Origin of the sequence: Rhizobium sp. RAF56 (assembly GCF_052113965.1) — a bacterium.
In the GTDB taxonomy this organism is placed as follows: Bacteria; Pseudomonadota; Alphaproteobacteria; order Rhizobiales; family Rhizobiaceae; genus Rhizobium.
On record NZ_JBFRDU010000032.1, the window covers coordinates 1 to 54,906 of the forward strand.

Annotated in this window: 60 protein-coding genes and 1 tRNA gene (1 of these 61 only partly in view); 24 read left to right on the forward strand and 37 right to left on the reverse strand. The window is 60.6% G+C overall.

The genetic code is table 11. The annotated features are described in order from the left end of the window. Positions 1-223: 223 nt before the first annotated feature. The 3 genes from AB4048_RS22180 to sufA all read right to left on the reverse strand — a co-directional run bounded on the left by AB4048_RS22180 (position 224) and on the right by sufA (position 2,710). Entirely contained in the window at positions 224-1,492 is a 1,269-nt protein-coding gene (locus tag AB4048_RS22180) for a D-arabinono-1,4-lactone oxidase (RefSeq protein WP_442204152.1), read from the reverse strand. Positions 1,493-1,613: 121 nt separating this feature from the next. Then, positions 1,614-2,294 (reverse strand): LysE family translocator, encoded by a 681-nt coding sequence (locus AB4048_RS22185; RefSeq protein ID WP_442204153.1) that lies wholly within the window; start codon positions 2,292-2,294, stop codon positions 1,614-1,616. 23 nt (positions 2,295-2,317) lie between these two features. After that, positions 2,318-2,710: a Fe-S cluster assembly scaffold SufA gene (gene sufA / locus AB4048_RS22190; protein WP_442204154.1), complete on the reverse strand. Its 393-nt coding sequence runs from the start codon at positions 2,708-2,710 to the stop codon at positions 2,318-2,320. 143 nt (positions 2,711-2,853) lie between these two features. On the opposite strand from sufA, the gene AB4048_RS22195 reads away from it, so the two are divergent. Continuing rightward, positions 2,854-3,159 carry a type II toxin-antitoxin system RelE/ParE family toxin gene (locus AB4048_RS22195; RefSeq protein WP_442204155.1) on the forward strand — a complete coding sequence of 102 codons (306 nt, stop codon included), beginning with the start codon at positions 2,854-2,856 and terminating at the stop codon, positions 3,157-3,159. Beyond that, positions 3,156-3,458, forward strand: coding sequence for an addiction module antidote protein (locus tag AB4048_RS22200; protein WP_442204156.1), 303 nt, complete (start codon positions 3,156-3,158; stop codon positions 3,456-3,458). The genes AB4048_RS22195 and AB4048_RS22200 overlap by 4 nt, the downstream gene beginning before the upstream one ends. Before the next feature lie 27 nt (positions 3,459-3,485). Here AB4048_RS22200 and AB4048_RS22205 read toward each other — a convergent pair whose 3' ends face one another. From AB4048_RS22205 to AB4048_RS22240, 8 genes are all read right to left on the reverse strand, one after another. Further along, the gene (locus tag AB4048_RS22205; protein WP_442204157.1) at positions 3,486-3,866 is read right to left on the reverse strand and encodes an SUF system Fe-S cluster assembly protein; all 381 of its coding nucleotides are present in this window, start codon (positions 3,864-3,866) and stop codon (positions 3,486-3,488) included. A gap of 114 nt (positions 3,867-3,980) precedes the next feature. Then, positions 3,981-5,222, reverse strand: coding sequence for a cysteine desulfurase (locus AB4048_RS22210; protein WP_442204158.1), 1,242 nt, complete (start codon positions 5,220-5,222; stop codon positions 3,981-3,983). Between the two features lie 14 nt (positions 5,223-5,236). After that, positions 5,237-6,514: a Fe-S cluster assembly protein SufD gene (sufD, locus tag AB4048_RS22215; RefSeq protein WP_442204159.1), complete on the reverse strand. Its 1,278-nt coding sequence runs from the start codon at positions 6,512-6,514 to the stop codon at positions 5,237-5,239. A 24-nt stretch (positions 6,515-6,538) separates the two neighbouring features. Then, positions 6,539-7,294, reverse strand: a complete 756-nt coding sequence (gene sufC / locus AB4048_RS22220; RefSeq protein WP_442204160.1) for a Fe-S cluster assembly ATPase SufC — start codon at positions 7,292-7,294, stop codon at positions 6,539-6,541. A 99-nt stretch (positions 7,295-7,393) separates the two neighbouring features. Continuing rightward, positions 7,394-7,807: a HEPN domain-containing protein gene (locus tag AB4048_RS22225; RefSeq protein ID WP_442204161.1), complete on the reverse strand. Its 414-nt coding sequence runs from the start codon at positions 7,805-7,807 to the stop codon at positions 7,394-7,396. Continuing rightward, positions 7,804-8,169, reverse strand: coding sequence for a nucleotidyltransferase domain-containing protein (locus tag AB4048_RS22230; protein WP_442204162.1), 366 nt, complete (start codon positions 8,167-8,169; stop codon positions 7,804-7,806). Before AB4048_RS22230 ends, AB4048_RS22225 begins: the two co-directional genes overlap by 4 nt. 28 nt (positions 8,170-8,197) lie before the next feature. After that, positions 8,198-9,664, reverse strand: a complete 1,467-nt coding sequence (gene sufB / locus AB4048_RS22235) for a Fe-S cluster assembly protein SufB (protein WP_442204163.1) — start codon at positions 9,662-9,664, stop codon at positions 8,198-8,200. A 145-nt stretch (positions 9,665-9,809) separates the two neighbouring features. After that, a complete protein-coding gene (locus tag AB4048_RS22240) occupies positions 9,810-10,976 on the reverse strand; it encodes a cysteine desulfurase family protein (RefSeq protein ID WP_442204164.1) in 1,167 nt (388 codons plus the stop codon). A gap of 217 nt (positions 10,977-11,193) precedes the next feature. On the opposite strand from AB4048_RS22240, the gene AB4048_RS22245 reads away from it, so the two are divergent. Then, positions 11,194-11,871 carry an alpha/beta hydrolase gene (locus AB4048_RS22245; protein ID WP_442204165.1) on the forward strand — a complete coding sequence of 226 codons (678 nt, stop codon included), beginning with the start codon at positions 11,194-11,196 and terminating at the stop codon, positions 11,869-11,871. A gap of 313 nt (positions 11,872-12,184) precedes the next feature. After that, positions 12,185-13,054 (forward strand): amino acid ABC transporter substrate-binding protein, encoded by an 870-nt coding sequence (locus AB4048_RS22250; protein WP_442204209.1) that lies wholly within the window; start codon positions 12,185-12,187, stop codon positions 13,052-13,054. A 28-nt stretch (positions 13,055-13,082) separates the two neighbouring features. Here AB4048_RS22250 and AB4048_RS22255 read toward each other — a convergent pair whose 3' ends face one another. Beyond that, positions 13,083-13,634 carry an alpha/beta fold hydrolase gene (locus AB4048_RS22255; RefSeq protein ID WP_442204166.1) on the reverse strand — a complete coding sequence of 184 codons (552 nt, stop codon included), beginning with the start codon at positions 13,632-13,634 and terminating at the stop codon, positions 13,083-13,085. Between the two features lie 152 nt (positions 13,635-13,786). Between AB4048_RS22255 and AB4048_RS22260 the strand changes: the two genes are divergently transcribed. After that, the gene (locus tag AB4048_RS22260) at positions 13,787-14,287 is read left to right on the forward strand and encodes a GNAT family N-acetyltransferase (RefSeq protein WP_442204167.1); all 501 of its coding nucleotides are present in this window, start codon (positions 13,787-13,789) and stop codon (positions 14,285-14,287) included. Positions 14,288-14,320: 33 nt separating this feature from the next. Here the strand turns inward: AB4048_RS22260 and AB4048_RS22265 are convergent, their stop codons facing one another. Further along, on the reverse strand, positions 14,321-14,872 hold the full coding sequence (locus AB4048_RS22265; protein WP_442204168.1) for a PAS and helix-turn-helix domain-containing protein: 552 nt from the start codon (positions 14,870-14,872) through the stop codon (positions 14,321-14,323). A gap of 93 nt (positions 14,873-14,965) precedes the next feature. Here AB4048_RS22265 and AB4048_RS22270 point away from each other — a divergent pair, with 93 nt between their 5' ends. The 5 genes from AB4048_RS22270 (at position 14,966) to AB4048_RS22290 (ending at position 17,998) form a co-directional block, all read left to right on the forward strand. Continuing rightward, entirely contained in the window at positions 14,966-15,703 is a 738-nt protein-coding gene (locus tag AB4048_RS22270) for a CoA transferase subunit A (RefSeq protein ID WP_442204169.1), read from the forward strand. Continuing rightward, positions 15,703-16,356, forward strand: coding sequence for a CoA transferase subunit B (locus AB4048_RS22275; RefSeq protein WP_442204170.1), 654 nt, complete (start codon positions 15,703-15,705; stop codon positions 16,354-16,356). The genes AB4048_RS22270 and AB4048_RS22275 overlap by 1 nt, the downstream gene beginning before the upstream one ends. A 116-nt stretch (positions 16,357-16,472) precedes the next feature. Next, positions 16,473-16,547, forward strand: a tRNA-Glu gene (locus tag AB4048_RS22280). Positions 16,548-17,237: 690 nt separating this feature from the next. After that, positions 17,238-17,555 (forward strand): hypothetical protein, encoded by a 318-nt coding sequence (locus tag AB4048_RS22285; RefSeq protein WP_442204171.1) that lies wholly within the window; start codon positions 17,238-17,240, stop codon positions 17,553-17,555. Positions 17,556-17,713: 158 nt separating this feature from the next. Continuing rightward, positions 17,714-17,998, forward strand: coding sequence for a hypothetical protein (locus AB4048_RS22290; RefSeq protein WP_442204172.1), 285 nt, complete (start codon positions 17,714-17,716; stop codon positions 17,996-17,998). Between the two features lie 12 nt (positions 17,999-18,010). Here AB4048_RS22290 and AB4048_RS22295 read toward each other — a convergent pair whose 3' ends face one another. The 5 genes from AB4048_RS22295 to ligD are packed head-to-tail and all read right to left on the reverse strand — an operon-like array spanning position 18,011 to position 23,880. Then, entirely contained in the window at positions 18,011-18,787 is a 777-nt protein-coding gene (locus tag AB4048_RS22295) for an exodeoxyribonuclease III (RefSeq protein WP_442204173.1), read from the reverse strand. Positions 18,788-18,793: 6 nt separating this feature from the next. Beyond that, positions 18,794-19,429 carry an alpha/beta hydrolase family protein gene (locus AB4048_RS22300; protein ID WP_442204210.1) on the reverse strand — a complete coding sequence of 212 codons (636 nt, stop codon included), beginning with the start codon at positions 19,427-19,429 and terminating at the stop codon, positions 18,794-18,796. Position 19,430: 1 nt separating this feature from the next. Continuing rightward, positions 19,431-20,513: a tetratricopeptide repeat protein gene (locus AB4048_RS22305; protein WP_442204174.1), complete on the reverse strand. Its 1,083-nt coding sequence runs from the start codon at positions 20,511-20,513 to the stop codon at positions 19,431-19,433. Continuing rightward, positions 20,513-21,391: a non-homologous end joining protein Ku gene (gene ku / locus AB4048_RS22310; RefSeq protein ID WP_442204175.1), complete on the reverse strand. Its 879-nt coding sequence runs from the start codon at positions 21,389-21,391 to the stop codon at positions 20,513-20,515. The genes AB4048_RS22305 and ku overlap by 1 nt, the downstream gene beginning before the upstream one ends. Positions 21,392-21,417: 26 nt before the next feature. Further along, positions 21,418-23,880 (reverse strand): DNA ligase D, encoded by a 2,463-nt coding sequence (gene ligD / locus AB4048_RS22315; protein ID WP_442204176.1) that lies wholly within the window; start codon positions 23,878-23,880, stop codon positions 21,418-21,420. A 116-nt stretch (positions 23,881-23,996) separates the two neighbouring features. On the opposite strand from ligD, the gene AB4048_RS22320 reads away from it, so the two are divergent. Further along, complete coding sequence (locus AB4048_RS22320) at positions 23,997-24,503, forward strand: GAF domain-containing protein (protein ID WP_442204177.1); 507 nt, start codon at positions 23,997-23,999, stop codon at positions 24,501-24,503. On the opposite strand, the gene AB4048_RS22325 is transcribed toward AB4048_RS22320, so the two are convergent. After that, on the reverse strand, positions 24,497-24,847 hold the full coding sequence (locus AB4048_RS22325; RefSeq protein WP_442204178.1) for a ribbon-helix-helix domain-containing protein: 351 nt from the start codon (positions 24,845-24,847) through the stop codon (positions 24,497-24,499). The two genes, AB4048_RS22320 and AB4048_RS22325, sit on opposite strands and share 7 nt — an antisense overlap. Before the next feature lie 16 nt (positions 24,848-24,863). Next, positions 24,864-25,460 (reverse strand): DJ-1/PfpI family protein, encoded by a 597-nt coding sequence (locus tag AB4048_RS22330; protein ID WP_442204179.1) that lies wholly within the window; start codon positions 25,458-25,460, stop codon positions 24,864-24,866. Between the two features lie 336 nt (positions 25,461-25,796). On the opposite strand from AB4048_RS22330, the gene AB4048_RS22335 reads away from it, so the two are divergent. Then, entirely contained in the window at positions 25,797-27,632 is a 1,836-nt protein-coding gene (locus AB4048_RS22335) for an IlvD/Edd family dehydratase (RefSeq protein WP_442204180.1), read from the forward strand. Positions 27,633-27,760: 128 nt separating this feature from the next. Here AB4048_RS22335 and AB4048_RS22340 read toward each other — a convergent pair whose 3' ends face one another. After that, a complete protein-coding gene (locus AB4048_RS22340; protein ID WP_442204181.1) occupies positions 27,761-28,021 on the reverse strand; it encodes a protealysin inhibitor emfourin in 261 nt (86 codons plus the stop codon). A 5-nt stretch (positions 28,022-28,026) separates the two neighbouring features. Further along, entirely contained in the window at positions 28,027-29,091 is a 1,065-nt protein-coding gene (locus AB4048_RS22345) for a M4 family metallopeptidase (protein WP_442204182.1), read from the reverse strand. A 366-nt stretch (positions 29,092-29,457) separates the two neighbouring features. On the opposite strand from AB4048_RS22345, the gene AB4048_RS22350 reads away from it, so the two are divergent. The 6 genes from AB4048_RS22350 to AB4048_RS22375 all read left to right on the forward strand — a co-directional run bounded on the left by AB4048_RS22350 (position 29,458) and on the right by AB4048_RS22375 (position 33,241). Beyond that, entirely contained in the window at positions 29,458-30,045 is a 588-nt protein-coding gene (locus AB4048_RS22350) for a VOC family protein (protein WP_442204183.1), read from the forward strand. Positions 30,046-30,063: 18 nt separating this feature from the next. Continuing rightward, a complete protein-coding gene (locus AB4048_RS22355) occupies positions 30,064-30,756 on the forward strand; it encodes a glutathione S-transferase family protein (RefSeq protein ID WP_442204184.1) in 693 nt (230 codons plus the stop codon). A 181-nt stretch (positions 30,757-30,937) separates the two neighbouring features. Then, a complete protein-coding gene (locus AB4048_RS22360) occupies positions 30,938-31,564 on the forward strand; it encodes a carboxymuconolactone decarboxylase family protein (RefSeq protein ID WP_442204185.1) in 627 nt (208 codons plus the stop codon). Positions 31,565-31,667: 103 nt separating this feature from the next. After that, positions 31,668-31,910: a hypothetical protein gene (locus AB4048_RS22365; protein WP_442204186.1), complete on the forward strand. Its 243-nt coding sequence runs from the start codon at positions 31,668-31,670 to the stop codon at positions 31,908-31,910. Positions 31,911-32,091: 181 nt separating this feature from the next. After that, on the forward strand, positions 32,092-32,526 hold the full coding sequence (locus AB4048_RS22370; protein WP_442204187.1) for a hypothetical protein: 435 nt from the start codon (positions 32,092-32,094) through the stop codon (positions 32,524-32,526). A gap of 55 nt (positions 32,527-32,581) precedes the next feature. Continuing rightward, entirely contained in the window at positions 32,582-33,241 is a 660-nt protein-coding gene (locus AB4048_RS22375; RefSeq protein WP_442204188.1) for a methyltransferase family protein, read from the forward strand. 56 nt (positions 33,242-33,297) lie between these two features. Here AB4048_RS22375 and AB4048_RS22380 read toward each other — a convergent pair whose 3' ends face one another. Both AB4048_RS22380 and AB4048_RS22385 read right to left on the reverse strand, forming a co-directional pair. After that, complete coding sequence (locus AB4048_RS22380) at positions 33,298-33,555, reverse strand: DUF982 domain-containing protein (protein ID WP_442204189.1); 258 nt, start codon at positions 33,553-33,555, stop codon at positions 33,298-33,300. Positions 33,556-33,579: 24 nt separating this feature from the next. Then, complete coding sequence (locus tag AB4048_RS22385; protein ID WP_442204190.1) at positions 33,580-33,891, reverse strand: DUF982 domain-containing protein; 312 nt, start codon at positions 33,889-33,891, stop codon at positions 33,580-33,582. A 201-nt stretch (positions 33,892-34,092) separates the two neighbouring features. Here AB4048_RS22385 and AB4048_RS22390 point away from each other — a divergent pair, with 201 nt between their 5' ends. Beyond that, entirely contained in the window at positions 34,093-35,715 is a 1,623-nt protein-coding gene (locus AB4048_RS22390) for an ABC-F family ATP-binding cassette domain-containing protein (protein WP_442204191.1), read from the forward strand. Positions 35,716-35,804: 89 nt separating this feature from the next. Here AB4048_RS22390 and katG read toward each other — a convergent pair whose 3' ends face one another. Further along, complete coding sequence (gene katG, locus AB4048_RS22395) at positions 35,805-37,991, reverse strand: catalase/peroxidase HPI (protein ID WP_442204192.1); 2,187 nt, start codon at positions 37,989-37,991, stop codon at positions 35,805-35,807. A gap of 425 nt (positions 37,992-38,416) precedes the next feature. After that, complete coding sequence (locus AB4048_RS22400) at positions 38,417-39,451, reverse strand: sterol desaturase family protein (protein ID WP_442204193.1); 1,035 nt, start codon at positions 39,449-39,451, stop codon at positions 38,417-38,419. Positions 39,452-39,676: 225 nt separating this feature from the next. Here AB4048_RS22400 and AB4048_RS22405 point away from each other — a divergent pair, with 225 nt between their 5' ends. Then, positions 39,677-40,510: a sugar phosphate isomerase/epimerase family protein gene (locus AB4048_RS22405; protein WP_442204194.1), complete on the forward strand. Its 834-nt coding sequence runs from the start codon at positions 39,677-39,679 to the stop codon at positions 40,508-40,510. On the opposite strand, the gene AB4048_RS22410 is transcribed toward AB4048_RS22405, so the two are convergent. Beyond that, positions 40,511-41,530: a LacI family DNA-binding transcriptional regulator gene (locus AB4048_RS22410; RefSeq protein ID WP_442204195.1), complete on the reverse strand. Its 1,020-nt coding sequence runs from the start codon at positions 41,528-41,530 to the stop codon at positions 40,511-40,513. 172 nt (positions 41,531-41,702) lie between these two features. After that, a complete protein-coding gene (locus AB4048_RS22415) occupies positions 41,703-42,806 on the reverse strand; it encodes a saccharopine dehydrogenase C-terminal domain-containing protein (protein WP_442204196.1) in 1,104 nt (367 codons plus the stop codon). Between the two features lie 104 nt (positions 42,807-42,910). Here AB4048_RS22415 and AB4048_RS22420 point away from each other — a divergent pair, with 104 nt between their 5' ends. From AB4048_RS22420 to AB4048_RS22430, 3 genes are all read left to right on the forward strand, one after another. Beyond that, on the forward strand, positions 42,911-43,363 hold the full coding sequence (locus AB4048_RS22420; RefSeq protein WP_442204197.1) for an Lrp/AsnC family transcriptional regulator: 453 nt from the start codon (positions 42,911-42,913) through the stop codon (positions 43,361-43,363). A gap of 237 nt (positions 43,364-43,600) precedes the next feature. Further along, positions 43,601-44,071, forward strand: a complete 471-nt coding sequence (locus AB4048_RS22425; RefSeq protein ID WP_442204198.1) for a nuclear transport factor 2 family protein — start codon at positions 43,601-43,603, stop codon at positions 44,069-44,071. A 55-nt stretch (positions 44,072-44,126) separates the two neighbouring features. Continuing rightward, entirely contained in the window at positions 44,127-44,561 is a 435-nt protein-coding gene (locus tag AB4048_RS22430; protein ID WP_442204199.1) for a GFA family protein, read from the forward strand. 51 nt (positions 44,562-44,612) lie between these two features. On the opposite strand, the gene AB4048_RS22435 is transcribed toward AB4048_RS22430, so the two are convergent. The 6 genes from AB4048_RS22435 to AB4048_RS22460 all read right to left on the reverse strand — a co-directional run bounded on the left by AB4048_RS22435 (position 44,613) and on the right by AB4048_RS22460 (position 51,773). Further along, entirely contained in the window at positions 44,613-44,939 is a 327-nt protein-coding gene (locus AB4048_RS22435; RefSeq protein ID WP_442204200.1) for a hypothetical protein, read from the reverse strand. A gap of 86 nt (positions 44,940-45,025) precedes the next feature. Continuing rightward, a complete protein-coding gene (locus tag AB4048_RS22440; protein WP_442204211.1) occupies positions 45,026-45,619 on the reverse strand; it encodes a L,D-transpeptidase in 594 nt (197 codons plus the stop codon). Positions 45,620-45,735: 116 nt separating this feature from the next. After that, on the reverse strand, positions 45,736-46,695 hold the full coding sequence (locus tag AB4048_RS22445) for an ABC transporter substrate-binding protein (protein WP_442204201.1): 960 nt from the start codon (positions 46,693-46,695) through the stop codon (positions 45,736-45,738). 131 nt (positions 46,696-46,826) lie between these two features. Further along, positions 46,827-48,146: an NAD(P)-binding protein gene (locus tag AB4048_RS22450; protein WP_442204202.1), complete on the reverse strand. Its 1,320-nt coding sequence runs from the start codon at positions 48,144-48,146 to the stop codon at positions 46,827-46,829. Positions 48,147-48,822: 676 nt separating this feature from the next. Next, entirely contained in the window at positions 48,823-50,190 is a 1,368-nt protein-coding gene (locus tag AB4048_RS22455) for a polysaccharide biosynthesis/export family protein (protein WP_442204203.1), read from the reverse strand. A 20-nt stretch (positions 50,191-50,210) separates the two neighbouring features. After that, positions 50,211-51,773 (reverse strand): oligosaccharide flippase family protein, encoded by a 1,563-nt coding sequence (locus tag AB4048_RS22460; RefSeq protein ID WP_442204204.1) that lies wholly within the window; start codon positions 51,771-51,773, stop codon positions 50,211-50,213. A gap of 121 nt (positions 51,774-51,894) precedes the next feature. On the opposite strand from AB4048_RS22460, the gene AB4048_RS22465 reads away from it, so the two are divergent. Continuing rightward, positions 51,895-52,710 carry a glycoside hydrolase family 16 protein gene (locus tag AB4048_RS22465; protein ID WP_442204205.1) on the forward strand — a complete coding sequence of 272 codons (816 nt, stop codon included), beginning with the start codon at positions 51,895-51,897 and terminating at the stop codon, positions 52,708-52,710. A gap of 11 nt (positions 52,711-52,721) precedes the next feature. Here AB4048_RS22465 and AB4048_RS22470 read toward each other — a convergent pair whose 3' ends face one another. From AB4048_RS22470 to AB4048_RS22480, 3 genes are all read right to left on the reverse strand, one after another. Then, positions 52,722-53,783: a glycosyltransferase gene (locus AB4048_RS22470; RefSeq protein WP_442204206.1), complete on the reverse strand. Its 1,062-nt coding sequence runs from the start codon at positions 53,781-53,783 to the stop codon at positions 52,722-52,724. Between the two features lie 4 nt (positions 53,784-53,787). Further along, positions 53,788-54,657 (reverse strand): hypothetical protein, encoded by an 870-nt coding sequence (locus tag AB4048_RS22475; protein WP_442204207.1) that lies wholly within the window; start codon positions 54,655-54,657, stop codon positions 53,788-53,790. A gap of 21 nt (positions 54,658-54,678) precedes the next feature. Then, positions 54,679-54,906 carry part of the coding region annotated (locus AB4048_RS22480) for an acyltransferase family protein (protein ID WP_442204208.1) on the reverse strand (this coding region is incomplete at its 5' end). 551 nt of the annotated region lie beyond the right edge of the window, so 228 of the 779 annotated nt are shown.

The following is a 54,906-nucleotide window of genomic DNA, read 5'->3' on the forward strand; positions in this document are numbered from 1 at the left end:
TCAAACCCAAATGCGGCGCTAAACAACTCATCAGGGCGGTGCGAAGGCTGGTGGTCATCGAAGGATCCTTTTGCTGAAGAATCCTCCATTCCATCATATCGCGCCGCCCGCCGATACACTGTCGTGTACTGTGCTTCGAAACACGCAAATGTTCTATCTGTTTGTTTTTACGCAATTCCGGGCGGAAAACCGCGTCACACTTGTCCTGGAATTGCCCCAGCGCTTACGTCGCGTTCGAACCGAACACCTTCTCTTCCAGCCATGGGTTCGAAAACTTGCCGCTCGGGTCCAGCCGCTCCCTGAGCCGCGCGAAATCGGGGAACTTCGCGTAGCGCGCGCCGAGACCACGGCCCGCAAATACCTTGCCCCAGTGCGGCAGCGCCTCGTAGGGAGCAAGCGCCGCCTCGATCTCGGCGGTCGCGGCATCGACGGCCGCTTGATCTCTTACCCAGGTGAAGTGGAAGGACAGCGTGTCTCGCCCATATTGCGGGCTCAGCCAGAGATCGTCGGCGGCGACGGTGCGCAGTTCGCCTGTCTGCAGCAGGGGGCGGAATTTTTCCGCAATCGAGAGCAGCACTTCGATCGCCGCTTTTGCGTGGCGGCGCGGCACATGCAGTTCCGACTGGATCTCCTCGCCGTTGCTTGGCGTGAAGCCCATCCGGAAATGCGGCAGCCTGTCGGACCAGCGCCCGGCAACGCCGAACTGTTCCGTGACGTTTTCGGCGTCGAGCCCGATGATCGGATGCCGCTTGAGGGTGGCGCGTTTGGCCCCGTGGAATTCCGCCGGCCCGTCGCCGGCCGGCGAGGCTCCTGAAGATACGGCTTGTTTGATCCAGACCGAGCCCGCCTGATCGCCCCATTGGGTAAAGACGCTGACGCTGTAGCCCGCGGACGTGATCTCATCGAAATGGTCGAGGAGGTTTGCCCAACTCAGGCCTTCATAGATCGTCTGCGCCACCTCGAATTCGGGTTGGACGTCCAGCGTCACGCGCGTGACGACGCCAAGCGCGCCGAGATGCACGACCATGCCGGCAAAGTCGGGATCGCCGCGCTTGGCCCTGACGATGCTGCCGTCACCCGCCACGAGTTCGAGTGCGGCGACAGCCGTCGCGAGGTTACCCAGGCGGTCGCCGGAGCCGTGCGTCGCCGTGGCGATGGCGCCGGCGATCGAGATGTGCGGCAGGGAGGCGAGATTGTGGATCGCGAGCCGGTGCCGCGCGAGGAAGAGCGCAAGCTCGCCGTAGGTCGCGTGCGCGCCGATCGAGACCTGTGCGCCGCCCGTCTCCAGCGCCGGATCGGCCGGCAGATCGGTCAGCATCATCGCAAGCGTGCCGTCGACAATGCCGTTGAAGGAGTGGCGCGAGCCGAGCACCTTCACCGAACGGGCAACCGACACGGCCTCTGCGACCTGTTCCAGCGAGGCCGGAAACAGCCCGTCGCGAAAGCCGTAGTGAAAACTTCCCGCCCAATTCGTGGCTGGAACCCGGTTCATTCGACTAGCCTCCTGATGCTTGCCATGTTCGCCCATGCTTCTGCGCTAATATGGGTAGCGGCAAACCTCTCGCGCCGCCAGAGCATTCGAATGATGCTCCCGCCTGAACCGACTGCGGCGCTTAAGCCATGCACGACCAGGCGGCCGAGCCGAAGGCGCCGACGCCGAAAAGGATCAGCATGTAGTTGGTCGCGCGTCGGACCTTGGCGGTGAAATTCACGGAAAGGCGATCCCTAGCGAGGCTGACGGCGCCGCTGAGGAACAGCCACCAGGCGAGCGATCCTGAAAAGACGCCGACGACGATTATGGCCGGGCCGAAGCGGTGGGTGTCGCCGCTCAAGCCGAACGCGGCGAACAGCGCCCCGAAGGAGAGGATCGCCGCAGGGTTGGAAATGGTGAGCACAAACGTCGATATGGTCGTGCGCAGGAAATCGCTTGCGCCGATCCGAGCCGCTTCGGGTTGGCCGCGCCTCAGTCCGCGATAGCCGATCCAGCAAAACACCAGCCCGCCGACAAGCGCCAGCGGCACGGCCGCGCCGGTGACCGCACTGGAGAAGGCGACCAGCCCCGCAACCGCGACCAGCGCGTAGCTCGCATCTCCAAGCGCCGTGCCGAGCCCGCCGGAGAAACCTGCCCAGAACCCGTGCTCGATCGACCTGTTGATGCAGAGCGTGCCGACCGGGCCAACCGGCGCGGTGATGACGACGCCGAGCAGCGCAGCCTTGATGAACAGCAGCAGCGGCATCTTATTCAGGCATTCTCCGGGAAGCAAAGCATCACGATCCGCGGAACGGGCGGCCATGATCATGGCGCGTTAACTCGGTCTCAGGTGGCGGGCACGACGGCGTCGCCGCGCGCGGCTAGAGCCGCGAGGTCAGCGGGCTTCAGCTCGACGGATTCGCCGCAGCCGCAGGCCGAGGTCTGGTTCGGATTGGTGAAGGTGAAGCCGGACCGCAACGTCGTCGCCTCGAAGCCCATTTCCGTTCCGAGCAGATAGAGTATGGCGGAAGGGTCCACCCAGACGCTGGCGCCGTCGCGCTCGATCAGATCGTCCTTCGGGTTCGGCTCCTTGACGAGATCGATGGTATACTCCATCCCGGCGCAGCCGCCCTTCTTGATGCCGACGCGAATGCCGATGGCGTCCTCGCCGGAATTCTCCACGATCGCCTTCACCCGCGCCGCGGCCGCCTGCGTCATGCTCATCACTGCAAAGCCCATGGGCTCGTTCTCCTGTCGCAACCGGGGTCAAGATCCGGCGCTTTGGTTCAATTTAAGAGGCAAAGCTGCTTGCTTCAATACCCGAATCTTAGCTAAAGCGCCCGGCCGTTGACATGTGTGCTCCATGGAGTACATTTTTTGACGTGTTTAAAATATATCGTACAAAGCATTTCATCGACTGGCTTTCTCAGCTGAACGACCGCCGCGCTGCTGCACGGATCGCCTCCCGCCTTCTGCGCGTTGAGGCCGGCAATTTGGGTGACGTGAAACCGGTTGGCGAGGCTGTGAGCGAGATTCGCATTGATTATGGCCAGGGCTACAGAGTCTACTTCATTCGGCATGGGCAAATGGTGATCGTGCTTCTGTGCGGTGGTGACAAGAGTAAGCAACAGAAGGATATCGCAATGGCAAAGCGCCTAGCGAGAGAATGGAAGGAGTTGCAATCGTGACTATCGAAACCCTACCGTTCGACGCAGCGGAAGTTCTCGACAGCGATGAGGCAGTCGAAGAATTCATGGCGGCGGCCTTCGAGACCCAGGATCCTGCATTCATCGCCAAAAGCCTCGGAGTTGTCGCAAGAGCGAGAAACATGACTGAATTGTCGCGCGAGACCGGCATGAGCCGCTCCGCGCTCTACAAGGCACTGAGCGGGGAAGGCAACCCCGAGTTCGCGACAATCATGAAGGTCATGAAAGCTCTGGGCATTGGCCTTGCTCCCATCATCCCGACAGATAAGACCGCCGCCTGATCGAAAACCCTGGGCACGCGTCCACCGTCAATACCAGCCTATCGACACCTGCGCCTCTTCCGACATGCGGTCCGGCGTCCACGGCGGGTCGAAGGTCATTTCGACTTCGACGCCTGACACGCCTTCGACGGCGCCGATGGCGTTCTCCACCCAGCCGGGCATTTCGCCGGCCACCGGGCAGCCGGGTGCGGTAAGCGTCATGACGATCTTCACCATGCGGTCGTCTTCGATGTCGATCTTGTAGATGAGGCCGAGTTCGAAGATGTCGGCCGGAATTTCAGGATCGTAGACAGTCTTCAGCGCGGAAATGACGTCGTCGCTCAGCCGCGCCAGCTCGTCGGCCGGAATGCTGGAATGGACGATGCCTTCGCGCACGTCGGTTTTTTGTTCGCTTACGTCCAAACTCATCAAGGACACTCCTTAGAGCATGTCTCCCGAAGTTGAGCACCGGTTTCGGACGAAGACATGCGTTCATCAAACAACCAAAGCGCGGCAAGCGAGCCTGAAAGATCGCGCCGCGCTTTAGGCAAAGAAGTTGCGCGCATATTCCAGCGCGTCGGCCAAGGCATCGACCTCGGCGCGGGTATTGTAAAGGCCGAACGATGCCCGGCATGTGGAGGTGACGCCGAAGCGTTTCAAGAGCGGCTGCGCGCAATGCGTGCCGGCTCGCACCGCGATACCCCTGCGGTCGATCACCATGGACACGTCGTGCGCGTGAATGCCGGCCAATTCGAAAGAGAAGATGCCGCCCTTGCCGGGCGCGTTGCCGAAGACCTTGAGCGAATTGATCGCCCTCAGGCGCTCGGCGGCATAGGCCGCGAGATCCGCCTCGTGCCGGGCGATCGCGTCGCGGCCGATCTTTTCCATGTAGTCGAGCGCGTAGCCGAGGCCGATCGCCTGTACGATCGGCGGAGTGCCGGCTTCGAAACGGTGCGGCGGGTCGTTGTAGGTGACGTTGTCTTCCGTGACATCGAAGATCATCTCGCCGCCGCCCTGGAACGGTCGCATCTCGCGCAGCCGGTCCTTTTTGCCGTAGAGAACACCGATGCCGGACGGGCCGTAGAGCTTGTGGCCGGTCATGACGTACCAGTCGCAATCGATGTCCTGGACGTCGACGGGCATGTGCACGGCGCCCTGGCTGCCGTCGATCAGCACCGGAATGCCGCGCTCATGGGCGATGCGGCAAATTTCCTTGACCGGGACGACGGTGCCGAGCGCGTTCGACATATGGGTGATCGCGACGAGCTTGGTGCGCTCGGTCAGGCTCTTTTCGAAGTCCCCGATATGGAAGGCGCCCTCGTCGTCGACCGGTACCCAGACCAGCTTGGCACCCTGCCGCTCGCGGATGAAATGCCAGGGCACGATGTTGGAGTGATGCTCCATGATCGAAACGACGATCTCGTCGCCCTCACCGATGTTCGGCATGCCCCAGCCATAGGCGACGGTATTGATCGCCTCTGTCGAGGACTTGGTGAAAACGATGTCATCGACCGAAGGGGCATTCAGAAAACGGCGCACCTTTTCGCGCGACGCCTCATAGGCCTCGGTGGCCGCATTGGAGAGGAAATGCAGGCCGCGGTGCACATTCGCATATTCGCTTGAATAGGCGTGCGAGACCGCGTCGATCACCACCTGCGGCTTCTGTGCGGAGGCGCCATTGTCGAGATAGACCAGCGGCTTGCCATAGACCGTCTTCGACAGGATCGGGAAATCCCGCCGAATGGCTTCTACGTCGTAGCTTCTCGCCGGCATTATCTTGTCCATTGCATCCGATCCAATCAGGCGTGCTTCTCGAGCCAGGCCGAGACGATGTTTTCCAGCGCCTCGACCAAAGCTTCGTCTTCCAGTTCCTCAACGATCTCGGCGACGAATGCGTTCACCAGCATCGCGCGCGCCTTGCTCTTCGGGATACCGCGCGCCATCAGGTAGTAGAGATGGTTGTCGTCGATATCGGCAACGGTGGCGCCATGGCCGCACTGGACGTCGTCGGCAAAAATCTCGAGTTCCGGCTTTACGGAGAACTCGGCATCATCGGACATCAGCAGCGTGTTGCAAGCCATGCGCGCGTCGGTCTTCTGGGCATCCGGGGCTACCCGGATCATACCCTGAAAGACGCCGCGCGCGCGGTCGAACACCACGTTGCGAACGATTTCCGTCGAGGTCGTGTGCGGCACGTTGTGGCCGAGCACCAGCGTCACGTCGGTATGCGTATCGCCACCGAGCAGGTTGATGCCGCGCACCTTGAGATCGGCGCCCTCGCCGGTGACGGCAATCTGGAACTCCTGCCGCACGAGCTTGCCGCCGGCGTTGATGACGAAGAGCTTCAGCTTCGCGTCTTTTTCGAGATTGACGCGGATCTGGCCAAGATGCGTGTCCTCGCCACCCTGCTGCTGCAGGATGATCCAGGTCACGTCGGCGCCCTCGCCGATCGTGATGTCACCGACCGAAGACACCAGGGCGACAGCGTCCGTCACCGCATAGTGACGTTCGATGACCGTCGCCTTGGATCCGGCGCCGAAGTTGGCGGGCAGCCGGGTATGGACCTGGCCGCCGGCATGAACGAGCTGGATTTCGACGGGCGCGGCAAGTTCGGCGCCTTCAGCGATCGCAACGACATAGCCATCGCGGACGAAGCTGCCGTTGATGCGGCCGATCGTATCGTCGCTCCCAAGCGCCGTCAGCGCCGAGGCGGCGGTGCCGTCGCGAAGGGCGTCGGCGTAGCGGCCGATCGCGACTGCTTCGTCGCGAGCCGTCTTCGCCTCGGACACGCCCTGAAGAACGGACAGAACCGTGGAACCGCCCACGAGCGGTTCCAGCGCTTCGACCGTGCCGTGGCCGGCATCGACGGGTACGCTCCGCAACAGGCTTTTCAAGTCGGTGTAGTGCCATGCCTCGACGCGGCGCGTCGGCAGGCCCGCGGTTTTCAGGTCGTCCAGCAGCCGGTCGCGCGCGGCGAGCACGTCGCCGTCGCCGGGCAGCTCGCCCAACTGATCGTTATAGGCCTGAACCAGCGCGGTTTCCGCAGCGGTCAGACGGGGGGTGGTCTGCATGTTCATAGACACGTCGTCCTTTCCGCCCGATCAGGCTGCGGTATCGATGATATCGGCGTAGCCGTTGGCTTCGAGTTCATGCGCGAGCGTCTTGTCGCCCGACTTGATCACCTGACCCTTGTAGAGCACGTGAACGCTGTCAGGGACGATGTAGTCGAGCAGGCGCTGGTAGTGCGTGATGACGACCACGGCGCGGTCCGGCGAACGCAGCGCGTTGACGCCGTCGGCGACGATCTTCAGTGCGTCGATGTCGAGGCCCGAATCCGTTTCATCGAGCACGCAGAGCTGCGGCTGCAACAGCGCCATCTGCAGGATCTCGGCGCGCTTCTTCTCGCCGCCGGAGAAGCCGACGTTGAGCGGGCGCTTCAGCATGTCGAAATCGATCTGCAGCTTGGCCGCGGCTTCCTTGACGCGACGCAGGAAATCCGGCGTCGTCAGCTCGTCTTCGCCACGCGCCTTGCGCTGCTCGTTCATGGCCACCTTCAGGAACTGCAGGGTGGCAACGCCCGGAATTTCGACCGGATACTGGAAGGCGAGGAAAATGCCCTTGGCAGCGCGTTCGGCGGCGTCCAGTTCGAGAATGCTCTCGCCGTTATACAGAATATCGCCTTCCGTGACCTCATAGTCTTCGCGGCCGGAAAGCACGTAGGAGAGCGTCGACTTGCCCGAGCCGTTTGGGCCCATGATGGCAGCGACTTCGCCGGCCTTCACGGTAAGGTTCAGGCCGCGGATGATCTCGGTGCCATCTTCGGCGATGCGGGCGTGCAGGTTCTTGATTTCAAGCATTTCGTTCTTCCTGTTCATCGTGCAGGCAGCGAAGCCTGCGTTATTTCCAATCTGTTTGACGGCCTGCATTCGGGCAGGCCAAATCCGGAACTTTTCGTTTCATCGCTTGCGCGTGAAAGCTTGCATCAGATCACTCGCCTCGGTCATCAGCGCCTCAACCTTCGGAAGCAGCACGATCAGCCGCCGCTCGTCAAAATCGGCCACCGTCCCGCGCGGGCTGGGATAGCGGTATCGCGTGGCCGCCGGTGAGAGTTCGTCAAGCTCGAGAAAGCGCTCTCTCAGCGGATGACCTTTGGGAAGCAAGTCCGTCAGGCCACGAATGTTATGCATCGGCCCGGCCGGCACGGATTCGACTTCCAAAACGCCTCGAAGCAGCTTCTCTACGCATTGCTGTAGAAAATACGCCGCCTGGCGACGGTGTTTTTCGCGGATCTCCTTCGCCACTTCCAACTCTTCCGTAGCAAGTTGGAGAAACGAACCGACCCTCAGCCTTTGCAGTTCCTCTGGCGTCACGGCGGCATCTCACCATAAATGAGACGACCGCGATCTACGATTTGGCGGACGAACGATGTCTTCAAACCCAAGCTCGCTTCGAACACCTCCAGATCGCACGGAACGACATCAGTGCCGATCCCAGTTCCACGTAACGGTGCGTCTACCAGTTCGTAGTCGTCGCAGCCGAATGCGCCGTTCCGCTTTGCCAGAACGAGCAGATCGAAATCACTGTCCGGTCTGGCATTACCCGTTGCTCGACTGCCAAACAGCCATATCGCCTGCGGGTCCAGAGCCGCTGCCAAGCGCGCGACAATAGCCGACAGAGCATCCTGCTCGTTGGCATATTCTCCGAAATTGGCGCTGACGGCCTGGACGCTCACTTGCTGGTTCTCCAACGTTCTGACGGGCTTAGCCGACACTGCCTTCCAGCGAAATGCTGATCAGCTTTTGCGCTTCGACCGCGAATTCCATCGGTAGCTCCTGGAGGACTTCCTTGACGAAGCCGTTGACGATCAGGGCGATTGCCGCTTCGGTCGGGATGCCGCGCTGCAGGCAGTAGAACAGCTGGTCCTCCGATATCTTCGAGGTCGTGGCCTCGTGCTCGAAATGCACGGTCGAGTTCTTCGCCTCGATGTAGGGCACGGTATGCGCGCCGCACTTGTCGCCGATCAGCAGCGAATCGCACTGCGTGAAGTTGCGCGCGTTCGACGCCTTGCGGTGGGCCGAGACCTGGCCGCGATAGGTATTCTGCGAGACGCCGGCGGCGATGCCCTTGGAGACGATGCGGCTCGACGTATTCTTGCCGAGGTGGATCATCTTCGTGCCGCTGTCGATCTGCTGATGGCCATTGGAGACGGCGATCGAGTAGAACTCGCCACGGCTATCGTCGCCGCGCAGGATGCAGGACGGATACTTCCAGGTGATCGCGGAGCCGGTCTCGACCTGCGTCCAGGAGATCTTCGAGCGAGCGCCACGGCAATCGCCGCGCTTAGTTACGAAGTTGTAGATGCCGCCCCTGCCTTCCTTGTCGCCCGGATACCAGTTCTGGACGGTGGAATACTTGATTTCGGCATCGTCCAGCGCCACCAGTTCGACCACGGCGGCATGAAGCTGGTTCTCGTCACGCTGTGGCGCGGTGCAGCCTTCCAGATAGGAGACGTAGGCGCCTTCTTCAGCGATGATCAGCGTCCGTTCGAACTGGCCGGTGTTCTTCTCGTTGATGCGGAAGTAGGTGGACAGCTCCATCGGGCAGCGCACGCCCTTCGGCACGAAGACGAAGGAGCCATCGGTAAAGACGGCCGAATTCAGTGTCGCATAGTAGTTGTCGGTGGTCGGAACGACGGTGCCTAGATATTTCTGCACGAGATCGGGATGCTCGCGGATGGCCTCGGAGATCGACATGAAGATCACGCCGGCCTTCTTTAGCTCTGCCTTGAAGGTGGTGACGACGGAAACCGAGTCGAAAACCGCATCGACGGCGATCTTCTTTTCGACCCCGGCAAGCAATTCCTGCTCTTTCAAGGGAATGCCGAGTTTTTCGTAGACCTTCAGGATTTCCGGATCGACCTCGTCAAGCGACTTCGGCCCTGGCGTGCTCTTCGGCGCGGCGTAAAAGTAGATCTCGTTGAAATCGATCTTTGGGTAATCGACGCGAGCCCATGTCGGCTCTTCCAGCGTCAGCCAGCGGCGATAGGCGCCGAGACGCCATTCCAGCATCCATTCCGGCTCCTGCTTCTTGGCGGAAATGAAGCGGATGATGTCTTCGGACAGGCCCTTGGGTGCCTTGTCCATTTCGATGATGGTTTCAAATCCATACTTGTATTGGTCCACATCGATCAGGCGCACCTGATCGATCGTTTCCTGAACCGCGGCCATGTCGTTCTCCAATCTCGCCGGATACAAGGTCCGGCAGCTTGTCAACGGTAAGCAAACTTTAGTTTACCCCGTATGTAGTGGGCCAAAGGGGACTTTTCATCCCAATTGGCAAGTAGAAAATTGCTTCTCTTCGATTTAACGGCGCTCACGCCGCCTCGCCCGCCGACTTACGCCGGCCGGCAATTTTTTCAAAGACGGCGAGCGCACGGTCGATCTCTTCTTCCGTGGTCGAAAAACCAACCGAGATCCTCAGCGCCCCAAGCTTCGGATCCTGGCCCATTGCCGTCAAAACGTGACTTTCTCCAACTTTCCCGGAGGAACAGGCGGATCCCGCGGACAACGCTACGCCTTCAATATCAAACGCAATCTGTCCGGTTTCGGATTTGAGCCCCGGCAGAGTGAAAAAGCAGGTATTCGCAATCCGCATCGCTTCAGCGCCATGGATGATCACATCCGGCGCTGCCGCCCGCATGCCATTTTCCAGCCGCTGCCGCAGGGCGGCAGCGTTAGCGGTGCGCTCGGCGAGGTCGGCAACAGCGGCGACAGCCGCCGCTCCGAAGCCCGCGAGGCAGGCTACGTTCTCGGTTCCTGACCGATGACCCTTCTCCTGTCCGCCGCCATGAACCAGCGGCTTCGGCATCAGGGCTTCGCCACGCGAAATGAGAGCGCCTGCGCCCTTCGGTCCGCCGATCTTGTGGGAAGAGACGATCAGAAAGTCCGCGCCGATCTCGTTGATGTCCAGCGGCAGCTTCCCGGCCGCCTGGACGGCGTCGACGACCAAGATACCGCCATGCGCCGCGACGATCTCAGCGGCCTCGCGCACCGGCTGGACGATGCCCGTCTCGTTGTTGACGAGCATGATCGCCACCATCGGCAGGCCGCTATCCCTGTCGTGGGCGGCAAGCAGAGCACCGAGCGCCGAAAGATCGGTCGTGCCCTCGGCCGTCACCGGGATCTCGCTCACGTCGGCCTTGCCGAAACGGCCGCCCTCGCGCACTGCCGGATGCTCGATCGCCGAGACGTAGAGATGGCCTATTTTGAGCGGCGTCCGACCCATGCGGAAGTCCGGTGTCAGCACCATGTTCGCGGCCTCGGTCGCGCCACTGGTGAAGACCACATGCGCCGGCTCGGTGTGGACGAGACTTGCTACCTGGCGCCGCGCATTCTCGATCGCGGCACGCGCGGCGCGGCCCTCGCCATGCACGGAATTCGGATTTCCGAAGAGGTCGAGCGCGCGCAACACGGCCTCGCGCGCCGCGGGATGCAGCGGCGTGGTCGCATTCCAATCCAGATAAAGGCGCGCTACCGCCATGACCTTTTCCTGCCCAATTGCGCCGCTGGAGGAGCGCGGCTCATTTTTCTTGAAATTTCCGTCGGCCATGCCTTATGACACGTTCCACGATGCGTAGACGGCCATGCCATTTTTCGAACCGTTCTAAACTGCGTTCTAGAAAAGATGAGCGCATTCGTCAAGTCAACTTGCTGCATTGCGCCGGGATGAGCGCAGAAAAATAAGAACCGGAGTTCAGATGCCCGAAGTCATTTTCAACGGCCCAGCAGGCCGCCTTGAAGGCCGTTACCAGCCCTCCAAGGAAAAGAGCGCGCCGATCGCCATCATCCTGCATCCGCACCCGCAGTTCGGCGGCACGATGAACAACCAGGTCGTCTACCAGCTCTTCTACATGTTCCAGAAACGCGGCTTCACGACGCTGCGCTTCAACTTCAGGTCCATCGGACGCAGCCAGGGCGAATTCGACCATGGCGCCGGCGAGCTCTCGGACGCCGCCTCGGCGCTCGACTGGGTACAGAGCCTGCATCCCGATTCGAAGAGCTGTTGGGTTGCCGGCTACTCCTTCGGCGCCTGGATCGGCATGCAGCTGCTGATGCGTCGCCCGGAAATCGAAGGCTTCATGTCGATCGCGCCGCAGCCGAACATCTACGACTTCTCCTTCCTCGCCCCCTGCCCGTCCTCCGGCCTCATCATCAACGGCGACGCCGACAAGGTAGCGCCGGAGAAGGACGTGAACGGTCTCGTTGAGAAACTGAAGACGCAGAAGGGCATTCTGATCACCCACAAGATCGTCACCGGAGCCAACCATTTCTTCAGCGGCCAGACCGAAACCCTGCTTGGCGAGTGCGAAGACTATCTCGACCGCCGCCTGAACGGCGAACTGGTGCCTGAACCGGCGGCTAAGCGGATCAGGTGATAATGGCTGGGATGGGCGTGGCCGAAGCGCTGCAACGTCTGCGACGATAGGCAAAGGCGAGCAGCGCGTCCCGCTCGAGGGCTTGAGATCGGAGCGGACGGCGCGCTCGTCGCGCCTGCCCAGGCGATGCGCCGCAAATTCTGACCCCCAACAAACCCGCCTCCGTCAGGCGGTTCAACGACCGGTGTCGCGGCGGTGTCTGCGATTGACAAATGGCGGCGAGACCATAATCTGCGCTCAACCTAATATTCATCTGCTTTCCGGAGACTAGGATATGCCGGTGCCGCAGCCCCGCATGCAAATCTTCAGGCGAATGAGCTGGTTGCTGGCGACGGCTCTGTCCGTTTGCATGTCGCTTGGCGCAGCGAGCGCCGGGACGCTCGACACGCTGCCTGAGCGGGGAACGCTACGCATCGGCTACATCGTCGGCGAGGCGCCGTTCTCATCCAGCAAGGCGGACGCAAAACCGACGGGATATGCGATCGACCTCTGCGGAAAAGTCGCCGATGAAATCGATCATCTCGTTCCGCAGTTGAAGCGCGAATTTGTTGAACTTACGCTCGCCAACGGCTTCGATGCCGTCAAAGACGGTCAGGTCGACCTGCTTTGCGGTGCGATCACCGTCAATCTGGAGAGGCGGGAGATCGTCGACTTCTCGCAGCCGATATTCCTGACGGGAGCGAGCGCGCTGCTGCGCAAGGATTCTCCCGACTACCTGCAATCCCTCTTCCTCGACAAGCCCGCTGTTCGCGCCGTCAGCCAGCACCTCGCATCGACCAGCGTCATCGGCGTGCGCGCAAACACGACGACGGCCGCAATCTTGCGCGAGGCTGGCAGCATCGAAATGTCGAAAACGCGGATTGCAGATTTCGAAACGCACGATGACGGGCTCAAGGCGCTGGAGGACCATAAGATCGACGCCTATTTCGCCGATCAGGTACTGCTGATGAATTTGGCAAAGCGAGCGCATAAACCGACGTCACTCGAGGTCGGCGACCGCCTGTTCACCCATGAACCGTACGCGATCGCCGTCAAGCGCAACGACGCCGACTTCCGCCTGCTGGTCGATCGTGCGTTGACCGACTTCTACTTGTCGGACGATTTTCTGCCGCTCCTCAAAACCTATTTCGGAAGCGAGGCGCCGATGCTGCACACGCAGATCATCATGGAGCACGTGCCCTAAGCCAGGGGGTCGCGAGGCCGCGCTGAGGCTACCCCACCGAACGAATGTCGCGCGCGACGTCGCTCATGTCATTGTTGAACTGGTGATCCCTGTGTTCGAACGTGCGGACCACGGCATGCGGAATGGCTTTCGAATAGAGATGAACATGGGTGGTCGGCACCACGTCGTCGTCCGCGCCATGATAGAAATAGACGGGAACGCCAGGCGGAAAACCTGCCGAGACGTCGTTGCGACCGTCGATGTCGTCGCTTGCCCATCCGCCTTCACCGATGAAGGGAGCAGCGATGACGAACAGGCCGCCGAACGTTGGCTTCTGCCGCTGCTCGGCAAGCGCATGGATCAGGATAGTCCCGCCGAGCGAATGGCCGACGAGAATTGCGTCTTCCTCTAGTGAGTTGAATTCGCTTACCAGCGCTGCCTTCCAGGCTGCGTAGCTGGCATCGTCCTCGCTGGGCATCCGGGGATAGCGGACAACATAGCCGTCGCCGAGTTCGCGCTTGAGGCTCGCCACGAGTTCGCTGTCCCACCGATCGTGGGCGCCCTCGCCGGCTCCTTGAACGAAGAGGACCTCCTTAGCCATCACGCCAATTTATTGGACGGAGCATACGGACGCAAGATTGGGTGATGTCCGCGCGCAGACCCCGCGCTCTTGCCTTTTTCAAGGTCTAAGCGAACGTCTGATAAAGCATTTGAAGACGGAACACGGCTCAACCCGAGGAGGAGGACAAGCCGATGAAGATCCGCGCCATAGGCTCCCTTGCCGATTTCGAAATCGCAAACACGCTCATCGACGCCATGGGCAAATGGGATGCCGAGCAGTCTCGCAGGTTCGGAGTGAAGGACAGCGAGTTGATGGAATATGTCTACGGGGATACGCCCGAGAAGCTAATGCGAAAGTTCAGCCAGCGCGCTGCCGGCTTCTTCCTGGCGCGTCTCGAAGACCATGCCGCTGGCTGCGCCGGCTATTCGAAGTCATCCGACGGCATTGCGGAATTGCAGAAGATGTTTGTTCAGCCGGAAGCGCGCGGCAGAGGCGTTGCCAAAGGCTTGATGAGCGCTTGTCTGGCCGCGATGCGCCGCGACGGATACGCAAGCGTGCGTCTAGAGACGGTCGCGTTCATGAGCGGCGCCATCGCCATGTACGAGGCCTTTGGCTTCAAAAGAAGCGACCCGTTCCGATCGGTTCCTACGAGGCTGCAGCCTATAACCATCTTTATGGAGAGAGCGCTTTAGCGACCCGACAGACTGTCGTCTCCCCGCAACGGCTTACTCGATCTCCGTCGAAAACCAGGCCACGAGTTCGGCGGCATTCTTGAGACCGGCGGAGCGCATGATGCGGGCGCGGTGGGCCTCGACGGTGCGGCGCGACAGCTTCAGCTCATCGGCGACGTCAGCACTGGTTTTCCCCTGGGCGATCATGGTGAGGATCTGCCGTTGCCGGCCCGTCAGGCGGTTTGCCGCATCGGCAAGAGGCCTATTCAGAGGCTGGAAGCAATAGATTGCCTCCGCGAAGGGATCGGACAGATTGCGACTGCGCCCATTGACCTTGCACCAGAAGCGCTTGCCCTCCGCCGTCGCCATGATGCGTTCGTCATAATAGATCTTCCCGCCCGCCATATGGTTGGACCAGAGCTCGCCGGTGCGCACGAAGTCGGCAAGTCCGGGATAAAGCCTGGAGAAGCTGCGATCGATCAGTTCCTGCCGGTGAAAACCGAAAAGGTCGGCAAAGGCGGAGTTGCAGTCGCGGATGATGCGGTGCGTGGCGAAAACGAGCGGCACGGGCATGTCCGTTAGAGGAAACTGCGTTTCAGGCGTCATACCGTGCCCCAAATATCGTCAAATGCAGTATAAATACGACTCCGCTCACGGGCAATCCTGCTCGTAGGCTCGGGTCATTGAGATTGTGCACGGATGGAGGAGATAGCCGTGGGAAAGGTCTATTCGACCGCTGTCGAAAGCCTCGCAGGGCTTCTGCGAGACGACATGACGATCATGAGCGGGGGCTTCGGCCTTTGCGGCATTCCGGAGGAGCTGATCGAGGGCATCCGGCTCTCGGGCGTGAAGGGACTGACCGTGATTTCGAACAATGCCGGCGTGGACGGCATCGGGCTCGGCAAGCTGCTTGAAACCCGCCAGATCAGGAAGATGATCTCGTCCTATGTCGGCGAAAACAAGCTCTTTGCCGAACAGTTCCTGACGGGCGCACTGGAGCTCGAATTCAATCCGCAGGGAACGCTTGCCGAGCGCATTCGCGCCGGCGGCGCCGGCATTCCCGCCTTCTTCACCCGTACCGGCTTTGGCACGATCATTGCCGAAGGCAAGGAAACGCGCAATTTCGATGGCGACGACTACGTGATGGAGCGCAGCCTGTTTGCCGACCTTGCTATCGTGCACGCGCATAAAGCCGACACGGAAGGCAACCTCGTCTACCGCAAGACCGCGCGCAACTTCAATCCGATGATGGCAACGGCCGCCAAGGTGACCGTCGCCCAGGTGGAGAACCTCGTCGCGGCGGGCGAAATCGATCCCGATCATATCCACACGCCCGGCATCTACGTGACGCGGCTGCTGCATGTCGCCAATCCGGCAAAACATATTGAACAGCGCACCACGCGCAGCAGGCCGGCTAGCAATGGGGAGGCAAGATAATGGCTTGGACTCGCGACCAGATGGCGGCCCGCGCCGCCCGCGAATTGAGAGACGGCTTTTACGTCAATCTCGGCATCGGCATTCCGACGCTCGTCGCCAACCACATCCCGCCTGATATCGACGTCAAGCTGCAGAGCGAAAACGGCATGCTCGGCATGGGTCCCTTTCCCTATGAGGGGGAAGAGGACGCCGACCTTATCAATGCCGGTAAGCAGACGATTACCGAGCTGCCGATCACAAGCTATTTCTCCAGCGCCGACAGCTTCGCGATGATCCGCGGCGGCCACATCAACCTGTCGATCCTGGGAGCGATGCAGGTGGCCGAGAACGGCGACCTCGCCAACTGGATGATCCCCGGCAAGATGGCCAAGGGCATGGGTGGAGCGATGGATCTCGTCAGCGGCGTGAAACGCGTCGTCGTGCTCATGGAGCACAGCGCCAAAGGCGAGCCGAAGCTTCTGAAGGAATGCAACCTGCCGCTGACCGGCCGCCGCGTCGTCGACCTTGTCATAACAGACCTTGCAGTCTTTCAGATCGAGCGCCGCGGCGAACCCAGGATGACCCTGATCGAACTGGCCGACGGCGTCACCCTCGATGAAGTGCGTTCGCTGACCGAAGCCAACTTCGACGTCGCGCTGACGAAAGCCGCCTAAAACTTACATATTGCATGACAATCAAGCCCGTCGATCCCTCGGCGGGCTTCGTCCATCCGCGTGGCTGCGCCAACTTGTAAGTTTTCGCGAACCTCCTATTTTAAAGCTCGCGACACGCGCCCTTCGTCTATCGGTTAGGACGACAGATTCTCATTCTGTAAAGAGGGGTTCGACTCCCCTAGGGCGTACCATCATCGTTGAAATCATTTATCTTTTGATGAGTACGCCCAACACGCGCCAACACCCCGCTCGTCATCAAACAATGTGGGCGGGCGCTACCGCACAAGCTGTCCCATTGGGTCTCTGACGAATAAACCGCGCAAGGGGAGCATTTGCTTAGCTACGCCTTTCTACGATTGGTTGCCCCGTCCTCACTCTGTTTCTCGAAATTCGATTGTTTTTTCAACTTCCTGAACGGGCGAAGGTGCGTTGTACTTCAGGGAGTGCGGCTGCGATGCTTAGGAAAAAATGACGCCCAGAACTTCATCGAACCTAATATAAAAACGTTTATAAATTCTATTTTACAACTAAAGCCTCCTTGGGTTGCATACAGCTGATGAATCGTACACATTTCGTCTGATTGCGTCACCTAAGCTGGAAACCATCCAATAGCGCCACCTTTTTGTACATTGAGGATATCACTTCTTCGCCGCGCGCGGGACGTGGTCGAGTTCGCCGTGCCTTTCTTGACCTTCTGGCTGCCTTAATATCACGTAATATACAATCTAAAATATCATTTATTCAAATATTCAACTTATCTATTGTCTCATTCCTTCGATATCGCGACAACCGCAAAGAAGGTGCGAAATGACTTACGTTTTACAGATAACGGCCAGATGTAAGGAAATATCCATACAAAGAACTCCAACTGAGTTGGACAAATGTTCAACAACTGTGGCGCACTTCATCCAGGAGCGTATCGAGAGAATCGCCGAGCCATTGATGTTCTTGGAGTTGTAGTGGCAGGCGTCGCTGAGATCTATCCACAAGCCATGGCACTCAAATACTTGGGGCCAATGATTATCGATGGTTTTGGCCAGCTTGCAGGCGCCGTGACGCGCGCCGAATCTGGGGCTACGATGGGTCAATGGCAGCGGCGACCAAGAGAAACATTTATAGACGGAGTATTGTTTGAAATTTATAAGACAATTTGCTTGGGGATTCATGTGGAGGTTGCTTTGCGGCCCTCAATCGTTTAGATTTATGCTTGGGATTACCCTCTTTATAGCATCATGCACGATGAAAATTATTGGACAAATCGGGATTTTGGCGTTCCCTATACTCGTAGCTGCGTACTATTTTTTTAGAGTTCGAGGCCGGCTCGCGGAATTGAAAAACAGGCTTGAGGAGAAGCAGCGTGGCGTACAATGAACTCATTACTCATTCTCAAATCGATAAGCTGCTTCAAGGGGTTGCAGAAAGCATCACATCATCACTCAAAGATGTCGTCCGGGCCGGCAAACCGGTAGGCCACAATCTACAACTTGTAGGCGACGCATTGAAGGCTGGCGCAAATTCACGCGGAAGAGCTGTCGGAGAGGTCCTTTCTGCCGTTGGGCAGGCCATGGAGGCGAGCTTCACCTTCAATCTCAATATATGTATGTGCTCGTCGCTTCAGCTGCGGTGGCGTATCGCAAGGTGATCTCTCCCGGCATCACTCGTTCCGCAATATCGCCCACACCGGCGCATGGTCGCTGGCGTCCGGCTCGCCCCGCACGTCCCGGTCGATGCCCGCCTTGTCGAGGCGGGGGGCGATATTTTTGCTGAGGAGGATATGGTCGAGGCGCAGGCCGGCGTCGCGCGGCCAGCGATTTCGCCGGTAGTCCCAGAAGGTATAGATGGTCTCGTTCGGGTGCGCCTTGCGAAGCGCGTCGAGCCAGCCTTGGTCGAGAAGCCGTTGGAACGCGGCGCGGCTTTCTGGCTGCACCAGCGCGTTGTCGTCGTAGGAGCGCGTCGGATAGATGTCGCGGGGCTCGGGAACGATGTTGTAGTCGCCGGCAAGCACGACCGGCAGGCCGGTTCCGAAGAGTTCGGCGGCATGCAGCCGCATGCGCTCGTGCCAGGCAAGCTTGTAGTCGAACTTCGGTCCCGGCCGAGGGTTGCCGTTCGGCGCATAGAGCGATGCGAAGAGGATCCCGTTCACCGCCGCTTCGATATAGCGGGGCTGGGTATCGGACGGATCGCCCGGCAATTCATCGCGAGTTAGCACCGGTTCGCTGTCCCTTGCCAGGATGGCGACGCCGTTCCAGGCCGCCTGCCCGCGCGAGACCGAGCCATAGCCAGCCGCTTCGATCGCAGCTTTCGGAAATTGCGTATCCGCCGCCTTCAATTCCTGCAGACAGACGACGTCGGGTTCAGCCGTTGCGAGCCACGAAAGCAGATTGTCGAGCCGCCGATTGATGCCGTTGATGTTGAAGGTGGCGATTTTCATCGCCGTCTAGAGCCTCGCCGTCCAGGCCCGGACGGCCTCGGCCATGGTCTTGAGGTGGTCGGCGGTGGAATAGCCTGACATGCTTTTGCGCGGTTTGAGGTCGTGATCGCCGTCCTCGAGCCAAACGATCTCGATCCCCGAGGAAAGCCCATAGTTCGGCACTTCCTCGCGCGTGCCGAACTCGTCACGCGTGCCCTGGCAGATCATCATCGGTGTCTTTAGCCCGGCTAGATGTTTTGTGCGAAGCTGATCCGGCTTGGCGGGCGGATGAAAGGGGTAGCCGAGGCAAAGGAGGCCTGCGATGCTGCCCTTGGAGAAGAGATCGTCGGCGACCATGCTGGCGACGCGGCCGCCCATGGACTTGCCGCCGATGACAAGCGGACCCTTGGCGCCGAGCGCTTCGACCGCTGCCTTATATTCCGGATTGAGCGTTTCCGCGCGCGGCGGCGGCTTCTTGCCTTCGCTCGTGCGCCGCGCCGCCATATAACCAAATTCGAAGCGCGCGACGCGAGAGCCGGCCGCGGCCAACGCCCGCGCCGCAGCTGTCATCGAGGCCGAATCCATCGGCGCGCCGGCGCCGTGCGCAAGCAGAATGGTGACGGTCGCATCCTCCGGGCCGTCGAACAGGAAATCCGGCCCCATCTCAGCCTGCCGACCGTTGCGCGAGTTGAAGATCCACGAACTGGACACCGCGCGCCGCCGTGCGCGCCCATTCGGTTTCGCTGTCGATCTCGAGATAGCGTGTCCACCAGCGCCGCGCCTCGGCAAAGCTGCCAGCATCGAATTCGAGTTTTGCAAGGTTGAAGACTGCATCGCCGTAGTCGCGATCGAGCTCGATCGCTTTCAGAAGATGGCGGCGCGCGGCATCGATCCGTCCGCGCTCGCCCATCAATCCGGCAAGGTTGAACCAGGCCTCCACGAAGCTCGGATCGTGCTTGATGGCGCGCGCGTAGTCATGGGCGGCGTCGAGCTGCCGGCCCGCGGCCCTCAGACAATTGGCCCGGTTGAAGGCGGCGACGGCATCAGCCGGATCCATCGCAAGGTAGCGCTGATAGAAGGCGGCAGCCTCTTCGTAAAGCCCCTCCTCCTCGGCGGACTGCGCAAGCTCAAAAAGCTCTTCCAGCGCTGCATCCTCCGGCGCGCCGAGATCGAGGAGCAACTGCCCATCCAGCTCGCTCAGCCCCTCGGCGCGACGCGCATAGATCGTATCGGAGCCATGCTGTAGCGACAGCGACGTGAGTGCTGCGACCGAGCCGAAGCGATGGACGGAGCGGGCGATCGCACTCCAGCTCGCGCCGCTCTCCATGAGGCCGGCATATTTACGCGAAAGAATGAGATCCCGGAAGGAAAAGGGCTCGCTGTCATGCTCGAAGGCATCGAAAAGGCAAAGGAGATCGAATACTCTTGCTGGAAGTCTGGACTGGTCGATGAGCGCCTGACGGCTTAGCGCCGAGGCCTCGGCGGCAGTTGCAAGGCCGAGCCTGCGGAAAAAGCCATTCTCGCTGAGCGGCAACCGCCCCGCGCCGATCTCCGTCTCAAACCTCGCTTCGAGTTCCGCTTCGTTCGCTCTGACGAGCAAGCTGCGGCCGAAGACCAGATGAGACGTGCGGCGCGTCACGCCGCGCCTCAAATGCCCGTTCTGGCGCTCGACCTCGCGCGCCACCATACGTCGCGGCAAGGCCGAGAGCGCGCCGACGATACCGAATGTCTCGCCGGAAATTCCCATCAGACCTTCTTCTTGGCGGCCGGCTTTGCGCCCGCGGCAGCGCGGGTCTTGGCAACCGGTTTCGCCGCCGGCTCCTCGGCCTTGGTCTTGCTCTTGGCCGGCGGTTTCGATTGCGAAAGGCTCGCCTTCAGAGCATCCATCAGGTTGATGACGTTGCCGCGCTCGGGTGCTGCGGCAATGATCGGCTTGTGACCTTTGAGCTTCTCGCGGATCATCTTCATCAGCGCCGCCTCATAGCGATCCTCGTAGTTCTTCGGATCGAATGTGGTGGTCTTCTGCTTGATGAGCGCCTCGGCGAGCTCAAGCATTTCCTGGTCGGGTTCGCCGATCGGTATTGTTCCGAAATACTCAGCAGTTCCACGTACTTCTGCTGGATTTCTCAGCGTGCACACGAACATTCCCGTGTCGCGGGCGCTGATGGTGATCACCCTTTCGCGGCTTGAAAGCACGAGGCGCGCGATCGCCAGCTTGCCGGATTTCCGCAAGGCTTCCCTCAGCACGACGAAGGTCTCTTCCGCCATGGCTCCGTCGGGCGCCAGATAGTAGGGCGCATCCTGGTATATGAGGTCCACCGACCCCTCATCGACGAAGGCTTCGATGTTCATGGTGTGGTTGGATTCGATCCGCACGCTATCGAGATCCTGCTCATCGATGATGATGTATTTCTTGTCTTCGTATTCGTAGCCCTTGACCAGATCGGCGCGCTCGACGAGCCCGAGTTCGGGATCGACCGGCTTCATGTTGATCCGGTTGTGCGTGTCCTTATGAAGTTGATTGAAGGTGATGCGGTCGCTTGAACTGGTGGCCGGATAAAGCCGCACGGGGCAGCTGACGAGACTTAGCTTCAGATAGCCTTTCCAACTTGCCCTGGGCGCCATAGATGTTCTCCTACGCGGCGAAACGACTACTTGTTACCTCCCGGCAACGGCGGCAGCTCCCTGGCAAAGCTGTCCATATCAGCCCAGGGATCGCCGGATGTCGCCAAAAGGCCCGGAAGGGAAGAATAGTTCAAATCCTGCGGAGCGTCGATAGCCTCAAGATCGGCCCAGCTGACCGGGGTCGAAGCAGGCAGATTGGTGCGTGCGCGTAGCGAATAGGGTGCCGCGGCGGTGTGCCCTCGAGCGTTGCGGTGGAAATCGATGAAGATCCGCCGCACGCGGTTGTCCTTGCCCATGGTCGTGGTGAAGGTCTCGGGCGCAGTGGCGGTGAGATGCGAGGCAATGTCGCTTGCGGCGCGATGCATGGCCTTCCAATTGAGCTTCGGCTTCACCGGCACCACGACGTGCACGCCTTTGCCGCCGGAAGTCTTGACGAATGGAACGAGGCCGAGCGCCGTCAGTTCACCGCGGATGTGCACGGCCGCCTCCACCACTTCCCGCCAACCGATGCCCTCGCCGGGATCGAGATCGAACATGATGCGATCCGGCTTCTCCAGCCGCTTTGCGACCGTTCCCCAGGTGTGAAACTCGACCACCCCGAATTGCGCAAGCTTCAGATAGCCTTTCACGCCTTCGACCGTCAGGTAGGATTTCGTTTCGCCTTCGGAATTCGTGGTTTCAAAGGTCACGACGTCAGGCGGCATGCCTGTAAAGGCGTGGCGCTGAAAGAAGCAATCCTCAGGCTTCATCGTCGGACAGCGCACCAGCGAAACCGGCCGGTCCAGGATATGCGGCAGCATGAAATCCCCGACGAGCGCATAGTAGACCGCAACATCGAGCTTGGTCGGCCCGGATTTGCCGAACATCCGCCGTGTCGGGTTCGTCACCCAGACCCCGGCGAGATCGGTGTCCGAGATCAGGCGCTTTCTCCCAGGCGAAACGGGGGTGGAAAGCTCCACCTCACGCAGCCCCTTGAAGACGGCGTGGCGCAGCGCGTTGTCAGCGGTGCGGTTGGAGTAGTGGATGCGCGCGGAAAGCAACGGGCGAACCCAGATGATGTCCTTCGGCGCCCCTTCGAGCTTCACCGCATCGCCGCGCATCGGCTCCAGGCGCGACAGCAGCTCGCGCAACGTCTTCGCGTCAAAGCCGGTCCCGACCTTACCGCGGTACTCGAGCTCGCCATCGACCCATTCGCCTAGCGCAAGCGCTGCAAGGCCTTCGGCTGCCTCCGACATCGTATAGCCGACGATCACGAAGTCTTCCGATATCAGTGCCTTGGTTTTCATCCATGTCTTCGATCGGCCGCTTTGGTAGGGCGCCGAAGCACGCTTCGACACGATCCCCTCCAGCCCCATTTCAGAGACCCGATCGTAAAGCGCCTTCCCATCGCGTGTGACGTGGTCGCTGTACTGGATGGCCGAGCGCGGAGACAGATGGCCGGCAAACAGTTGTTCGAGCAAGGCCTTGCGCTCGACGAGCGCCACATCCGTCAGGTTCCAGCCGTTGAGGCGCAGGAGATCGAAGGCGTAGAACAGAAGCTTGTTGCCGGCGCCCTCGCTCAGCGCCTGCTGCAGCAGCGTAAAGCGGCTGATGCCCTTGTCGTCGAGAACGACGATTTCGCCATCCATGATAAAATCACGGCTCGGCAGTTGCCGAAACGCCTCCGGCAAATCGCCGTAGCGCTTGGTCCAGTCGAGCCCGGCGCGCGTGATCAAACGGACCGTATTATCCGAAACATGTGCCATCGTCCGGTAACCGTCGAACTTGATCTCATGCAGCCAGTCCTCGCGTCCCTCTCCGCCCGGCGGAACGGCGACCGCGGTTGCAAGCTGAGGCGCCAGCAGTCGTGGCGGCGGCCCCTTGACCGCGCCGGAGAGCGTTCCGGGGTTGAGCTTGCGCGGCTTGGCCGCCAGCTTCGGCGCCTCCGTCAATTCCTCGATGCGCCTGCCGGACTTCACGCTCTCCGGACGAGCGGCAAGTATGTCGACGCCAGGCGCCGCGGCCGGATCGTGCTCCTTGAAGAGCAGCCAGTTGCGGCGCTCCCCCTCGCCCGGCTTCGGCTTCAGCCGCGTCAGCATCCAGCCGCCGCCAAGCTTTTCGCCAGCGAGGCGGAATTTGAAGGCGCCGGACTTCAAACTTTTCTCGACGTCGTCCATCGGCGCCCAGACGCCAGTATCCCAGACGATCATCGGCCCGCCGCCGTATTCGCCCTCCGGGATCACGCCCTCGAAATCGATATATTCCAACGGATGGTCCTCGGTCTCGACCGCAAGGCGCTTGTCGGCCGGATTGAGCGAGGGGCCTTTCGGCACGGCCCAGCTTTTCAGCACGCCGCCCACCTGGAGCCTGAGGTCGTAGTGATCGGCGGTGGCGTGATGCTTGTGGACGACGAAGCGATTGCCGCCCTCCTCGGCAACGCTGCCGAGCGGCTCTTCAGTCTTCGAAAAATCCCGCTTCGCGCGATAGTCGCGCAGTTTCGACGTCGCCATCGTCTCAAGCTACGTGCTGTCGCCTTTTCCGGCAATATGCCGAGCAAACACTTGCGCGCCGGACGGTCGAGACACTATCTGGGGCTACGACCACACAACAGGCGTGAGCTTTCCCGATGTTTCAGACAACAGCGATCGACGACCATAACAACAAACCGGCCTTTTACGACGCGCTTTGCGGGCAACTGAAAGGCCTGCTGGAGGGCGAGACCGACCTTATCGCCAACGCCGCGAACACCTCCGCGCTGCTTTTCGATCAGATGCCGGACCTGAACTGGGCCGGCTTCTATTTTTTGAAGAGCGACGACGAACTCGTTCTCGGACCGTTTCAGGGCAAGCCCGCCTGCGTACGCATCGCCGTCGGCCGCGGGGTCTGCGGGACCGCCGTTGCCGAGGCGCGCTCGATCACTGTCGAAGACGTGCATGCTTTTCCGGGGCACATCGCCTGCGATGCCGCCTCGCGCTCGGAGCTCGTCGTGCCGCTGAAGCACGATGGCCGCGTTCTCGGGGTCATCGATCTCGATAGCCCCATCCCCGCCCGCTTCGATGCCCACGATCAGGCCGGCATCGAAAGCGTGGCGGCAATCTTTGCCGCCGCGAGCTACCGAACCGAGGCTCAGTGATATTTCTGGCGCTCGCGGATGAGGATCGCCGGTGCGTTGAGCCCGGCGATCGGCTGCGTGACATCGGCGGGAATGTCGCCGGTGAGCTGCAGGTCGAGATAGCGGGAACAACATACCCTCAGAAACGACGTGAAGTTTCCGAGGTCGTGGCCCGCATCGATCGATTCATGATGCAGCCGGGTGATCAGCTGGACGACGTTCATCCCGTCGCGGCGGGCGATTTCCTCAAGCTTCGACCAGAAGAAGTTCTCCAGCCGGACGCTCGTCACCATCCCGTCGATGCGCAACGATCGCGTCGTACTCTCCCAAAGTTTCGTATCCGCCTTGATGAACAGCTCGCACATCCGATCCTCCCGACGCTCAGGCCGCGTCGGTTTGTAGCACAGCGGCTGCGTTGACCACAGCCATGAACTGACTGAGCCACGCCGGGTGTGCGGGCCATGCCGGCGCGGTCACGAGATTGCCATCCGAAACGGCGTCGCTGATGGCGATATCGGCGTAGGTGCCGCCGGCAAGCTCGACCTCGGGCCGGCAAGCCGGATAGGCCGAGCAGGTGCGCCCCTTCAACACGCCCGCCGCCGCCAGGAGCTGCGCGCCGTGGCAGATCGAGGCAACGGGTTTCCCGGCGTCGAAGAAATGGCGCACGGCCTTGATGACGTCAGGGTTGAGACGGAGATATTCGGGCGCCCGCCCGCCCGGTATGACAAGGGCATCATAGTCTTCCGCGCGGACGCTCTCGAAGGTGGCGTTGAGCGCGAAGTTATGGCCGCGTTTTTCCGAGTAGGTCTGATCGCCTTCGAAATCGTGGATAGCGGTGGCGACCGTTTGGCCGGCGGTCTTGCCGGGGCAGACCGCATGAACCGTATAGCCGCAGGCAAGCAGCGTCTGGAACGGCACCATGGTTTCATAGTCTTCGGTGAAGTCGCCGGTGATCATCAAAATCTTCGGTGCTGGCATGATTTCCTCCCGTGAACCAACTGAAAAACACTAGCAAAGGCCTGCAACGGGCGGGTACTAGCCGAATACTACAGGCGAAATTAGCCGCCCGACGCTTGAGCCCGCACCAACGATATAGCGCGTGGACAAGGAAAGCGTACGACAGCCGGCGTTGAACCAGCACCCAAGCAGCGAGATGGAGCGCAACCGGCGCGGCGTTCACTGCCGCTCTCTGGTATGTGTATCCGCCTCAAATATACAATTTTGATATATCTAGATGCAAAACACTGATTATACATTCGGTGGGGGATCAGCTAGACCGTTCAGACTGTTCCCTCAACGTGTGGACTCGAAGCCATGGATCGCAAACCCCCTGCTCCCGCCAACCCGCAAGCCACGGCAGACGTACCTGAACGCCCGTTGCGCTCGAAAGCCTGGTTCGACAATCTGCACAATCCCGACATGACGGCGCTCTATCTCGAGCGCTACATGAACTTCGGGCTGAGCCAGGAAGAATTGCAGTCCGGCCGCCCGATCATCGGCATTGCCCAGACCGGATCCGATCTGTCGCCCTGCAACCGCCATCACCTCGAGCTTGCAAAGCGCGTGCGCGAAGGCATTCGCGACGCCGGCGGTATCGCGATCGAGTTCCCGGTTCACCCCATCCAGGAAACCGGCAAGCGCCCGACAGCCGGCCTTGACCGCAACCTCTCCTATCTCGGCCTCGTCGAGGTGCTTTACGGCTATCCGCTCGACGGCGTGGTGCTGACCATCGGCTGCGACAAGACCACGCCGGCCTGTCTGATGGCCGCGGCAACCGTCAACATTCCAGCGATCGCGCTCTCCGTCGGTCCGATGTTGAACGGCTGGTTCCGCGGCGAACGCACCGGCTCGGGCACCATCGTCTGGAAGGCCCGCGAAATGATGGCGCGTGGCGAGATCGACTATCAGGGTTTCGTGAAGCTCGTTGCCTCGTCCGCTCCCTCGACCGGCTACTGCAACACGATGGGCACGGCAACGACGATGAATTCGCTTGCCGAAGCGCTCGGCATGCAGCTGCCCGGTGCTGCCGCCATCCCGGCTCCTTACCGTGACCGTCAGGAAATCTCCTACGAGACGGGCCTCAGGATCGTGGAAATGGTGCGCGAGGACCTCAAGCCCTCCGACATCCTGACCAAAGAGGCCTTCATCAACGCCATCCGCGTCAATTCCGCGATCGGCGGTTCGACAAATGCGCCGATCCACTTGAACGCGCTCGCGCGCCACGTCGGCGTGGAGCTGACGGTGGACGACTGGCAGACCTACGGCGAGGAAATCCCGCTGCTCGTCAATCTCCAGCCGGCGGGTGAATATCTCGGCGAAGACTATTATCATGCCGGCGGCGTTCCGGCTGTGATGGGCGAGCTGATCAAGCATGATCTGATCAACACCAGCGCGATCACCGCCAACGGCAAGACCATCGGCGAAAACTACACCTCCGCCACGATCGAGGACGACAAGGTCATTCGCCCCTTCGAGCGTCCGCTGAAGGAGCGCGCCGGCTTCCGCGTGCTCAGGGGTAACCTGTTCTCCTCCGCCATCATGAAGACGAGCGTGATCTCCAAGGAGTTCCGTGACCGCTACCTGTCCAACCCCGACGATCCCGAGGCTTTCAACGGCCGCGCCGTGGTCTTCGACGGACCGGAAGACTACCATGCCCGCATCGACGACCCATCGCTTGGCATCAATGCTTCGAGCGTCCTTTTCATGCGCGGTGCCGGCCCGATCGGCTATCCGGGCGCGGCGGAAGTCGTCAACATGCGCGCGCCTGACTACCTGTTGAAGCAAGGCATCACGTCGCTGCCGTGCATCGGCGACGGCCGTCAGTCGGGCACCTCCGGCTCGCCCTCGATCCTCAACGCCTCGCCCGAGGCAGCCGCAGGCGGCGGTCTGGCGATCCTGAGGACCGGCGACGAGGTGCGCATCGACCTGAAGAAAGGCACAGCCGACATCCTGATCGACGATGCGGAACTGGCATCGCGCCGCGCCGCGCTCGAAGCCGCCGGCGGCTTTGTCTATCCTGAAAGTCAGACGCCCTGGCAGGAAATCCAGCGCAATCTCGTCGGCCAAATGGAAACCGGCGCCGTGCTGGAATCGGCGGTGAAGTACCAGCGCATCGCGCAGACCAAGGGCATCCCGCGCGACAACCACTGAGGCGACGCCCGCAGCCAGTATCCATCGCCGGCCAACTGCAGTTGGCCGGCGATTTCTATTAGAGCGAATCTGCTTTTGTTTCACGCAATTCCGGACGGAAAAGCGTTTCACACTTTCCCGGTACTGCTCTAAATCTGCAATTTCGGGATCGCCTTCAGCGCTTCGGGCATTTCGTGCTCGGGCACGACGAGTTGCCGTGTCACGCCGTCCTTCTCCACCGTCAGGCGGTAAGTGAACCGGTCCGCGCCGGGGGCCGGCGCGGTGGAGGGAGGCGATGCCAAAAGGGTCTCGACCGCCCGGCGCTCAGCCGGCGTCAGATCGCTGTCGGCTTTCTCGCCGCGCGCCGGTCGGCCTGCAAACCCGCCTCGCCGCTCAATGATCAGATGCATGGCGCTCAAGATACAGCAATTGGAACCTTCACATCCGCCCATGCTTTTGCCAGGGCATCCTTGACCTTGGCCTTATCGGCGCCCTGCCACCGTCCGGCGGCGGCAAGCGTTGCGTTGGCAAAGTCGCTGATGGCCGCCGAGGACGAGAGATGCCGTCCAGTGCAGGCATCGTACCAGACTTTGATGGGCGCGTCCCAGGCGTTGCCGCCAAGGGTCCTGGCGAATAGCGCGAACGCCTTGTTCGGTATGCCGCTGTTTTCGTGCACATCACCCGTCGGGTCGAAATCGTCGTAGCTGTCAGGCTGGGGGCTCAGGCAATGCTTGCTGGTTGGATCGACCATATCGCGCAGGCAGGTATATCCCTTGGCCTTCGCCGCCGGCCCCATGATGCCTGCTCCGACCAGCCAGCCGTCCTCGTTGCTCGCCGGCAGCTTGTTGAGCCATTGATTGAACACCGCGCCAAAGCAGTCGCTGATGCTTTCGTTGAGCGCGCCGGACTCGCCCTCGTAGCGTAGACCGCTCTCGTGCTGCGTGACGCCGTGCGTGAGCTCATGGCCAATTACGTCCGCGGACCGCCAGAAGTCGACGAATATCTGCTGGTCGCCGTTGCCGTAAACCATCTGCTGACCGTTCCAGAAGGCGTTCTGGTAGTCGACGCCATAGTTCAGGCTGGAAATCAGGTCCATGCCGCGATTGTCGATGGAGTTACGTCCGAATACGGTCTTGTAGAACTCGCCGACCTTCGCAGTCGTGGCCTCCACGGTCTTGAACGGATCCTTCTCGGTGCTCTTTACCAGTGCACCCGGAAGGGATTCGCGATGCTTGCAGTCGAAGAGGCGCTCGACAGGCGCATGGGTGACGGCTTCGGCAATGAAGCTGCGTCTCGTCGTCACCATCGCGAGGCGGAAGCCTTCGCGGATGCTGCGCAACCGCTGCGTCTCCAGAAAGCTGTCCTGGAAAACAGTGCGAGAAGCAGCCTTCAGGAGTTTGCCCTGACTAAGCTCCCTCAGCACCGCAAGCGGGATGATAAAGCAGCAACCACAACGCATTTGGAGAGAGTTGGTATTCATCGCCCGATGCCTCCGTCCTCGGCGTCGCCCTCACCGGCTCGACGCCAGTTAACTCCCGGTCGCACAAGCTGGAATCTACGGCTTCCGGTCTCCGCCGGAATAGTCAAATTGACCTAACGGCAATAGCCTAATCACAGTATGAGACCGCCGCCGCACATCTCCACGCAACTGGTGTGCGGGGCCGATTTGGACTAGCATCGGATCCAGCGGCCAAGAGAATTCGAGCGCGTATCCGCGACGTCCTCGTCGTATCGACCCGGATTGCGACCGTGCCTATGTGCAGCATTAAAGCCGGAACAACAGAGGAATACGCGCACGGGCTTAACCTCGAAGGTACGGGTCCGGTTCGTGCGTCGGGAGGAGACGATGCGCAAGCTTCAATCGCAAGGCGTCCACCACATCACCCTGGTCGGCGCGGACCGCCAGACGTCCATCGATTTCTGGGAGGGCGTCCTTGGAATGCCCTTTATCTTCGAGCAGCCGAACCTCGATCGGGCGACCGAAAGCCATCTCTATTTCGACCCCGGCGACGGGCGTCTCATCACCATCTTCACCGACGAGACGCGCAAGCCCGAACCGCAGCGAACGCCGACGGATATCGGCTGCGTTCACCACATCGCCTTTGCCGTTTCCCGCGTTACCTTCCTGCAGGCCGTCAGCCGTCTTGATGAGCGCAAGATCAGGCACAGCGGCGTCAAGGACCGCGGCTTCATGGATTCCATCTATTTCGAGGATCCGCTTGGCCTGCTGGTCGAGCTTGCCTCTTACCGCTTCGAGCCGCCGCAGGGCTACACCCACGCCGATGTGCTCATGGAGGCGCACAAGATCCGCGTCGCGCGCGGCGACTACAATATCGCCGAGTTGCATCTCGCCGATGCAATCGAGACATTGACCGCAGCAAGCCGAGCCACGCTATCGCCGAGCAGAGAGCCAAAAGATCCTTATAAAATATAATATTGGGGAGTGAAACTCATGTCGGACATCAAGCTCAACATCATCAAGCCGAGCGTCAATAACATGACTGCCCGTGTCTTCCTGCGCGCGGCGGGCTTCAAGTTCACGGAGAACGACGTCTATGGAAAGACGCGCTCCGCCGAATACCTGGCGATCGCGCCGTCCCACCTGACGCCGCTCCTGGAAACGGACGATCTGCCAAAGGGCGCGCTTTGGGAGAGCTGCGCAATCATGCAGTATCTCTGCAACAAACACGACCTTGAGACCTTCTACCCGAAAAACCCCGAACAGCGCGCGATGATCGACAGCGCCATGTTCTATCTGATCGGTACATTCTATCCGTACCTGGCGCGCTCCACCTATCCTGCCCTCGGCTTCCCGCAATATCCGGGAGAGGTCGGCCATAGCGATGCGGATGCGGACACCAAGGAGAAGGCACGCACGCTCGCCGTCGAGGCGCTTGCAGAGCCGCTTGACGTTTTTCGGGCGTTCTACCTGGACGGCAAGCCGTTCATCGGCGGCGCCAACCCCTCGATTGCCGATATCCGCCTTGCCGCCACCCTCGAATTTCTCGCCGCGATCGACTACCCGCTTCCGGCCTGGGCCAAGACTTACACGGCGAGCATGGAGAAGACCCTCGGCGACGCCTACTCCGAGCCTGCCGCCGACGTTCGCGGCTACATCAATTACGTGCGGTCGCAGGCGAAATAAGCTAACCAACGCCTCGACTAAGCACTGCGCAGCAACAAATATACGGGCGGCACCGCGGCGTCCCACCGCCGCCATGTCACGGATCAACAAGATCTTTGCTCGCCGGATCGCGAGCCTTCTTGCCGCGTTCTACTGATCTGGTCACCGGGGCCATTCCGTTGCACATCAAGGAGAAAGGGCCATGGCTTTCATCTCTACCCCCTCTCACCACCAAGCCAGCGAAAGCACCGCGACAATGTTTGCAGACGCTACGGCTGCCTATGGCTATCTGCCGAACATGTACGAACTTTTCGGTCATCGGCCCGAAGTGATGGAGGCTTGGGGCGTGCTTTTGGGGCACATCAAGGAAAACATGCCCTCGCGTCGCTACGAGCTGGTAACCCTTGCCGCGGCGAAGGAGCTGAAGAGCTCCTATTGCATGCTTGCGCATGGGTCGGTGCTGCTCGAGGACGAAATGACGCCCATGGAGCTCGTGGCGACCGTCGAGACGCCTGAGAGAGCACCGATAGAACACGTCGAAAAGGCCATCATGTCTTTCGCGTTGAAAGTGGTTCGTGATGCCACCTCCGTCACGCGGGAGGATGTCGACGGGCTTCGCCATCACGGCCTGACGGATGAGGAAATCTTCGACATAACGACTGCCGCCGCTGCTCGCTGCTTTTTCAGCAAGACGCTCGATGCCTTGGGCGCGCTGCCCGACCACGTCTACCAGGAAAGGCTCGGGCCGGTCGTGCGCAAGGCACTGACGATCGGCCGGCCGATAGAGCCGGCAAAAGACGCAGCTCCGGCGGCTGTTATGTCTCGATAGGCTCAGCGACCGAACTCACGAAATCGCCACCGATCCAACTTTACTTCCAGCGAATTTGGAACCTTTGCGTGTCTAAAACATCTTCCGGTATGGGAGATTGGACATGCACGTAGACGAGAACACCGACAAAGCACTTCAACTGTTCATGACCGAGTATCACATCGAGGATCGGGATGTAGCGATACGCCGCATTGTGCAGGATTGGCTGGCGAGCGCCGGATATTTTTCAAGCGGGACGCTTCCAAAGATCAAGGGCGGCCTTGCGACGGTCGAACCGGACGACCGGGAGACCGTTCAATATCCGGAATTTCGCGACGGTGACGGTGGCCCCGGAAGTGGCGGATGACTTACTTATAACTTTAGGAAACGACGATAATAAATTGATTTCTTTATATTTCGAATAACGATCTTGGCCGCTCTTTCTCACTGTTTCTGATCGTGATTGGACTTCTCCACGCACCGGAGTCACGATTATCCAAGGGACCGCGAGGCATGGCACAGCAACCAACGTCTGAACGGAGTCCAAGATGAAATATCACACACTCGATGAATTGCGGACGGTCGCGGAGGTCGAACCTCATGGGGCTCGGACGCTGTCTCGGAGCGAGCGGCTCGGCCGCTGGGCGGAACTCCTGGAGCGAAATCCTCATTGGCATCTATCGACTTTGCACCAGACGGAGTACCAGACGCCTGAGATCAGGGCGGCAATGCGCAGCGATCATTCGCCGCTTACGGTTGCCTTCAACGATCCGCTCCTTCGCGCCGCGGGCATGGCAGACGACACATATGGCGAAGCGAGGCGGTTCTTCGACTTGGAAGACGGCCAGCTGCACGAGATCATCTGCTATTGCCATTTCGGCGCTACAGTTCCGGCGTCGTCGGCCGCACGTCACATCCGCACGCTCCTGACACCTCCCCGCGTCAGCCTGCTTTCGAGGCTGCGGCAGCTGGTGTTCGGATAGCAACCCGCATGGTGGACGGCATCATCGTCGGCAGCGCCGATGCGTGGGCGCGCTCATGATGCCGAACTCCAAATTGATTTTTGCATCGGCGGCAGCGGTGCTTCTCTACCTCGGGCTCGCAATCGCGGGATCGGGTGGAGTGCGCGCCTTTTTCATCCATCCGCCATTCATCGCCCTGACGGTCGTACTCGTCGCATTGACCCTCGCGGCGATCTTCACGGAAGGCAATCTCAGCACGGGCGAGCGCGAGGATCGGTCTAACCGCTGGGTACTTGCCGCATTCGGCATCATTGGACTTCTGCTTGGCTACATTCCTGCTCTGACCGACCGCCTGGATGTGTGGGTATTCGGTGGTGACGCGGTTCGCTGGATTGGCGTCCTGCTGTTTGCGGCTGGCGGCGCCTTGAGGCTCTGGCCGGTTTTCGTTCTGGGCCGCAGGTTCAGCGGCCTCGTGGCCATTCAATCCGGTCACACCCTGGTGACGGGCGGCATTTATCGCCTTATCCGCCATCCGAGCTATCTTGGGCTGTTCGTCAGCACGCTGGGCTGGGCGCTCGCGTTCCGCTCACTTATCGGGGTGTTGCTGACGGCGCTGATGATCGTGCCGCTGATTGCCCGCATTCGCGCCGAAGAAGCGTTGTTGTCATCGCAGTTCGGCGAAGAATACGAAGCATACCGTCGGCGGACCTGGCGTCTCATTCCGGGCCTCTATTGATCCGTTGCTACGCACTTCCCGACGGAAAACCGCTTCACACTTTTCCTGGAAATTGCTTAAGGCGCGACTCCGATCGCTGCTTCCTCGGCGGCCTTGCGAAAGGCCTCGCGTGCCGAATCCGGTCCGATGCGGCCGTCCATGACGTCGGCGCAGGTTTGCAACGCCACCCGATACGCCTGCCCGCGGGTCATGGGCCAATGCTCCATCAGGCATTCGACGGCTTCGCGCGTATTGCTCACGGTCCGATACTGACCGTCACCATAGAGCTCCAGCTTCAGAGGCTTAAGCCAAGGTTTGCCGGGAACCATGTTCATTTCAATCGCCTTTCCGAATATCGATCAGTTGACGTGAAGATGGCGCGTGCGGCGGTCGGCAGTGGCAATGGCCAAACCGTAGCTATCCTCGGGCACGACGTAGATCGCGGCTTCGTAGGCGGCCTGGATGAAGTTCACCCGAGCGAACTCGTGATCGACGCGCCGTTCCAGCGCCAGCAGGCAGCTGGCGAAGGCTTGCTCGTAAAGCTGCCCGCCGTCGAACAACCACTCATCCTTGAGGCACTCAATCGCCTCCGTTGTGGTCATGATCGTGCGATAGCGGCCGACGCCGTGGACTTCGAGTATAACGGGGTGTTTCCAGTAACCGTTTGCCATCTTCGTTCTCCGATGACAAAACGGCGTAAATCGCTCCGTGTTCCGCCGCCCGCTTCGATCAAGCCAGATATCTTGCTTATTCCTGCGGCGATCGCGCGCGATCCTCAATTCCCGCTTGACGTTTGGCGCCTTCATCCTGCATCAGCCGTGGACCCATGAACTGCGGCACAAGGCCGCCTATCCCGTCGGCCGAGTGAACAGATGATCCGCATCGAGAATATCAGCAAACAGAACAGCCACCGGCTTCTCTTCATCGAGGCATCCGCGGCGCTCAACAGAGGCGAAAAGATCGGCCTCGTCGGTCCGAACGGCGCCGGCAAGACGACGCTGTTCCGCATGATCGCGCAGGGCGAACTTCCCGACGAGGGCCAGGTGTCCGTCGAAAAGAACGTCAGCATCGGCTATTTCGATCAGGATGTCGGCGAAATGGATGGGCGCAGCGCCGTCGCGGAAGTGATGGACGGGGCCGGGCCGGTCAGCGTCGTGGCCGCCGAACTGCGGGAACTCGAGGCCGCCATGGTCGATCCCGACCAGCTCGACCGGATGGATGCGATCATCGAACGCTACGGCGAGGTGCAGGCGCGCTACGAGGAGTTGGACGGTTATGCGCTCGAGGGCCGCGCCCGCGAAGTTCTGGCGGGCCTGAGCTTCAGCGACGAAATGATGGACGGAGACGTGGGCAAGCTGTCGGGTGGCTGGAAGATGCGCGTTGCGCTCGCCCGCATTCTCCTGATGCGGCCGGACGTCATGCTCCTCGACGAGCCGAGCAACCATCTCGATCTCGAAAGCCTCATCTGGCTGGAGGAGTTTCTGAAAGGCTACGAAGGAGCGCTGCTCATGACCTCGCACGACCGCGAGTTCATGAACCGCATCGTCACCAAGGTGATCGAGATCGACGGCGGGTCGCTCAACACCTATTCCGGCAACTACGCCTTCTACGAGCAGCAGCGGGCGCAGAACGAGAAGCAGCAGCAGGCCCAGTTCGAGCGCCAGCAGGCCATGCTCGCCAAGGAAATCAAGTTCATCGAGCGCTTCAAGGCGCGCGCGTCCCATGCCTCGCAGGTGCAGAGCCGGGTGAAAAAGCTGGAGAAGATCGACCGCGTCGAGCCGCCCAAGCGACGGCAGACGGTGGCGTTCGACTTCCTGCCGGCGCCCCGCTCGGGCGAAGACGTGATCAACATCAAGAACGTGCACAAGAAGTACGGCAGCCGAAGCATCTATGAAGGGCTGGACTTCATGGTTCGGCGCAGGGAACGCTGGTGCATCATGGGCATCAACGGCGCCGGCAAATCCACGCTTCTGAAACTCGTGGCGGGCGCGGCCAAGCCGGACGAAGGCAGCGTGGCGATCGGCGCGAGCGTGAAGCTCGGCTATTTCGCGCAGCACGCCATGGACGTGCTCGACGGCGAGCGCACGGTGCTGGAATGGCTGGGCGACTGCTTTCCGCAATCGGGCCAGGCGCCGTTGCGCGCGCTTGCCGGCTGCTTCGGCTTTTCGGGCGATGACGTCGACAAGAAGTGCCGCGTGCTGTCGGGCGGAGAAAAGGCCCGGCTCGTCATGGCGCAGATGCTCTTCGACCCGCCGAACCTTCTGGTGCTGGACGAGCCGACGAACCACCTCGACCTCGACACCAAGGAAATGCTGATCAAGGCGCTCTCCGAATACGAAGGCACGATGCTCTTCGTCTCGCACGACCGACATTTCCTGGGTGCGCTTTCCAACCGCGTCCTCGAACTCACGCCCGACGGCATTCATCAATATGGCGGCGGTTACACCGAATATGTGGCCCGCACCGGCCAGGAAGCGCCGGGGCTGCGCGGCTGAGGTCGGACGGCCGAAGCGTAGTGCCGAAATGAAAACGCCCGGGCGCGACTGATTTACAGCGGCGCCCGGGCGTCTATTTTTTTACAGGATCAGACGAGGTCAAAGCGGTCGGCGTTCATGACCTTGGTCCAGGCAGCCACGAAGTCGGTAACGAACTTCTCCTTGGCGTCCTGCTGTCCATAGACTTCGGCGATTGCTCTGAGCTGCGAGTTCGAACCAAAGACGAGGTCGGCGCGGGTGCCGGTCCACTTCAATTCGCCGCTCTTGCGGTCGCGCCCTTCGTAGAGGGTCTTCTGATCGGACGTGGCCTTCCACTCCGTGCCCATGTCGAGCAGGTTCACGAAGAAGTCGTTGGTAAGCGTTTCCGCGCGCTTGGTGAAGACGCCGTGCTGCGACTGTCCCGCATTGACGTTCAACACACGCAGGCCGCCGACGAGCGCTGTCATCTCCGGCGCGGTCAGTGTCAGAAGTTGAGCCTTGTCGACCAGCAACGCTTCGGGCGAAATCGAGTAGACCCCCTTCTGATAGTTGCGGAAGCCATCGGCGATCGGCTCGAGGACGGCGAAGGAAGCGACGTCGGTCTGTTCCTGCGTCGCGTCCGTGCGTCCCGGCGCGAACGGAACCTTGACGTGCTGACCCGCGTTGGCCGCGGCCTTTTCGACGGCCGCCGCGCCGGCGAGCACGATGAGGTCGGCGAGCGATACCTTCTTGCCGCCTGTCTGTGCCTCGTTGAACGCCTTCTGGATGCCTTCGAGCGTTGCCAGTACCGACGCCAGCTGGGCCGGCTGGTTCACTTCCCAGTCCTTCTGCGGGCTGAGACGGATACGTGCGCCGTTCGCACCACCGCGCTTGTCGGAGCCGCGGAAGGTCGAAGCGGAAGCCCACGCCGTCGCGACGAGCTGCGAGACCGGCAGGCCCGAGGCCAGGATCTTGCCCTTGAGGTCAGCGATGTCCTGGTCGTCGATCAGCAAGTGGTCGACCTCCGGAAGCGGATCCTGCCAGATCAGTTCCTCGGCAGGCACTTCCGGTCCGAGGTAGCGCACGCGCGGTCCCATGTCGCGGTGGGTCAACTTGAACCACGCGCGGGCAAACGCGTCGGCGAACTGCTCCGGGTTTTCGTGGAAGCGCTTCGAGATCGGCCCGTAGTTGGGGTCGAACCGTAGCGAGAGGTCCGTGGTCAGCATGGTCGGTGCGTGACGCTTGGACGTGTCGTGCGCGTCCGGAATGACGTCCGGAGCGTTCTTGGCGACCCACTGATGGGCGCCGGCCGGGCTCTTCGTCAGTTCCCATTCGAAGGCGAACAGGTTGTCGAAGAAGAAGTTGCTCCACTGGGCCGGCGTTTGGGTCCAGGTAACTTCGAGGCCGCTGCCGATCGTGTCGCCGCCCTTGCCGGTTCCGAAGCTGCTTGTCCAGCCGAGGCCCTGTTCCGCGAGGTCTGCGCCTTCCGGCTCAATGCCGACATGGGCGGCATCGCCCGCGCCATGGGTCTTGCCGAAGGTGTGACCGCCGGCGATAAGCGCAACCGTCTCCTCGTCGTTCATAGCCATGCGCGCGAAGGTCTCGCGAATGTCCTTGGCGGCGGCGATCGGATCGGGATTGCCGCTCGGGCCTTCCGGGTTGACGTAGATCAGGCCCATCTGCACGGCGGCAAGCGGGTTTTCGAGATCGCGTTCGCCGGAATAGCGCTTGTCGCCGAGCCAGGTGTCTTCCGCACCCCAATAGACGTCTTCCTCGGGCTCCCAAACATCCGCGCGTCCCCCAGCGAAGCCGAACGTCTTGAACCCCATGGATTCCAGGGCGACGTTGCCGGTGAGGATCAAGAGATCGGCCCAGGAGATCCGATTGCCGTATTTCTGTTTGAGCGGCCAGAGCAGCCGGCGCGCCTTGTCGAGGTTGACGTTGTCCGGCCAGCTATTCAGCGGCGCGAAACGCTGCTGGCCGGCGCCCGCGCCGCCGCGACCGTCGCCGGTACGGTAGGTGCCGGCGCTATGCCATGCCATGCGGATGAAAAGCGGACCGTAGTGACCGAAATCGGCCGGCCACCACTCCTGGCTGTCCGTCATCAGCGCGTGAAGATCCTTCTTCAGCGCTTCGAGGTCGAGCTTCTTGAATTCCTCGGCATAGTTGAACGCATTTCCCATGGGATCGGACAGGGAGGAGTTCTGGTGGAGGATCTTGAGGTTCAACTGGTTCGGCCACCAGTCGCGGTTCGACCGGCCGCCGCGGGCCGTGTGCGCGACAGGACATTTGCCTGCGTTGTCGGCTTTGGTATCCATGGTACTCTCCCATTGTGGTTATGTGATCTATGCAAACCAAAGGGGCAATCATGCGCCCTCTGAAAATGGTCCGGCGCCAACGCCGGTGCGGTGGTGAAGTGCCTCCCTGTCACGGCGGTTTCCATGGGGGGAACCCTCCCGGCAAGAAGCCGCTTGTGGCGCGAGCGTCATCGGATAACTGCGCCCCTGACGTGGCCGTCGCGCAAGCGCCAGACATCGGCTGCTTCTCACCTCCGCGCCTGTTGCTATAACAAAACCGCTCGATCAATTTAAGTTCGAATTACGGATTGCGGCGATAAGGTAACGTTATGAAAATTGCTCGCCCAGCGGACCCGACTGCGTTCAACGCATATGTCCGCTCGTGACGAAGCGGACATTTGTTCGGCGCGGGTATTTTGACAGTAACGGAGCTTTGCCAGGTCACGCTAGCTCGCGGCCGGCGTCCGTCTCGATTGCTTTTCCACCTGCTTCTTCGCCCGATCCATGAAGCGCTTGTTCATGCGTTCCTCGGCCTCCTTCGTGCCATCGTGGAACGTACCGAACCATTGATCCAGCGGAATGACGCCGTCGGCATAATTGCACTCGAAGAACTTGTGATGCAGATAGTGGTCGTAGGCATGGGTATCGATCGCCGTATCCTCCCCGAGGACGATCTTGTCGAAGCCGGCGTGGCCCGGGGCCGGCGCGAGCGCCGTATGGGTCAGGTGAAAGATTGCATGGATCGGGTTCGAGGGCACGATCCAGTGGATCAGCACGCCGGAGAAGTAGAGCAGATGCTCGACCGGATGCATCGCCAGTCCAGACCACGGACCAGGATTGACGTTGTTGTGGTGCAGCTTATGGACCGCATGGTAGAGCGGCGGCCAGTGAATCAGCCGGTGAACGAGATAAAAATGCAGATCCCGGAAGGCGGGGATGAGAAGCATGATGGCCATGCAATAGACCGGATGCGCGGCGAAATCGACGTAAGGGATGATCCCGTTGGCGAAGGCCCAGAGCGTCAGCACCTCGAGTGCTGTCCATAGCGGCACGGCGCTTGCGAACGTCCAGATGATATTGTCGACCGTCTGATTGCCGAAGAGGAAGGCCGAATTGTTGGTGGACGGCCATTTGCCATTGTATTTGAAGCTCGTGCCCTGCTTCTTCTGCATGTAGAGCCGCAGGTGAAAAGCCCCAAAGAAGACGAAGACGAGCGCGGCGTTTCTGGCAAGCAGGTAGGCGACCCAGCCGGCGGAAAGGGTCTTCATCGTCTCCATCGAAGGCGTCGCATAGAGCCAAAGCAATGTGGCGACGCCCGCGTAGACGAGGTTCCACGGCATCAAGTAGCCGGGATAGCCGAAGAACCATTTCAAAAAGGCGATGGGCCGCGCCGGCCACACGAAGACCGGGGGATATTGCAGAAGCTTTGAAGGCTTCCAGTCACCGCGTTTGTCGCGCGCGCCATAAAGGGTGTCGTCCATGATGTCGCCTCCCGAGCCAGAAGAATAGTTGCAGCCATTCTTCGCAACGGCGGGCCGACATGACAGCAGCCTTTTGATCAAAACTCCTCAAGCGCGCCGCTCACGACGACCGCTGATGTGTTGTGCGCCGGAGCCTTGCCGCCGATCAAAAAACCTTAGGATAGAGCCTCGCCTCGCGCGGGAAATCGCGCGATGATCGGTCACAGCCAAGCCATGGGAGACGCAATGCAGAACCTCCTCATCTTTCAGTCGCTCTGGGCGATGGAGCGCCGCAGCGCGCAATATCCGGAACTCGCTCTGGAAGAGAGCGTCGAACGGATCGCCGCGGCGGGTTTCGATGGGATCAGCACGCATTGGTACGATCGCGACTTCGTTCGCCGTGTTGACGCACTCTTGAAACCGCGTGGTCTTCGCGCCGAGGGACAGTGTTTTCCAAAGACCGTCGATGATCTCAAGCCGGCACTCGAGAACGCCGTCGAATTCGGCGTGCATCACCTCTGCCTGCAGCCGGATGTCCGGCTGCGTCGCATCGAGGATTGCATACCGTTGCTCGAAGGCTGGCAGCGCCTGGGCGAGGACGCGGGCGTTCCCGTCTATATCGAGACCCATCGCGACCGGATGACGACCGATCTCTTCTTCACCCTCGATCTCGTCGACCGGCTTCCGGAGCTGAAGCTCCTCGGTGACATCTCGCATTTTCTCGTGGGTCGCGAGTTTGCCTGGCCGGTGTCGGACGAGAACCACGCTCTCATTCATCGGATACTAGACAGCTCATGGGCTTTTCACGGGCGGGTGGCCTCTCGCGAGCAAGTGCAGATCGAGATCTCCTTTCCGCATCACCGGCCCTGGGTCGATCTTTTTCTTGGGTGGTGGGAGTACGGCTTTAGAAGCTGGCGGGCCCGAGCGGGAGCGGCGGACAGCCTCGCTTTCACCTGCGAGCTGGGACCGAAGCCCTATGCGATCACCGGACGCGATGGCGAGGACACGACGGACCGCTGGGAGGAATCCTTGATGTTGAAGCAGCTCATCGAAGAGCTGTGGCAGCGCGTTGCCGCCTGATCAGCCGATATTCTCAGCGGTATAGGTGAGAAACGGGACCGGCTCCGCAACCGGCTCGACATCGATGACACCAAGACGATGCAATACGGTGTCGAGCGCGCGCCTCGCCTGGGTTTCGGGCGCCTGGTCCAGAACCAGCGTCATCAGGCCCGTTTTCAGAAACCGCCTGGTTTCGTCGTTCAGCTCGTGGGCGATCCAGACGACGTCATTGGCGGTCGCATTCGGCAAGCGCTGAAGGACGGAGCCGACGCCCTTGTTCGCACCGCCGGCATTGTAGATACCGACGATCTTCTTCTCCCGCCGCAACGCCTCGACCAGTATCTCGGCTGTCCGGACATCGTCGTCGCGGCCGAAGAGAACCTCGGCAAAATCGAGCCCGGCCTTGCCTCGCGCGGCAAGGTAGTCCGAAAAGCCGCGAACGCGCTCCTTGTGGATCTGGTAGGCCCAGCTGTGGCAGATGGCAACGACGGTTCCCTCGGTGTGGCGCAGCATCCTGGACATATAAAAACCGGCCGTTCGGCCAGCGGCGTAGTTATCGATGCCGACGAAGACGCCCCGATCGTTGCCGGTGTAGGAGACGATCTGCACCACCTCGACACCCGCCTCCCGAACCTGTCGCAAGCTCTCGGCTATCTCGGGATGATCCACGGCGACGACGATCAGGCCGCGCCGGCGGATGTTCGGGTTCAGGATATGGGCGGCAAATTTCTTCGGGTCGCTTTCCTCCACGAAGGTACGATTGACCGTTATCGAATTGTCGAGCGATGCCGAAATGCGCTCGAAGGCGCGATTGAGCCTGCTGAAGAAAGGCGTCTCCGGACGCACCATCACAACCTCGATCCGGATCGAACCGCGGTAGAGGTCAGGTATCAGGCGTTGATAGCCTAGCCGCTTGGCGGCGATCACGACCTTCTCCGCCGTCCTTGGCCGGACGTTTCCCCTGTCGTTAAGGACGCGTTCGACCGTCGCCAGGCCGACGCCTGCTTCCTTTGCGATATCCGCCAGCCGCGCCTTTTTCATCCCGGCTCCTCCTGATCAAAAATGATCATATTCAAAGTGGAATGTGAAGCGCTGTTCGCCGAAGCCAAATGGCGAGCGGCATGAGATCGAGGCCGCCAAAACGGAAACATCCGGTGCCGCACAGGTCGGCACCGGATGTCCACTTGATTTAAATTTTCGGTTCGGACCGGGTTCAGCTGGCCTTCGCGAGCTTCACGGCTTCCGGGTCGTAAACCTGGCCGAAACGGTTGGCGAGGAAATCGGCGAAGGAAACCTCTTCCTGACGCACGAAGCCCTTTGCCGGAAGCTTCCCGTCGGCGAGCAGGTCGAGCACCGTGCAGATGCCGGCTGCAGTGGTGATCTGGATCGCGCTCATCTTCTGGCCGGCGACGACGCCCGCATAGACCTTGTTGGCATAGGTCTCCTGAAGATAGCGACCGTCCTTCCAGCCGCAGACAGTGACGAACACCACGACGACGTCCTGCTTGGTGGCGGGAAGCGCGTTTTCGAACAGGTCCTTCAGCACGTCTCGACGGTTCCTCAGGTTGAGGTCGTTCAGCAGCGCCTTCACAATCGTCTGATGGCCGGGGTAGCGGATCGTACGATAGTTCATCGTCCGCACCTTGCCTTCGAGCGTCTTTGCCAGCGTGCCGAGGCCGCCGGAGGTGTTGAAGGCCTCATAAGTCACGCCGTCGAGCGAGAATTCTTCACGCTCTTCCATGGCCGGAACCGTGATCAGCTTGCCCTCGACGACGGCCTCGCAGGGCTCGATGTATTCGTTGATGAGGCCGTCCGTGCTCCAGGTCAGGTTGTAGTTCAGAGCGTTCGACGGGTATTGCGGCAGAGCGCCGACGCGCATGCGAACGCTGTCCAGCGTGTCGAAGCGGCTCGCCAGATCGTTGGCGACGATGGAAATGAAGCCAGGAGCCAGGCCACACTGCGGAATGAGCGCCGACTTGGCATTGGCAGCAAGCGCCTCGACCTTGCGGGTGGTGGCAACGTCTTCGGTAAGATCGAGGTAGTGCGTGCCTGCCTCGACGGCTGCCTCGGCCACGGCGCCTGTCAAGTGAAACGGCGCTGCGGACAAAACGGCGAACTTGCCCTTCAGGAGCGCGACGAGGCTCGCGCGATCGGCGATATCGATCGCCGCGGTCGTTACCGCCGGGTGCTTGTCGACGGCGGCAAGCTGCGCTTCGCTGCGGTCGGTAACGGTGACGCTGTAGTCTCCGGTTGCGGCCAGCATCTGGGCAATAGCGCCGCCGATCTTTCCGGCTCCGACGATAACAATGTTTTTCATGAAGTGTTATTCCCCTCTGGAATCTTGATGACCGCAAAAATGTCGAAGAACACCGTCGATTCATAGCTGCGAAAATGCTAAAACGAAGCATCATTTTCGGCAGAATGACGAAGGAAGTCGACAAAGTGCAGTTATCTCAGAAAGACCGCGAACTGCTTGCGCTGCTCGGTGAAAATGCGCGCATGCCCGTCGCCACGCTGGCGCGCCGTCTTGGCCTTTCCCGTACAACGGTCCAGGCTCGGCTCGAGCGTCTCGAACGAGAAGGTGTAATTGCCGGCTATTCGGTTCGGCTATCGGATGTTTATCTCGCCGGACTGATCCGGGCACACGTGCTCATCACGATCACGCCGAAAGCGCTTTCGATGGTGACGGCGGAACTGATGGCTCTTGCCGAGGTAAAGGCGCTTCATTCGGTTAACGGACCTTATGACCTCATCGCGATTATCGCTTCGCCATCGATCGCCGACCTTGATCGGCTTATCGATCTGATCGGCGAGCTTCCCGGCGTCGAACGCACCCTTTCCTCGATTATTCTCTCCGACCGGATCGTCAGGTAAGCGCACCGCTTACCAATCCTCGCCTCGGTAAAGAACCTTCATGGTTGCTTCCTTTGCGGCCTGATCAGTTTCCTGTAGTTATGCGACAAGGACGAAACCGACGTTGCCATCCCGACAGGGCAATGAAAAAATGTGCCAAGGTGTGGCAAGCTCATGCGACACCGCGCGCGGATGGACCGGTTCGGGGCCGAAGCCACAGCGCCAGATGAGCATGCCGTTTCCCGATGGAGGTCAATGATGGATAGTTCGCGCCCGCCTTTGCCACCCTTCACCCTCGAAACGGCAACCGAGAAGGTCCGGCTGGCGGAAGATGGCTGGAATAGTCGCGATGCCGCAAAGGTATCGCTCGCCTATACCGCCGACAGCGAGTGGCGAAATCGTGCCGAATTCCTGCGTGGCCGCGACGCGATCGTTGCCTTCCTCACCCGCAAATGGGAACGCGAGCTGGACTATCGGCTAATCAAGGAGCTGTGGGCCTTTCGCGACAACCGCATAGCGGTCCGCTTCGCCTATGAATGGCACGACGACAGCGGCAACTGGTTTCGCTCCTATGGGAACGAGAACTGGGAGTTCGACGAGAAGGGCCTGATGCGCCGCCGCATTGCCTCGATCAACGATGCGCCCATACGAGAGACGGATCGCCGCTACCACTGGGCCCTAGGCCGCCGACCGGACGACCATCCGGGCTTGAGTGAATTGGGGTTCTAAGACGTCAATACCGCACGCAAGCGCCATCATTGGCGATCGTTGAGGGAGGACTTGGATGGCGAAAGGCCAATCGGAGAATGTCTCCACCACAACGCGTGGCTCCTGTCATTGTGGAGCGGTGCATTGGGAGTTTCGAGGCGTCATTCCCGACGCCACGATCTGCAACTGTACCGTATGTCGGCGTTATGGCGTGCTTTGGGCCTACGGCTATGACGGCGACGAAATCCACGTGGAGGATCCGGACGGCGTTCTCAACGCCTACACCCGCGGATCGAGGTCGCTCTCCTTCAACTTCTGCAGGCGCTGCGGCAACCTTGTGAGCTGGCGCGGCCTGAAGCCGGACAAAAGCCGACAAACGAGAATTGCAGTCAATCTCCGGCTTGCCGATCCGGCTGATGTCGCGGAGATCCGCCTTCGGCGCTTCGACGGCTTCGACAGCTTTGAGGATCTGCCCGCGGACGGACGCAACGTCGCCGACGTCTGGTTCTAGACCAGCCAGCAAGCCGCGCCACCGGATAGGGTCGCCCGAAGGAGCTTCGCCTCAAGCCGCCGGCGTGATGGAGGCGACCTTGCCGTCCGTGCCGATCACGCAGTTGAACTTGCGGCCGGTTTCACTCAGTTCCACGGAATAGCTGGTCGGACTGAGTTGGCGCGAACTCGTTGGCAGCACCTTGCTGGCGTCGAGATTGGCTTGCTTTGCGGCGGCGCCCGCGCACAACAGCTGCAGATCGGCAGGGGCCGTCTGCACCGCCGTCCTCGCCATCTGGTCGGGTGGCGGCGGTGGCGTCGACGTACATCCGGCCACGGCAGTGACGCTTGCAAAAAAGACGAGCAACGGCCCCCTCGGCCACTCATTCGGCTTCGTCATCCCTTATCCCCCGTTTAGACCTGCTTGTTTTCACGCAATTCCGGACGGAAAACCGTTTCACGCTTTTCCTGGAATTGCTCCAGAATTCACACACCCTTATAAAGCGCTGCCCCCTGCATCAAGACGATGACCTTCGCGCCGATCTTCACGCGCGATGCAAGGTCGATGATGTCGTTGTTGTTCATGCGGATGCACCCCGAGGAAACGTCGAGACCGATGGTCCAGGATTCCGGCGTACCGTGGATGCGATAGATGGTGTCGCTGTCGCCCGCGTAGAGATAGAGCGCCCGTGCTCCAAGGGGATTTTGGGGACCGCCGGGCATGCCGGCTGCCCACTTCGCCGCATTGGCATCACGCGCTATCATTTCGGGCGGCGGCGTCCAGGTCGGCCATTCCGACATTCGCCCTATCCGCACGATCCCCGCCCAACCGAAGCCTTCCCGTCCGACGCCGATCCCGTACCGGATCGCCTGATTGTTCGGCTGCACCAGGTAGAGGAAGTGCTGATTGCCGTCGATGATGATCGTGCCCGGCTCCTCGGCGGTACGAAACGTCACGGTTTGCATGCGGAAGGCGTCTGGCAGTTGCTTGTTGCGCGCGAAGTACTCACGGGCCTTGTTGAGGTCGTAATTGACCCAGGTTCTGGTGCGAGGATCGAATATCTGGGTTTGCGCTGCCATCGCCACAAGCGGTCCGATGCATAGCGCGGCCGCCGCGAGCGCCAGGAACCGCTTTCGGCTCTGATGCGATCTGGCCTTGGGTTCAGAATCTGGGGAGGAGATCCGGTCAATCTTCGTCATGGCTTTGCCCACCCGTCGACGCGAGCGCCATTGCTCTCGACCCACTTTGTCGCGAAATCCAGAGGCACCTGCCGCTCCACCTGCAATGCATAGGTCATTTTCGTAACCTCCTCTGGCGTGAGATCGACGCGCTCCAGGAAGCTTGCGATATCGGCATGCTTTTTCTTGAATTCAGAGCCATAGGCGATCTGATACCGCGTGTCCGGCCACGCGACCGTCGCACTGGACTTGGTGACCCACATTGGATCGCTCGCAGCCACGATCTTCCACTTTGCCGCGTCATATGCCGGTTCGGTAAGCCGCGTGATCTTATGCAATTCGAAGACATGATGCGGGGCGTAGCAGGCAAACACCATCGGCCGGTCGGTCGCGACCGCAACGTCCACCGCGGCCATCGCCGCATCCTCCTCTGCCTCGACGAGCGTGACGTTCGCGGCATAGCCGTAGCTGTTCGCCCTCACCCGCTCGATCCCGGTCGACAACCAGGTCGTGGCACCGATCCAGATTTCGCCGCGCCCGTCGCCGTCGGTGTCGAGCACACCGGTCTTTGACGGATCTAGGAGATCCTTGATGTCCTTGATCCCCAACGCGACCGCCTGCGGCGTCGCGCAAAGGCCCTCCCACGCCGCAACGCTGTGCTTGGTCAAGACGACGGCTCCACGCTCGTCGACATATTTCTTGACCAGGCTGTCCAGGTTCGGCCGCCAGACTTCGGGGTAGGCGGCCACCTTCCCGCTTTCAAGCGCGTTGAAGGCGGTGAGCGGACCCATCTCCTGGACCTCGGCTTTGACGCCGAACTCCTTTTCAATCCCTACCTTCAGAATATTTGCCGTCGCCTGGCCCGAGGCCCAGTTCGGCATCGCGATCACCACAGCGTCCGCATGCGCGGGCGCGACGGCAAAGGTGACGAGTGCGGCAGCATAGACGGCCGTTATCGACTTCAACCCTGTATTCAAAACGCCCTCCCGGTCTTGGCGGTAGACAGGTGGAATTGGACAACCACAACTGCCGGCGAAAAACGTAAAAAGGTAAGTACGTAACAGTTACAAAGCCCCTGAAATCTTAACGCGGGAGCACGCGCTCACTCTCAAATCCTGCGAAGGGGACTGGCTTTCTCCAGACTGGCGATCGCTTCCTTCGCAGCGACATTCGAGTGCGGAATATACTCGAACTTCCCCTGCCTGCCGATGCAAAGAACGCCTTTCTCCGCAAGCGCCTGGACAATGGAGTCACGACGCGGCTTGAAGCCCTTTTCCGGAACCGGATAGGCGTTCGCCAACAGTCTGCTCCCCATCAGGGCGAGGTCCCCCTCGACAATCTTCAAGGCCCGCAGATGCGCCACAACTTCCCCGAACGCTGCTTCGGAGACAGGGGCGGCCGCGCCAGGAGGAACGGTTATCTCGACGGTAAAATAGCGAAGCTCCTGGCCGGGCGCCTGATAGAAGTCCGAGTGAAGCGTGATGCGCTTCCAGTTCCCCCGGGTGTGAAAATTGTAAAGCACCGAGCAAGCCGGCATCCACGCCCCACGCAACGACACGAATAGGCTCAACAAGGTCACCGCCGGCAAATCCGGGTCGGGAAGATGGCAAAGCCTCGCCATTTCGCCCAAGGGGATGGTCGAGATTAGCCGCGTTCCGGCATGGTCACCGGATGTCGTTTGCAGGCGGCAAGAGGAATCGCAGCTTTCGAGGGCAAGAATTGTATCGTCGAAAAGGAACTTCACACCCCTCTGTTCGAGAGAACTGACCGCGCGGTCGTAGTATCGCGCAAACCCACCTGGGAGCCTGACGACCGAATACTCGGTCCGGTGCTTCTTCGTCATGCTCCTCCCAAGCAGCCTGCGAAGTCGGTAGCGAAGCGACGTTTCGCGCGAAAGCCACTGCATTCGCTTGAGCGCGAAATCGAGATCGATCTTGGCGGCATCCACCCCAAACAGGCGCTTGATATACAAATCCAAGCCGACCCGGCGATAGAACACGTCGCCGATCCTTGACCGCGCGTAGCGACCGGCATCATCGTGACGCGCGGGATTGAACCGCCCAAGCAAAAGGCTCCAAAGCGACGACAGCAGATCCGTGGCATTCCGCGGCCGGCCGTCGATATGCCAGTCGAACGGATAGTTTCCAACGTCCCCCGTCGTGCAGATCTTTTTGACCAGGACGTTCATGGCGCGGCACTCCTGAAGTAATTCCGGAAAATGCCTGAACTGCTCGTCGTCGGAATTGAAATAGATGGAGCCGATGTCGAACTCCATGCCGTCGATGAACTGGGACTGGTGATTGCCGCCAGGTTCTCGATAGTGCTCGACAATCAAAATGGAGTGCTGCCCGTCGCATAGACGTTTCGCGGCAGTTAGAGCCGATATACCACATCCAAGGATAATATAATCATATTTAGCTATCGCCATGTCTTGGCGTTCCGTATGGTTACTAAATCAATGTTAGAACCAAATGCCGTAAAGACTAGAAACAGGTTTTCCCGAGACGATTACGAAGGCGACAACCAACGACTGCCCTTACGTAAGCCTCGGCTATGAGAAGTTACATCCGCGGCGCACGCACCTTCTTATAGTGCTGGTAATCTATATTGGCAATCGCGCGAGTGACGTCCAAACGCGCAGCCGGCAAGAAGGTCGGATTCGTCGTCACTGTTTTCTTAGTGTGTTTGGTGATATTCACTATAGTTGTGGTGAGCGGGTCTCAACGCCGTGGACGATGGCGTCAGCCCGCCAGGTGGGGAGGAATGGCAGGAGCATGCTTCCAACGTTGGCAGTCGCAGGCTTTATAGCGTTTGCTTCAGGATTCGCGTTGCGGGTCGGTGCATTCGCGATATTCGCATTGATCACTGGAGCGCTCTATTTCGGGCTTCTCCTTTATCAAGACCATGCCTTGATCGCGGCAATAGGACTAGTCCTTCTGTTGTTTGTGGTCATGCAGGTCTGTTACGCGATCGGCGTCCTGCTTCCCTCATTGTTTTTTCGGACGATAGGTCACCGACGACGCCTGCCCCATCGGCGCGTCGAGCCTCAGGAAAGCAGCAGCTCCAGCAATACCCGACCGCTTTAGCGCTTGAAGGCGCAAGCCTTAAGGGCCGCCGTTTCCAGACGCGGCCATGTCAGCCGTGGCCGGCGATGTCGAATTTGTAACGCCCAAATCCGCCGGGTCAGGCCGCAACGTCTCGACTTCGATCAAGTCACGCGGTTCAACCAGCATGTCGGCGGTCGCTTCGATCGTTTGGGACTTCCCGTCATTCCCGGCGCGTGCGATATGCAGCTTTACCGTCGGCTCAGCGTCGCGGCGTTCGTCGAGGAGTTGTTTACCCTCCTGCTGATCTGCCTCATCCATGAGCTTCCGGGAAATGCGGGAGTCGAAGTTGGACTTGGCAATCTCCTGATTGACGTCGTTGAGGTCGCTTTGAATTTGCGAGTTCCTGGAATTGACGATGTCGGCGGCGTCACGCTTGTTCTCCTCAAGCGACTGCCGCGAGCTGATCAACTGAAACTCGAGATCGAGCAACTTGCTCTCGGCATCGGACGCGCTTTGGTCGAGAGCGAGGCGCCGCGAGCTGAGGCTCAGCCCTTTGTCGACCAGCGAATTGACGGTTCCGAGTTCCTTCCGCAGCAGATCGATCTGATGTTGCTGGGTTTCGATCTTGTTCTGCAGCGTTTCAATGCTGTGGGTATAGAGATCGGTTAGGCCGTCGGCGGCAGCGATCTTGCTCTTCAGTTCAACGCTGCGCAGCTTCATGAGGTTGATTTCCTGGGAGTAGAGCGCATCGGCACCGCTGGCGCCAACGAGTTCCTTTGGCATCTCGAACGTATCCTTGTCCTCCATCTCGGCCCTGAGACGGGCCTGCCGCACCAGCAGCGTACGGAGATCCAGCTGGGCGTTGCCGAGCGTACTTGAAGCCTGAATCCGATCGCGATCAAATCGCGCTCCGGTGTTCTCCGCTCTTCGCTGGAGCCCGCCCGCCAGGCTGATCGCCTTCATCACCGTAAGACCGGGCGCGAATGGGTACGGTCCTGGCTTGTCGACGCCGCCGACAAGGTAGACCGGCCCGTACTGAGCGACCTCGACGGAGGCGTAGGGTTTGGCCGAAAGGCCTGCATTCTGTTGCAGGAGGTCGGCAATCTTCTCGGCGAGTTCCTTTGTGGTGGAACCCGCAGCCGAGACTTCGCCGACAATCGGTATCGAGACTTCACCGGCATCGTTGACGAGGAAGGTCCCGTTCAAGACATCCCAGTCCTTGAACTCGCCCTCACCTGAATGCCACTCGACGATGCGCAAGGCGATCTTATCGTCGGGGACCAGCCGGTAGGGCTCGCTTCGGGCGGGAAGCGCAGTCAAAGAGCCTAGCGCCGTCAGGAGGATCGCGGCACCAAACCGCAGGCCGTTTAGCCGCATCCTGTTTGGGGCAAGAGCAGCAGCGGCTCTCCTTGAAATGTGGATCATGGCGTATCTCACTTTCTAACCTAGGATGCAGCGGTACGATTGAGGGCGGAGCCGGGGACGAGGAACGACAGGATCGGTTGTAGCGCTCCCGAGATCGGCGAAGGCAGCGAACCGCACAGGCGGCGTGTGAGTGCGACATCGTTCGGATGCATCGCGCCGAACAGCCGCAAGGCGACCGCATAGACGAGGATGGCGAGCATGATGGCGATGATGAGGCCGCCGGCGTCGCTGATCAAGCTGACGACGACGAACGCTGCCAAGGAAGCAGCGATCGAAGCCAGCATAATCCGCGCAAGCGAACGGAAAGGGTAAGCGAACCCCAGCCTGCTGGTTATGAACCACAATCCGAAACCAATCATCGCGAGCTGAGTGATGGTCCGGCAGATCGCGGCGCCGATAAGGCCAAAGTCCGGGATCAGCGCAAATCCCAGGGCTGCCGACAGGAGTGCTCCAACCAGAGACGACCAGAAGATGAAGTCGCTGCGTCCGACTGCGTTGACGAGATGCGTGCCGATGACAGTCGAGATCGAAAATCCCGCCGCCGTCACAATGATCATCGACGCCGGGATGGCAGGCGCGAAATCGGGACCATAGAGCAGCCGCAGGAGTACCGGCACGACGGCGGCCATCCCGAAGCATGCCGGAAAGGCCAGCAAGGCAAGCAGGCGCGTGCCGCTTTCGAAGGCGACCTGCAGTCCTTGCCGGTCGTTCTGGCCGTGCTTTTCGGCAAGCATCGGCAAAAACGCGCCGGTCAGAAGAAGCGGTCCCTGCGATGCAAGGGCGGAAAGCGCGAGCGCGACGCTGAAAAGCCCCACCTCCCTGAAGCCCCAGAAGCTTTGGAGAAACAGGATCTCCATTCGAGACCAGACAAAGGTGTTGCAGATATTGGCTGCCCAGGAAAACCGCGAGTAGCGCCGCGTCCGCTCGCTCAGTTGCGGCGACACCTCTCCTCGACGCAACAACAGCCGGGCAGCGGAGGCCGCAAGAAACACTTGCCCGACCGCGTAGCCGCCGATGGCGCCTGGTACGCCGAAGAAGCGGCCGCCCAGATAGACGCACAGGATCTGCGAGACCATCGATATCGACGTCAGCATCGCCAGGCCAACGAACTTCTGCGAGCCCCGCAGATAGGCCGTGCCGAACAGCCCGAAGGATTGAAGCACAACAAGCGCCGCGACGAGCAGAATGAGCTCGATCGATGCGCCTGAGCTTGAACCGTGAAAGAGCCGCCCGGCGACATTTCTAAGCGGTCCGGCCGAGGCTAGATAGAAGCTTGCGAGAACGGCGAGCGCGAGCAGATTGTAGACGAGCAAGTTCCGGGCGAGTTTTCCGGGCAGCGCGCCGATGGCCGCGCCGTCGTGCTGGCCTTTCAGGTCCGGCAGGAAACGGCTGACGGTCAACGCCATGCCGCCATCGACGACCGGCGTGATGATCAGCCCCAACCAGACCGCGAACGCCACGATGCCTGCGCCCTCAACGCCTAGCAGCTTGGCAACGATCACGCCGGATACGAAGGTCGAAAATACCGTAGATAAGCCGGCAACCGCAGAATACATCGACATCTTTGCAAATGAAACGGCCATTCTATCCTCCGTTTCGTTTGCTGTTGGCAATAAAAATTGAAACTAAATTATTTGTTACCATGTCGCTTGCAATATATTCTGAGATATATAGTTTATAATCTGAATTATAGGAGCAAACGCAATGCGCGATAACTTCATACGGCCCACCTTCATCTTTGCAGCCGCCATTGCCGCTCTCATCAATACCGCCGATGTACGGACCGCTTTCGCCGAGGCCAGCACGATCGATCCGAGTAAGCTCCAGTTGATCTTTGACGAGAGCTTCGATCGCCTCGACGTCTCGGCATGGGGGCCAAACAGCCGGTGGATCGCCCACACGCCGTGGAACGGCGATTTCGGAGATGCTCGGTTTGTCGATCCGAAGCCGGACTTCCCCTTCACCGTCAGCGACGGCATGCTCACGATCACGGCTCGCAAGACGGACAAGGGATGGCAGTCGGGACTGCTCGCATCGACGGACCCAAAGGGAACCGGCTTCAAACAGCGCTACGGCTATTTCGAAATGCGGGCGCGCTTTCCCGCCGGCGAAGGCGTCTGGCCGGGATTCTGGCTGGTTAGCCGCGGCAACGTCAAATCGGTCGAAGTCGATGTCGTCGAGCACTACGGCCATTTCCCGGGTCGCTACACCGCATCGCTTCACATCTGGGATCGCAAGGACCCGAAGCTCACCAAGACCTTCCATCAATGGGTGCCGGTGACCGCCGGAGCGCTGTCGAGCGACTTCCACACTTACGGCGTCGCGGTTGCTCCTGACGTCATCCGGTACTTCCTCGACAGGAAGGAAGTGTGGTCGATGCCGACGCCAAAGGAGCTGACGCTGCCGTTTACCATCCTTCTCGATCTCGGCCTTGGAGCCGGCTGGCCGATCGACAAGGCGCCCAATCCGTTCTCCATGCAGGTAGACTACGTCCGAGTTTGGGACCTTCCCCAAGGCTGAGAGCGGCTCGTTCATCCCGCAGCCCTCTCGGTAATGGCGACAAGCTTGTCCATCTGGCGGCCGATGTCGAGCTCGGGCCTTGCCGCATGCGCGAATGCCGCTTCCCGCTTCTCGCGATAGGCTGTCGTGTCGCCCCACAGCGAGCGCAGTGAATCCGCCCACACCTCCGGCGGATCGTCCCGCCGCAGGAGAATGCCGCCGTGGCCGACCGCCTCCGGAAGCCCGCCGGAATCGCTCGAAAGAACGGGTATGCCGCTGAATTGCGCCTCGGTGGCCACCCTCCCCCATGTCTCGTCCCACTGACTGGGAACAAGGAGGACGCGCGTCTGCGCGTAGATGCGCGCCATATCGTCGCTGCGCGCGACGAGCTGGACATTGGGAAGGATGCCTATCTGTTGCTGCAACCGGGTCTCGAGGGCAGCTGTGAGCGGCCAGCCGCGAACAAACAGAAACGGAATCTCGGGGCAGATCCGAGCGATGGCGAGCGCCAGATCGACGCCCTTCACACTGACAGGATTGATGAACGTAACATACCGCCCCTCGCCCGGTGTGCGGTAAAGCTCGGCCTGGAATATCGGCGGAATGACCTCGGGCTCGATGCCGAATTTCGCGGTGAACCGCGCTGCCGTGTAGTTTGAATTGGCGATATAGGCGGAAAACGGCAACTCGGCCGCGCTACTGGGCCACGCCTTTGCTTTGGAATCGAATTCGAGGCCGTGAAAGTAGGCGACGCTCGATATCCCCATGCCCGCAAAGGTGCGCCCCATCTCCACCATGTTGCCGTTCTGGATCACCACCACCTTCGGCGGAGCAAGGCCGCGCAGATCTTTCCAGGGCCTGAGCGAGCGGTAGACGTCGTAACCGAGTGAATTGTCGAGCGCCACCTCCTTGCGACGCACGCGGCTCGCCACGAACTGCCGGGCGCCAAAGGCATCCCGCAAGGACAGCTTCGAGAGGACCGCGGTCGGATGACCGCGTTCGTTCAATTTAAGCGCGGCCTGGTGCGTATTGATCTCCAGGCCACCGAAGAGCTGCGGCAGATGCGGCGTGCCACTGGCAAGCAAGAGATGCATAAGATCAGGCCTCTCCCGAATTCGCTTGGCTCGGGCGATCGTCTTCACGCGCCGTCATGAAAAGCCATTCCTGAACGCCGGTACGACGCTCATGCATCAGCTCGACGGACGTTCCGGGCATCCATTTTGCAAGCAGCGGAAGCCTGGCTGCCGGAAAATCCGAAAGCGTCCTGGGCCGCGCGTAGAAGGTTTCGATGTCGTGGCTTTTTCCGAAGCGCTGGAGCAGGAGATCGGTACAGCCCGGGAGCAGGTCGTCATGCGTCTCGACCAGAATATCGGCGTTGGCAAGCTCCGCAATACGCTCGTTGTCGAGCAGCTCCTTCTCGCCACCCTCGATATCGCAAAGGATGAGCGGACGCCCGGACGCCTTCGCCAGGCTTTCCTTCAAATCGACCGATGTGCAAAAACCCTCCAACTTGATGCGCTCCGACACACCATTGTCGAGCGCCGCGCGCCGGAAGAGGTCATGATGCTCCTCGAGCGCTTCGAAACCGACGACGGTCGCATCCGGCATCCGACGGGCAAGGCCGATGGCGTAGTAGCCGTCGGCGACCCCGACATTGATGATGGTCCCGTATTGCCTTTCGATGATCCTTTCGATCACGTCATGCAATTCGAGCTCCTGGGTTCCCAAGAGATAGCCGAGGAGACGGCGGCTGGAGACGGGGCTGAGCTGCATCTTCATGCCCTGGAATGGACCGGAGAGAACCTTGTCGCCGGCGCTCTGCCGAACGGTTGCGCACGCGATATGCCAGCCGGGGGCGACAAGCCACCGCGCTGGCGCACGAACGGCTTCAGGTAGCTGCCGATAGGAGCGGTACATCCTCATCGCGAGCGGATTTGTTTCGATTGCGTTCCATGTTGCGTGCCGCATGCTTTGTCTCCTTGCGATGAATCAGTGCGGAGGATTCCGGCCGATGACCGCCCTCGTTGGCGTCGAGAAGATTTTCCCTTGCGCACGGCGACGATCCCTGTCGCGCTTGGCCAGCCGGACGAAATTCAACTCGATAAGGTGATAGATTGCGTAGGCCGCCGCGACGGAGCCGATATAGGCGACCGGAACGAAGAACGGCGAATACTCCTTGCCGAACAGCAGCCACCAGACCTTTTCCACGGCAACGAT

Bases quoted from the DNA above. Each gene is read 5' to 3' on its own strand.
- AB4048_RS22180 (WP_442204152.1), bottom strand. From the start codon at position 1,492: ATGAACCGGGTTCCAGCCACGAATTGGGCGGGAAGTTTTCACTACGGC.
- AB4048_RS22185 (WP_442204153.1), bottom strand. From the start codon at position 2,294: ATGGCCGCCCGTTCCGCGGATCGTGATGCTTTGCTTCCCGGAGAATGC.
- sufA (WP_442204154.1), bottom strand. From the start codon at position 2,710: ATGGGCTTTGCAGTGATGAGCATGACGCAGGCGGCCGCGGCGCGGGTG.
- AB4048_RS22205 (WP_442204157.1), bottom strand. From the start codon at position 3,866: ATGAGTTTGGACGTAAGCGAACAAAAAACCGACGTGCGCGAAGGCATC.
- AB4048_RS22210 (WP_442204158.1), bottom strand. From the start codon at position 5,222: ATGGACAAGATAATGCCGGCGAGAAGCTACGACGTAGAAGCCATTCGG.
- sufD (WP_442204159.1), bottom strand. From the start codon at position 6,514: ATGAACATGCAGACCACCCCCCGTCTGACCGCTGCGGAAACCGCGCTG.
- sufC (WP_442204160.1), bottom strand. From the start codon at position 7,294: ATGCTTGAAATCAAGAACCTGCACGCCCGCATCGCCGAAGATGGCACC.
- sufB (WP_442204163.1), bottom strand. From the start codon at position 9,664: ATGGCCGCGGTTCAGGAAACGATCGATCAGGTGCGCCTGATCGATGTG.
- AB4048_RS22240 (WP_442204164.1), bottom strand. From the start codon at position 10,976: ATGGCGGTAGCGCGCCTTTATCTGGATTGGAATGCGACCACGCCGCTG.
- AB4048_RS22245 (WP_442204165.1), top strand. From the start codon at position 11,194: ATGCCCGAAGTCATTTTCAACGGCCCAGCAGGCCGCCTTGAAGGCCGT.
- AB4048_RS22250 (WP_442204209.1), top strand. From the start codon at position 12,185: ATGAGCTGGTTGCTGGCGACGGCTCTGTCCGTTTGCATGTCGCTTGGC.
- AB4048_RS22255 (WP_442204166.1), bottom strand. From the start codon at position 13,634: ATGGCTAAGGAGGTCCTCTTCGTTCAAGGAGCCGGCGAGGGCGCCCAC.
- AB4048_RS22260 (WP_442204167.1), top strand. From the start codon at position 13,787: ATGAAGATCCGCGCCATAGGCTCCCTTGCCGATTTCGAAATCGCAAAC.
- AB4048_RS22265 (WP_442204168.1), bottom strand. From the start codon at position 14,872: ATGACGCCTGAAACGCAGTTTCCTCTAACGGACATGCCCGTGCCGCTC.
- AB4048_RS22270 (WP_442204169.1), top strand. From the start codon at position 14,966: ATGGAGGAGATAGCCGTGGGAAAGGTCTATTCGACCGCTGTCGAAAGC.
- AB4048_RS22275 (WP_442204170.1), top strand. From the start codon at position 15,703: ATGGCTTGGACTCGCGACCAGATGGCGGCCCGCGCCGCCCGCGAATTG.
- AB4048_RS22285 (WP_442204171.1), top strand. From the start codon at position 17,238: ATGTTCAACAACTGTGGCGCACTTCATCCAGGAGCGTATCGAGAGAAT.
- AB4048_RS22295 (WP_442204173.1), bottom strand. From the start codon at position 18,787: ATGAAAATCGCCACCTTCAACATCAACGGCATCAATCGGCGGCTCGAC.
- AB4048_RS22300 (WP_442204210.1), bottom strand. From the start codon at position 19,429: ATGGGGCCGGATTTCCTGTTCGACGGCCCGGAGGATGCGACCGTCACC.
- AB4048_RS22305 (WP_442204174.1), bottom strand. From the start codon at position 20,513: ATGGGAATTTCCGGCGAGACATTCGGTATCGTCGGCGCGCTCTCGGCC.
- ku (WP_442204175.1), bottom strand. From the start codon at position 21,391: ATGGCGCCCAGGGCAAGTTGGAAAGGCTATCTGAAGCTAAGTCTCGTC.
- ligD (WP_442204176.1), bottom strand. From the start codon at position 23,880: ATGGCGACGTCGAAACTGCGCGACTATCGCGCGAAGCGGGATTTTTCG.
- AB4048_RS22320 (WP_442204177.1), top strand. From the start codon at position 23,997: ATGTTTCAGACAACAGCGATCGACGACCATAACAACAAACCGGCCTTT.
- AB4048_RS22325 (WP_442204178.1), bottom strand. From the start codon at position 24,847: ATGTGCGAGCTGTTCATCAAGGCGGATACGAAACTTTGGGAGAGTACG.
- AB4048_RS22330 (WP_442204179.1), bottom strand. From the start codon at position 25,460: ATGCCAGCACCGAAGATTTTGATGATCACCGGCGACTTCACCGAAGAC.
- AB4048_RS22335 (WP_442204180.1), top strand. From the start codon at position 25,797: ATGGATCGCAAACCCCCTGCTCCCGCCAACCCGCAAGCCACGGCAGAC.
- AB4048_RS22340 (WP_442204181.1), bottom strand. From the start codon at position 28,021: ATGCATCTGATCATTGAGCGGCGAGGCGGGTTTGCAGGCCGACCGGCG.
- AB4048_RS22345 (WP_442204182.1), bottom strand. From the start codon at position 29,091: ATGAATACCAACTCTCTCCAAATGCGTTGTGGTTGCTGCTTTATCATC.
- AB4048_RS22350 (WP_442204183.1), top strand. From the start codon at position 29,458: ATGCGCAAGCTTCAATCGCAAGGCGTCCACCACATCACCCTGGTCGGC.
- AB4048_RS22355 (WP_442204184.1), top strand. From the start codon at position 30,064: ATGTCGGACATCAAGCTCAACATCATCAAGCCGAGCGTCAATAACATG.
- AB4048_RS22360 (WP_442204185.1), top strand. From the start codon at position 30,938: ATGGCTTTCATCTCTACCCCCTCTCACCACCAAGCCAGCGAAAGCACC.
- AB4048_RS22365 (WP_442204186.1), top strand. From the start codon at position 31,668: ATGCACGTAGACGAGAACACCGACAAAGCACTTCAACTGTTCATGACC.
- AB4048_RS22370 (WP_442204187.1), top strand. From the start codon at position 32,092: ATGAAATATCACACACTCGATGAATTGCGGACGGTCGCGGAGGTCGAA.
- AB4048_RS22375 (WP_442204188.1), top strand. From the start codon at position 32,582: ATGATGCCGAACTCCAAATTGATTTTTGCATCGGCGGCAGCGGTGCTT.
- AB4048_RS22380 (WP_442204189.1), bottom strand. From the start codon at position 33,555: ATGAACATGGTTCCCGGCAAACCTTGGCTTAAGCCTCTGAAGCTGGAG.
- AB4048_RS22385 (WP_442204190.1), bottom strand. From the start codon at position 33,891: ATGGCAAACGGTTACTGGAAACACCCCGTTATACTCGAAGTCCACGGC.
- AB4048_RS22390 (WP_442204191.1), top strand. From the start codon at position 34,093: ATGATCCGCATCGAGAATATCAGCAAACAGAACAGCCACCGGCTTCTC.
- katG (WP_442204192.1), bottom strand. From the start codon at position 37,991: ATGGATACCAAAGCCGACAACGCAGGCAAATGTCCTGTCGCGCACACG.
- AB4048_RS22400 (WP_442204193.1), bottom strand. From the start codon at position 39,451: ATGGACGACACCCTTTATGGCGCGCGCGACAAACGCGGTGACTGGAAG.
- AB4048_RS22405 (WP_442204194.1), top strand. From the start codon at position 39,677: ATGCAGAACCTCCTCATCTTTCAGTCGCTCTGGGCGATGGAGCGCCGC.
- AB4048_RS22410 (WP_442204195.1), bottom strand. From the start codon at position 41,530: ATGAAAAAGGCGCGGCTGGCGGATATCGCAAAGGAAGCAGGCGTCGGC.
- AB4048_RS22415 (WP_442204196.1), bottom strand. From the start codon at position 42,806: ATGAAAAACATTGTTATCGTCGGAGCCGGAAAGATCGGCGGCGCTATT.
- AB4048_RS22420 (WP_442204197.1), top strand. From the start codon at position 42,911: ATGACGAAGGAAGTCGACAAAGTGCAGTTATCTCAGAAAGACCGCGAA.
- AB4048_RS22425 (WP_442204198.1), top strand. From the start codon at position 43,601: ATGGATAGTTCGCGCCCGCCTTTGCCACCCTTCACCCTCGAAACGGCA.
- AB4048_RS22430 (WP_442204199.1), top strand. From the start codon at position 44,127: ATGGCGAAAGGCCAATCGGAGAATGTCTCCACCACAACGCGTGGCTCC.
- AB4048_RS22435 (WP_442204200.1), bottom strand. From the start codon at position 44,939: ATGACGAAGCCGAATGAGTGGCCGAGGGGGCCGTTGCTCGTCTTTTTT.
- AB4048_RS22440 (WP_442204211.1), bottom strand. From the start codon at position 45,619: ATGGCAGCGCAAACCCAGATATTCGATCCTCGCACCAGAACCTGGGTC.
- AB4048_RS22450 (WP_442204202.1), bottom strand. From the start codon at position 48,146: ATGGCGATAGCTAAATATGATTATATTATCCTTGGATGTGGTATATCG.
- AB4048_RS22455 (WP_442204203.1), bottom strand. From the start codon at position 50,190: ATGATCCACATTTCAAGGAGAGCCGCTGCTGCTCTTGCCCCAAACAGG.
- AB4048_RS22460 (WP_442204204.1), bottom strand. From the start codon at position 51,773: ATGGCCGTTTCATTTGCAAAGATGTCGATGTATTCTGCGGTTGCCGGC.
- AB4048_RS22465 (WP_442204205.1), top strand. From the start codon at position 51,895: ATGCGCGATAACTTCATACGGCCCACCTTCATCTTTGCAGCCGCCATT.
- AB4048_RS22470 (WP_442204206.1), bottom strand. From the start codon at position 53,783: ATGCATCTCTTGCTTGCCAGTGGCACGCCGCATCTGCCGCAGCTCTTC.
- AB4048_RS22475 (WP_442204207.1), bottom strand. From the start codon at position 54,657: ATGCGGCACGCAACATGGAACGCAATCGAAACAAATCCGCTCGCGATG.